53 protein-coding genes and 1 tRNA gene (2 of these 54 only partly in view) are annotated in these 56,349 nt (G+C 70.0%); 33 read left to right on the forward strand and 21 right to left on the reverse strand.

What is annotated here, in order from left to right:
* Both AB0P25_RS11785 and AB0P25_RS11790 read left to right on the forward strand, forming a co-directional pair.
* A protein-coding gene (locus tag AB0P25_RS11785) for a TadE family type IV pilus minor pilin (RefSeq protein ID WP_363807523.1) crosses the window boundary here: on the forward strand, positions 1 to 304 show its 3' portion. It extends 32 nt beyond the left edge of the window; the window shows 304 of its 336 coding nt (coding positions 33-336); the start codon falls outside the window, past its left edge; its stop codon occupies positions 302 to 304.
* Complete coding sequence (locus tag AB0P25_RS11790) at positions 301 to 651, forward strand: Rv3654c family TadE-like protein (protein WP_363807524.1); 351 nt, start codon at positions 301 to 303, stop codon at positions 649 to 651. Before AB0P25_RS11785 ends, AB0P25_RS11790 begins: the two co-directional genes overlap by 4 nt.
* A 9-nt stretch (positions 652 to 660) precedes the next feature.
* Here the strand turns inward: AB0P25_RS11790 and AB0P25_RS11795 are convergent, their stop codons facing one another.
* Positions 661 to 906, reverse strand: a complete 246-nt coding sequence (locus AB0P25_RS11795; protein WP_363807525.1) for a hypothetical protein — start codon at positions 904 to 906, stop codon at positions 661 to 663.
* 272 nt (positions 907 to 1,178) lie between these two features.
* Here AB0P25_RS11795 and topA point away from each other — a divergent pair, with 272 nt between their 5' ends.
* The 8 genes from topA to AB0P25_RS11835 all read left to right on the forward strand — a co-directional run bounded on the left by topA (position 1,179) and on the right by AB0P25_RS11835 (position 11,284).
* On the forward strand, positions 1,179 to 3,977 hold the full coding sequence (gene topA / locus AB0P25_RS11800; protein ID WP_363807526.1) for a type I DNA topoisomerase: 2,799 nt from the start codon (positions 1,179 to 1,181) through the stop codon (positions 3,975 to 3,977).
* Positions 3,974 to 4,594 (forward strand): dTMP kinase, encoded by a 621-nt coding sequence (gene tmk, locus AB0P25_RS11805; protein WP_363807527.1) that lies wholly within the window; start codon positions 3,974 to 3,976, stop codon positions 4,592 to 4,594. The genes topA and tmk overlap by 4 nt, the downstream gene beginning before the upstream one ends.
* Positions 4,595 to 4,655: 61 nt before the next feature.
* Positions 4,656 to 5,864 (forward strand): DNA polymerase III subunit delta', encoded by a 1,209-nt coding sequence (locus AB0P25_RS11810; RefSeq protein WP_363807528.1) that lies wholly within the window; start codon positions 4,656 to 4,658, stop codon positions 5,862 to 5,864.
* The gene (locus AB0P25_RS11815) at positions 5,861 to 7,396 is read left to right on the forward strand and encodes an alpha/beta hydrolase (RefSeq protein ID WP_363807529.1); all 1,536 of its coding nucleotides are present in this window, start codon (positions 5,861 to 5,863) and stop codon (positions 7,394 to 7,396) included. The genes AB0P25_RS11810 and AB0P25_RS11815 overlap by 4 nt, the downstream gene beginning before the upstream one ends.
* Before the next feature lie 40 nt (positions 7,397 to 7,436).
* On the forward strand, positions 7,437 to 8,147 hold the full coding sequence (locus AB0P25_RS11820; RefSeq protein WP_363807530.1) for a TetR family transcriptional regulator: 711 nt from the start codon (positions 7,437 to 7,439) through the stop codon (positions 8,145 to 8,147).
* 81 nt (positions 8,148 to 8,228) lie between these two features.
* Positions 8,229 to 8,304 (forward strand) — tRNA-Thr (locus tag AB0P25_RS11825).
* A 103-nt stretch (positions 8,305 to 8,407) separates the two neighbouring features.
* Complete coding sequence (locus AB0P25_RS11830) at positions 8,408 to 10,963, forward strand: PKD domain-containing protein (protein ID WP_363807531.1); 2,556 nt, start codon at positions 8,408 to 8,410, stop codon at positions 10,961 to 10,963.
* 105 nt (positions 10,964 to 11,068) lie between these two features.
* Entirely contained in the window at positions 11,069 to 11,284 is a 216-nt protein-coding gene (locus AB0P25_RS11835; RefSeq protein ID WP_363807533.1) for a DUF2945 domain-containing protein, read from the forward strand.
* A 79-nt stretch (positions 11,285 to 11,363) separates the two neighbouring features.
* On the opposite strand, the gene AB0P25_RS11840 is transcribed toward AB0P25_RS11835, so the two are convergent.
* Both AB0P25_RS11840 and AB0P25_RS11845 read right to left on the reverse strand, forming a co-directional pair.
* Entirely contained in the window at positions 11,364 to 13,016 is a 1,653-nt protein-coding gene (locus AB0P25_RS11840) for a hypothetical protein (protein WP_363807534.1), read from the reverse strand.
* Positions 13,013 to 13,618, reverse strand: a complete 606-nt coding sequence (locus AB0P25_RS11845; RefSeq protein ID WP_363807536.1) for a sigma-70 family RNA polymerase sigma factor — start codon at positions 13,616 to 13,618, stop codon at positions 13,013 to 13,015. Before AB0P25_RS11845 ends, AB0P25_RS11840 begins: the two co-directional genes overlap by 4 nt.
* A gap of 89 nt (positions 13,619 to 13,707) precedes the next feature.
* Between AB0P25_RS11845 and AB0P25_RS11850 the strand changes: the two genes are divergently transcribed.
* From AB0P25_RS11850 to AB0P25_RS11885, 8 genes are all read left to right on the forward strand, one after another.
* Positions 13,708 to 15,228, forward strand: a complete 1,521-nt coding sequence (locus AB0P25_RS11850) for a D-alanyl-D-alanine carboxypeptidase (RefSeq protein WP_363807537.1) — start codon at positions 13,708 to 13,710, stop codon at positions 15,226 to 15,228.
* A 33-nt stretch (positions 15,229 to 15,261) separates the two neighbouring features.
* Positions 15,262 to 15,837 carry an isochorismatase family protein gene (locus AB0P25_RS11855; protein ID WP_363807539.1) on the forward strand — a complete coding sequence of 192 codons (576 nt, stop codon included), beginning with the start codon at positions 15,262 to 15,264 and terminating at the stop codon, positions 15,835 to 15,837.
* A gap of 74 nt (positions 15,838 to 15,911) precedes the next feature.
* Positions 15,912 to 18,158, forward strand: a complete 2,247-nt coding sequence (locus AB0P25_RS11860) for an efflux RND transporter permease subunit (protein ID WP_363807540.1) — start codon at positions 15,912 to 15,914, stop codon at positions 18,156 to 18,158.
* On the forward strand, positions 18,155 to 18,886 hold the full coding sequence (locus tag AB0P25_RS11865) for an alpha/beta fold hydrolase (protein ID WP_363807541.1): 732 nt from the start codon (positions 18,155 to 18,157) through the stop codon (positions 18,884 to 18,886). The genes AB0P25_RS11860 and AB0P25_RS11865 overlap by 4 nt, the downstream gene beginning before the upstream one ends.
* A 47-nt stretch (positions 18,887 to 18,933) precedes the next feature.
* The gene (locus AB0P25_RS11870) at positions 18,934 to 19,449 is read left to right on the forward strand and encodes an Lrp/AsnC family transcriptional regulator (protein WP_363807542.1); all 516 of its coding nucleotides are present in this window, start codon (positions 18,934 to 18,936) and stop codon (positions 19,447 to 19,449) included.
* Positions 19,442 to 20,905 carry an NAD-dependent succinate-semialdehyde dehydrogenase gene (locus AB0P25_RS11875; RefSeq protein ID WP_363807543.1) on the forward strand — a complete coding sequence of 488 codons (1,464 nt, stop codon included), beginning with the start codon at positions 19,442 to 19,444 and terminating at the stop codon, positions 20,903 to 20,905. Before AB0P25_RS11870 ends, AB0P25_RS11875 begins: the two co-directional genes overlap by 8 nt.
* Before the next feature lies 1 nt (position 20,906).
* Positions 20,907 to 22,097 (forward strand): thiolase family protein, encoded by a 1,191-nt coding sequence (locus AB0P25_RS11880; protein ID WP_363807544.1) that lies wholly within the window; start codon positions 20,907 to 20,909, stop codon positions 22,095 to 22,097.
* A 41-nt stretch (positions 22,098 to 22,138) separates the two neighbouring features.
* Positions 22,139 to 22,900, forward strand: coding sequence for a 3-hydroxyacyl-CoA dehydrogenase (locus AB0P25_RS11885; protein ID WP_363807545.1), 762 nt, complete (start codon positions 22,139 to 22,141; stop codon positions 22,898 to 22,900).
* 7 nt (positions 22,901 to 22,907) lie between these two features.
* Here the strand turns inward: AB0P25_RS11885 and AB0P25_RS11890 are convergent, their stop codons facing one another.
* Positions 22,908 to 24,359, reverse strand: coding sequence for a helix-turn-helix domain-containing protein (locus AB0P25_RS11890; protein ID WP_363807547.1), 1,452 nt, complete (start codon positions 24,357 to 24,359; stop codon positions 22,908 to 22,910).
* A gap of 113 nt (positions 24,360 to 24,472) precedes the next feature.
* Here AB0P25_RS11890 and AB0P25_RS11895 point away from each other — a divergent pair, with 113 nt between their 5' ends.
* On the forward strand, positions 24,473 to 26,305 hold the full coding sequence (locus AB0P25_RS11895; protein ID WP_363807548.1) for a phosphoenolpyruvate carboxykinase (GTP): 1,833 nt from the start codon (positions 24,473 to 24,475) through the stop codon (positions 26,303 to 26,305).
* Positions 26,306 to 26,386: 81 nt separating this feature from the next.
* Here AB0P25_RS11895 and AB0P25_RS11900 read toward each other — a convergent pair whose 3' ends face one another.
* On the reverse strand, positions 26,387 to 28,363 hold the full coding sequence (locus tag AB0P25_RS11900; RefSeq protein WP_363807549.1) for an ABC transporter ATP-binding protein: 1,977 nt from the start codon (positions 28,361 to 28,363) through the stop codon (positions 26,387 to 26,389).
* A gap of 129 nt (positions 28,364 to 28,492) precedes the next feature.
* Between AB0P25_RS11900 and AB0P25_RS11905 the strand changes: the two genes are divergently transcribed.
* Genes AB0P25_RS11905 through AB0P25_RS11915 form a run of 3 tightly spaced genes read left to right on the forward strand, consistent with a single transcriptional unit; the run spans position 28,493 to position 31,088 of the window.
* The gene (locus tag AB0P25_RS11905) at positions 28,493 to 29,419 is read left to right on the forward strand and encodes an ATP-binding cassette domain-containing protein (protein ID WP_363807550.1); all 927 of its coding nucleotides are present in this window, start codon (positions 28,493 to 28,495) and stop codon (positions 29,417 to 29,419) included.
* On the forward strand, positions 29,416 to 30,261 hold the full coding sequence (locus AB0P25_RS11910) for an ABC transporter permease (RefSeq protein ID WP_363807551.1): 846 nt from the start codon (positions 29,416 to 29,418) through the stop codon (positions 30,259 to 30,261). Before AB0P25_RS11905 ends, AB0P25_RS11910 begins: the two co-directional genes overlap by 4 nt.
* The gene (locus tag AB0P25_RS11915; protein WP_363807552.1) at positions 30,258 to 31,088 is read left to right on the forward strand and encodes an ABC transporter permease; all 831 of its coding nucleotides are present in this window, start codon (positions 30,258 to 30,260) and stop codon (positions 31,086 to 31,088) included. The genes AB0P25_RS11910 and AB0P25_RS11915 overlap by 4 nt, the downstream gene beginning before the upstream one ends.
* Positions 31,089 to 31,187: 99 nt before the next feature.
* Here AB0P25_RS11915 and AB0P25_RS11920 read toward each other — a convergent pair whose 3' ends face one another.
* Positions 31,188 to 32,582, reverse strand: coding sequence for an MFS transporter (locus AB0P25_RS11920; protein ID WP_363807554.1), 1,395 nt, complete (start codon positions 32,580 to 32,582; stop codon positions 31,188 to 31,190).
* A gap of 167 nt (positions 32,583 to 32,749) precedes the next feature.
* On the opposite strand from AB0P25_RS11920, the gene AB0P25_RS11925 reads away from it, so the two are divergent.
* The 5 genes from AB0P25_RS11925 (at position 32,750) to AB0P25_RS11945 (ending at position 35,108) form a co-directional block, all read left to right on the forward strand.
* Positions 32,750 to 33,178: a DUF2269 family protein gene (locus AB0P25_RS11925; RefSeq protein ID WP_064111094.1), complete on the forward strand. Its 429-nt coding sequence runs from the start codon at positions 32,750 to 32,752 to the stop codon at positions 33,176 to 33,178.
* Between the two features lie 85 nt (positions 33,179 to 33,263).
* Positions 33,264 to 33,608: a metalloregulator ArsR/SmtB family transcription factor gene (locus AB0P25_RS11930; RefSeq protein ID WP_363807556.1), complete on the forward strand. Its 345-nt coding sequence runs from the start codon at positions 33,264 to 33,266 to the stop codon at positions 33,606 to 33,608.
* The gene (locus AB0P25_RS11935; protein ID WP_363807559.1) at positions 33,605 to 34,081 is read left to right on the forward strand and encodes an SRPBCC family protein; all 477 of its coding nucleotides are present in this window, start codon (positions 33,605 to 33,607) and stop codon (positions 34,079 to 34,081) included. The genes AB0P25_RS11930 and AB0P25_RS11935 overlap by 4 nt, the downstream gene beginning before the upstream one ends.
* A 5-nt stretch (positions 34,082 to 34,086) precedes the next feature.
* The gene (locus AB0P25_RS11940) at positions 34,087 to 34,701 is read left to right on the forward strand and encodes a dihydrofolate reductase family protein (RefSeq protein WP_363807561.1); all 615 of its coding nucleotides are present in this window, start codon (positions 34,087 to 34,089) and stop codon (positions 34,699 to 34,701) included.
* The gene (locus AB0P25_RS11945) at positions 34,701 to 35,108 is read left to right on the forward strand and encodes a VOC family protein (RefSeq protein WP_363807563.1); all 408 of its coding nucleotides are present in this window, start codon (positions 34,701 to 34,703) and stop codon (positions 35,106 to 35,108) included. The genes AB0P25_RS11940 and AB0P25_RS11945 overlap by 1 nt, the downstream gene beginning before the upstream one ends.
* A 4-nt stretch (positions 35,109 to 35,112) precedes the next feature.
* Here the strand turns inward: AB0P25_RS11945 and ribH are convergent, their stop codons facing one another.
* Genes ribH through ribD form a run of 4 tightly spaced genes read right to left on the reverse strand, consistent with a single transcriptional unit; the run spans position 35,113 to position 38,603 of the window.
* On the reverse strand, positions 35,113 to 35,589 hold the full coding sequence (gene ribH, locus AB0P25_RS11950; protein WP_363807564.1) for a 6,7-dimethyl-8-ribityllumazine synthase: 477 nt from the start codon (positions 35,587 to 35,589) through the stop codon (positions 35,113 to 35,115).
* On the reverse strand, positions 35,586 to 36,887 hold the full coding sequence (gene ribA, locus AB0P25_RS11955) for a GTP cyclohydrolase II (protein ID WP_363807565.1): 1,302 nt from the start codon (positions 36,885 to 36,887) through the stop codon (positions 35,586 to 35,588). Before ribA ends, ribH begins: the two co-directional genes overlap by 4 nt.
* On the reverse strand, positions 36,884 to 37,513 hold the full coding sequence (locus AB0P25_RS11960; protein ID WP_363807566.1) for a riboflavin synthase: 630 nt from the start codon (positions 37,511 to 37,513) through the stop codon (positions 36,884 to 36,886). The genes ribA and AB0P25_RS11960 overlap by 4 nt, the downstream gene beginning before the upstream one ends.
* A gap of 4 nt (positions 37,514 to 37,517) precedes the next feature.
* On the reverse strand, positions 37,518 to 38,603 hold the full coding sequence (ribD, locus tag AB0P25_RS11965) for a bifunctional diaminohydroxyphosphoribosylaminopyrimidine deaminase/5-amino-6-(5-phosphoribosylamino)uracil reductase RibD (RefSeq protein ID WP_363807569.1): 1,086 nt from the start codon (positions 38,601 to 38,603) through the stop codon (positions 37,518 to 37,520).
* 324 nt (positions 38,604 to 38,927) lie between these two features.
* Between ribD and AB0P25_RS11970 the strand changes: the two genes are divergently transcribed.
* Positions 38,928 to 40,712, forward strand: coding sequence for a hypothetical protein (locus AB0P25_RS11970; RefSeq protein WP_363807570.1), 1,785 nt, complete (start codon positions 38,928 to 38,930; stop codon positions 40,710 to 40,712).
* Between the two features lie 3 nt (positions 40,713 to 40,715).
* On the opposite strand, the gene AB0P25_RS11975 is transcribed toward AB0P25_RS11970, so the two are convergent.
* A complete protein-coding gene (locus AB0P25_RS11975) occupies positions 40,716 to 41,723 on the reverse strand; it encodes a sugar-binding domain-containing protein (protein ID WP_363807572.1) in 1,008 nt (335 codons plus the stop codon).
* A gap of 138 nt (positions 41,724 to 41,861) precedes the next feature.
* On the opposite strand from AB0P25_RS11975, the gene AB0P25_RS11980 reads away from it, so the two are divergent.
* From AB0P25_RS11980 to glpK, 3 genes are all read left to right on the forward strand, one after another.
* Entirely contained in the window at positions 41,862 to 43,601 is a 1,740-nt protein-coding gene (locus tag AB0P25_RS11980; protein ID WP_363807573.1) for a glycerol-3-phosphate dehydrogenase/oxidase, read from the forward strand.
* A 133-nt stretch (positions 43,602 to 43,734) separates the two neighbouring features.
* The gene (locus AB0P25_RS11985; protein WP_363807575.1) at positions 43,735 to 44,511 is read left to right on the forward strand and encodes an MIP/aquaporin family protein; all 777 of its coding nucleotides are present in this window, start codon (positions 43,735 to 43,737) and stop codon (positions 44,509 to 44,511) included.
* Between the two features lie 72 nt (positions 44,512 to 44,583).
* Positions 44,584 to 46,104 carry a glycerol kinase GlpK gene (gene glpK / locus AB0P25_RS11990; protein ID WP_363807577.1) on the forward strand — a complete coding sequence of 507 codons (1,521 nt, stop codon included), beginning with the start codon at positions 44,584 to 44,586 and terminating at the stop codon, positions 46,102 to 46,104.
* A 51-nt stretch (positions 46,105 to 46,155) separates the two neighbouring features.
* Here the strand turns inward: glpK and AB0P25_RS11995 are convergent, their stop codons facing one another.
* The 9 genes from AB0P25_RS11995 to sdhC all read right to left on the reverse strand — a co-directional run bounded on the left by AB0P25_RS11995 (position 46,156) and on the right by sdhC (position 54,165).
* The gene (locus tag AB0P25_RS11995; protein ID WP_363807578.1) at positions 46,156 to 46,881 is read right to left on the reverse strand and encodes an HAD family hydrolase; all 726 of its coding nucleotides are present in this window, start codon (positions 46,879 to 46,881) and stop codon (positions 46,156 to 46,158) included.
* Positions 46,878 to 47,465 (reverse strand): GNAT family N-acetyltransferase, encoded by a 588-nt coding sequence (locus tag AB0P25_RS12000; RefSeq protein ID WP_363807580.1) that lies wholly within the window; start codon positions 47,463 to 47,465, stop codon positions 46,878 to 46,880. The genes AB0P25_RS11995 and AB0P25_RS12000 overlap by 4 nt, the downstream gene beginning before the upstream one ends.
* A complete protein-coding gene (trpS, locus tag AB0P25_RS12005) occupies positions 47,465 to 48,475 on the reverse strand; it encodes a tryptophan--tRNA ligase (protein ID WP_363807581.1) in 1,011 nt (336 codons plus the stop codon). Before trpS ends, AB0P25_RS12000 begins: the two co-directional genes overlap by 1 nt.
* Positions 48,476 to 48,533: 58 nt before the next feature.
* Entirely contained in the window at positions 48,534 to 49,370 is an 837-nt protein-coding gene (locus AB0P25_RS12010) for an exodeoxyribonuclease III (RefSeq protein WP_363807582.1), read from the reverse strand.
* 9 nt (positions 49,371 to 49,379) lie between these two features.
* Positions 49,380 to 50,627: a YihY/virulence factor BrkB family protein gene (locus AB0P25_RS12015; protein ID WP_363807583.1), complete on the reverse strand. Its 1,248-nt coding sequence runs from the start codon at positions 50,625 to 50,627 to the stop codon at positions 49,380 to 49,382.
* Positions 50,628 to 50,718: 91 nt separating this feature from the next.
* Positions 50,719 to 51,480: a succinate dehydrogenase iron-sulfur subunit gene (locus tag AB0P25_RS12020; RefSeq protein WP_363807584.1), complete on the reverse strand. Its 762-nt coding sequence runs from the start codon at positions 51,478 to 51,480 to the stop codon at positions 50,719 to 50,721.
* Positions 51,480 to 53,282: a succinate dehydrogenase flavoprotein subunit gene (gene sdhA, locus AB0P25_RS12025; RefSeq protein ID WP_363807587.1), complete on the reverse strand. Its 1,803-nt coding sequence runs from the start codon at positions 53,280 to 53,282 to the stop codon at positions 51,480 to 51,482. The genes AB0P25_RS12020 and sdhA overlap by 1 nt, the downstream gene beginning before the upstream one ends.
* 21 nt (positions 53,283 to 53,303) lie before the next feature.
* The gene (locus tag AB0P25_RS12030) at positions 53,304 to 53,747 is read right to left on the reverse strand and encodes a succinate dehydrogenase hydrophobic membrane anchor subunit (RefSeq protein WP_363807589.1); all 444 of its coding nucleotides are present in this window, start codon (positions 53,745 to 53,747) and stop codon (positions 53,304 to 53,306) included.
* A gap of 1 nt (position 53,748) precedes the next feature.
* Entirely contained in the window at positions 53,749 to 54,165 is a 417-nt protein-coding gene (sdhC, locus tag AB0P25_RS12035; RefSeq protein WP_363807590.1) for a succinate dehydrogenase, cytochrome b556 subunit, read from the reverse strand.
* Between the two features lie 162 nt (positions 54,166 to 54,327).
* On the opposite strand from sdhC, the gene AB0P25_RS12040 reads away from it, so the two are divergent.
* Entirely contained in the window at positions 54,328 to 54,552 is a 225-nt protein-coding gene (locus AB0P25_RS12040; protein ID WP_363807591.1) for a hypothetical protein, read from the forward strand.
* A gap of 9 nt (positions 54,553 to 54,561) precedes the next feature.
* Here AB0P25_RS12040 and AB0P25_RS12045 read toward each other — a convergent pair whose 3' ends face one another.
* Positions 54,562 to 55,698: a sugar phosphate nucleotidyltransferase gene (locus AB0P25_RS12045; protein ID WP_363807592.1), complete on the reverse strand. Its 1,137-nt coding sequence runs from the start codon at positions 55,696 to 55,698 to the stop codon at positions 54,562 to 54,564.
* Between the two features lie 74 nt (positions 55,699 to 55,772).
* On the opposite strand from AB0P25_RS12045, the gene AB0P25_RS12050 reads away from it, so the two are divergent.
* Positions 55,773 to 56,349 carry the 5' portion of a glycosyltransferase family 1 protein gene (locus tag AB0P25_RS12050; RefSeq protein ID WP_363807594.1) on the forward strand. Its footprint extends 593 nt past the window's final position, so 577 of the gene's 1,170 nt are visible here — the first part of the coding sequence; the start codon lies at positions 55,773 to 55,775; its stop codon lies beyond the right edge, outside the window.

The raw sequence follows: 56,349 nt of genomic DNA on the forward strand, positions 1-56,349 counted from the left end.
CAGCGCGGAGTTCGCGGTCGCGCTCCCAGCCGTGCTCGGGTGTCTCGCGCTCTGCGTCGGCGGCATCGCGGGCGCCGCGCAATATGCGGCGCTCGCCGGAAGTGCGGCCGTCGCCGCACGGCTGGCGGGCCGCGGGGACGACCCCGGCGGTGCCGGAGCGCCTGCCGGGTCGACCGTCGGGATCGAACGGGAAGGAGGGCTCGTATGCGTCAGCTCGACAGCGTCGGGCGACACGACTCTGAGCCGGCTCGGCATCCGGTTGAGTGCGCGGGCGTGCGCGCTCGACGAGAGCATCGCACCGTGAAGCCCCCGTGGCGTGACGACGCGGGTTCTGGATCCCTGCTCGGGTTGGGCATCGCGTGCGTCGTGGTGACGGTGGCAGGTGGGGGCATGACCGTGGTCGGTGCGAGTGCCGCCCAGGCGCGAGCTGCGGCTGCTGCCGATCTGGCGGCGCTCGCCGCGGCGGACGCCGCGGTCGGGCGGGTCGCCGGCGTTCCGTGCGATGCGGCCGGTCATGTGGCCGAGGCGAACGGCGCCACGCTGGCGGCGTGCGAGCAGGAGGGGACGGTCGTCACCGTCACGACGGCCACCCCGTTCCTGGCGTGGCACGCCACGGCGTCGGCACGCGCCGGTCCGCGGGAGCCGCCGTGACGGTGCGGGTCAGTCGAAGACGGTCTCCAGATAGCGGTACGAGACGGCGGTCGGCTGGTGGCCTGCGCCGTCGTCCGAGGCGTACTCCAGCTCGGTGCCGGAGGCGCGGATATAGAGGTAGTGCTTCGAGCCCGCGGGAGCTGAGATCTCCAGGCGCGGCCGGGCGTCTCCGGAGTCCAGGAATCCGGTCGAGATGGTCTTGCCTTCGAGGGGGCCGTCGATCAGTTTGGCGGTGTACGTCATCGTCGTTGCCATGCTGACATCATCCTCCGTGGGGCGGCCGTCGAAAAGGGGGTCACCCACCCCACGGCGGCTGTCCGGCGGGAGGCGGGGGACTGCGCCCAGGGCGAACGGCCCTGGCCTGATTAGGTGGATGAGCGGCGAAGGTGTGTATGGTTTGCCTGTCGGACGACGGATCACGCATGACGTGGACCGACGCCGCCGGGGGAGCGCGCCACACCGGTCCAGTCGTGGACGTCGCCGTCAGCTGTGGACGACACAGCGTGTGCATATTTAAGAGGAGTCACGTGCCCGACACGAAGAAGCTCGTCATCGTCGAGTCGCCGAACAAGGTGAAGTCGATCGCCCAATACCTGGGCGACGGCTACGAGGTCATGGCCTCGGTGGGGCACATCCGCGACCTCATCGAGCCCAAGAACCTGCCTCCGGAGCTGAAGAAGGGCTCGCTCGGCAAATTCTCCGTCGACGTGGAGAACGAGTTCGAGCCCTACTACGTCGTGTCGGACCAGAAGAAGAAGACGGTCGCCGACCTCAAGCGCGCCCTCAAGAACGCCGACGAACTCCTCCTTGCGACGGATGAGGACCGCGAAGGAGAGGCGATCGCCTGGCACCTGGTCGAGGTCCTGAAGCCGAAGGTGCCGGTCAAGCGCATGGTGTTCCACGAGATCACCCGCGAGGCCATCGAGAAGGCACGCGACAACACCCGCGAGATCGACACGGCGCTGGTCGACGCCCAGGAGACCCGTCGCATCCTCGACCGCCTCTACGGCTACGAGGTGTCGCCGGTCCTCTGGCGCAAGGTGGGCCCCGGCCTCTCCGCCGGCCGGGTGCAGTCCGCCGCGACCCGTCTCGTGGTCGACCGGGAGCGCGAGCGCCTTGCGTTCGTCCCAGCCTCCTACTGGGGTCTCACGGCCCGCCTCGCACCTGAGGACGCGAACGCCTTCGAATCGCGGCTCGCCCGCCTCGACGGCACCCGCGTGGCCACCGGACGCGACTTCGACGACCACGGGCGCCTCACGTCCGACGCCCGGACGCTCGACGAGGCCTCGGCGACGGCGCTCGCCGCGGCGATCAGCGCGCCCAGCACGGTTGTGACCGTCTCCAAGGTCGACTCCAAGCCGTACTCGCGCCGGCCCGCGGCGCCGTTCACCACGTCCACGCTTCAGCAGGAGGCGGCGCGCAAGCTCCGGTTCTCCGCACGCCAGACGATGAGCGTCGCGCAGTCGCTGTACGAGAACGGCTACATCACCTATATGCGCACCGACTCCGCGTCGCTGTCGCAGCAGGCGACGAACGCCGCGCGTTCGCAGGCCGCGAAGCTCTACGGTCCCGAGACGGTGCCGGACAAGCCGCGCACCTACGCGTCGAAGAGCAAGAACGCCCAGGAGGCGCACGAGGCGATCCGTCCCTCCGGCGAGACGTTCCGCACGCCCGCCGAACTGGAGCGCTCGCTCCGCGGCCCCGAGCTGCGACTCTACGACCTCATCTGGAAGCGGACCGTCGCCTCGCAGATGGCGGACGCCAAGGGACAGACCGCGTCCGTGACCGTCGAGGCGCGCGTCGCCGAAGGCCCGCTCGACGGGACCATCGCGGAGTTCACCGCGAGCGGCACGGTCATCACGTTCCGCGGCTTCCTCAACGCCTACGAGGAGAGCAAGGACGAGGAGCGCAACGCCTCCGACTCCGCCGAGGCCAAGCTGCCGCCCCTCACGGAGAAGCAGCCGCTGACCGTCCAGGATGTGGCGGCCGACGGGCACGAGACCACACCGCCTCCGCGCTACACCGAGGCGAGCCTGGTGAAGTCGCTCGAGGAGCTGGGGATCGGTCGCCCGTCGACGTTCGCGAGCATCATCTCGACGATCATCGACCGCGGCTACGTCACGCAGCGTGGCCAGGCGCTCGTCCCGAGCTGGGTCGCGTTCTCGGTGGTCCGGCTGCTGGAGGACTACTTCGGCGACCTGGTGCAGTACGACTTCACCGCCGAGATGGAGGACGACCTCGACCGGATCGCCGACGGCGAGGCCGAGCGGGTCGACTGGCTGAACAGCTTCTACTTCGGAAGCGGCAAGCACAAGGGACTCCGTCGGGTCATCGATAACCTCGGCGAGATCGATGCGCGCAGCATCAACTCGATCGCCATCGACGACGGTGTGACGCTCCGCATCGGCAAGTACGGGCCGTACCTCGAGGTGGCCGAACCCGACGCGGGTCCGGACGCGACGCCGCGGCGGGTCAACATCCCGCCGGAGCTGGCGCCCGACGAACTCACCCCGGCGAAGGCGCGCGAACTGATTGAGGCGCCCGTGCAGACCGACCGCGTGCTCGGCTCCAACCCGGAGAACGGCAAGCTGGTGCTCGCCAAGGACGGGCGTTTCGGACCCTACGTGACCGAAGCCGACCCGGAGGACGAGGCAGCAGTCGACCCGGCCACGGGTGAGGTGACCGAGCCGGTCAAGAAGCCGAAGAAGGCCGCCGAGAAGCCGCGCACCGCCTCGCTCTTCAAGTCGATGGACCTCGCGACGATCGATCTCGACACCGCGCTGAAGCTGCTCAGCCTTCCGCGCGTGGTGGGAGCGGATCCCGAGAGCGGCGACGAGATCCAGGCGCAGAACGGCCGTTACGGGCCCTACCTGAAGAAGGGCACGGACACCCGGTCGCTGCCGAGCGAGGACGACATCTTCGACGTCGACCTGGCGGGTGCGCTCGAGCTGTTCGCGCAGCCGAAGTACGGCAACCGCCGGGCGTCCAGCGCGCTCAAGGAGTTCGACGCCGACCCGGTCAGCGGCAAGCCGATCCGGATCAAGGACGGCCGTTTCGGTGCGTACGTGACCGACGGGGAGACCAACGCGACCATCCCGCGCGGCGAGACGGTGGACGAGGTCGACTTCGATCGAGCGGTGCAGCTGCTGGCCGACAAGCGCGCGAAGGGCCCGGCCAAGAAGCCGGCCCGGAAAGCACCTGCGAAGGCGAGCACCGCGAAGACGACCGCGGCCAAGAAGACGGCGACGAAGACCACGGCCTCCAAGACCGCCGCCACGAAGCCGGCCACGACGCGATCGGCGGCCGCGAAGAAGTCCGCCGAGTGACCGGCGGGCTCTTCATCACCCTCGAGGGCGGGGACGGCACGGGCAAGTCGACCCAGGCCGCCCTGCTCGAGGAGTGGCTGACCGGGCTCGGGCGGACCGTGGTCCGCACGCGGGAACCGGGCGGTACCGACGCGGGGGTCGAGATCCGCGAGATCGTGCTGCACCATCGCGGCGACATCGCGCCTCGCGCCGAAGCGCTCCTCTATGCCGCCGACCGGGCGCACCACGTGGCCACGGTCGTGCGACCGGCGCTCGCCCGGGGTGAGGTCGTCCTCCAGGACCGCTACCTCGACTCCTCCGTCGCCTACCAGGGCGCAGGTCGCGTGCTGGATGCCACGGAGATCCGCGAGCTGTCGTTGTGGGCAGCTGAAGGGCTGCTTCCGGACCTCACGATCCTGCTCGACCTCGACGAGGACGCGGCCCGCGCGCGCCTCGACGCCTCGCGCACCCGCTACGACCGGCTGGAGGCCGAGCGCTCCGACTTCCACGCGCGGGTCCGTGCCGGCTACCTGGCGCTCGCCGAGGCCGAGCCCGAGCGGTTCCTGGTCGTCGACGCCGGCCGTCCGGTGGACGAGATCGCCGCCGACATCCGCCGGCGTCTCGCGGGCCGGGTCTGACTTATCCACAGGATCCGGACACGAGCGAAAGGTGTCCGCGGTGCCAGCTAGCCTGGAGAGCATGACGGTCTGGGACGAGCTCACGGGGCAGGACGACGCGATCGCGATCGTGCGCGCCGCCGCAGAAGGCTCTGCCGTCGCCTCCACGGCGGAGGGCTCTGCGAGCGGTGCGGGTCCCTCGCGCGGGATGACGCACTCCTGGCTGATCACCGGCCCGCCGGGCTCCGGCCGCTCCAACCTGGCCTACGCCTTCGCCACCGCCCTTCTCAGCCCCGGCACGCCGGAGGGCGACCTCGCCACACGCCGCCAGGTCGACGCCCGCACCCACCCCGACCTCGCGGTCCTCAGCACCGAGCGCGTCATCATCTCGATCGACGAGGTCCGCTCCCTCGTCGCGAGCTCGCAGTTCGCACCGTCGGTGGGGCGCTACCGCGTGATGGTGATCGAAGATGCCGACCGCATGACCGAGCGCACGTCCAACGTGCTGCTCAAGGCGCTGGAGGAACCGCCGGAGCGAACGGTGTGGATCCTGTGCGCGCCCAGCGACGCCGACCTGCTGCCCACGATCCGGTCCCGGGTCCGCACCGTCCGTCTGCGGGTTCCGAGCGTCGCGGACGTCGCCGAGCTGATCCAGCGTCGCGACGGCGTCGACGCCGAGACCGCGGAACGCGCCGCCCGCCACGCGCAGAGCCACATCGGCATGGCGCACCGCCTCGCGACCCACGAAGAGGCCCGCCGGCGCCGGGAGCAGACACTGGAGCTGGCTCTGGGCATCCGGTCGGTGTCCGACGCGGTGCTCGCGGCCGCGACGCTGCTCGAGATCGCGGGGGCCGACGCGAAGGCGATCACCGAGGAGCGCGACGCGGAGGAGCGGGAGCACGCGCTGCGCTCGCTCGGCATCGAGCCCGGCGGTACCATTCCTCCCGCGCTGCGCGGGCAGCTGCGCCAGCTGGAGGAGGACCAGAAGCGGCGCGCGACGCGCAGCCTCCGCGACGGGATCGACCGCATCCTCGTCGACCTGCTCTCCCTGTACCGGGATGTGATGATGCTGCAGCTCGGCAGCGACAGCGAGCTGGTGAATCGCGAGCTGCGACGGGAGCTCGACGCTCTCAGCACGCACACGACTCCGGCCGCTACGCTCGCCGCGATGGATGCCGTCACGACGGCGCGTGAGCGCATCGACGGCAATGTCGCCCCGGCCCTCGCGCTGGAGGCCATGCTGACCACGATCCTGCGCGGAGCGAACGCGCGGAAGGGGACCGACCTGTGACCTCCCGGAGCGCCGTCCGGACCGCCGTGATCGCCATCGCCGCCGTCCTCGCACTGACCCTCACGGGCTGCGTGACCTGGTTCCTGCCGGCCAAGGCGCCGACGAGCTCGACGCCTGCTCCGGAGAAGGTCTCCGCGGCGCTCGCGCCGTTCTACGACCAGATCCTCACCTGGAAGTCGTGCGACGGCGGCAAGCAGTGTGCGACGGCGAAGGCCCCGCTCGACTGGAACGACCCCGGCAAGGGGCAGATCGAGCTCGCACTGATCCGGCAGCCGGCGAAGGGGACGAAGCAGGGATCCCTGCTGACGAACCCCGGCGGCCCCGGCGCGTCCGGATTCGACTTCGTCAAGGACTCGGTCGACTTCGTCGCCGACGCCACCCTGCAGGACCACTTCGACATCGTCGGTTTCGACCCCCGAGGAGTCGGCCGCTCCACCGCAGTGAAGTGCTACGACGCCGCTCAGATGGACCAGTACCTCTACGGCATCACGCCGGGCGAGCGCGGGTCCGACCAGTGGATCGCCGAGAACACGACGGTGGCCAAGGACTTCGGCGCGGCATGTCAGAAGAACACGGGTGCGCCGCTGCCCGAGGTCGACACGGTCAGCGCCGCGCGCGACCTCGACCTCCTCCGCGCCACCCTCGGCGACAAGAAGCTCAACTACCTCGGCTACTCGTACGGCACCTACCTGGGTGCGGTGTACGCGGGTCTCTACCCGGGCAAGACCGGCCGCCTCGTCCTCGACGGTGCGCTCGACCCCGCGGCCTCGAACTTCGAGGTCACGCAGGTGCAGGCGAAGGGATTCGAGAGCGCGCTGCGCGCCTACCTCAAGAGCTGCCTCACGCAGAAGGACTGCCCGTTCAGTGGGACGGTCGACGACGCGATGAACACGATCGCCCAGCTTCTCGCGTCGGTCGACAAGAGCCCGATCCGGAACTCCGACGGGCGCGAGCTCGGAGCCAACACCCTGGTCACCGCCATCATCACGCCGCTCTACGACGCGACGGCGTGGTCGTATCTCGACAAGCTGTTCGAGTCGGTCATGCAGGGGAGCGCAAGCGTCGCCTTCACGCTCGCCGACACGTACAACGACCGCAACGCCGACGGCACCTACTCCGACAACTCGACGGAGGCGTTCGTCGCGATCAACTGCCTCGACTACACCTACGATGCCGATCCGGCCACGATGCGCGCGCAGGCGGCGGAGCTGGCGAAGGCGGCGCCGGTCATCGGCCCGTACATGGCCTACGGCGACATCGGCTGTGCGAACTGGCCGTACAAGACCACCGTTCAGCGCGGCCCGATCTCGGCCGCCGGCTCGGCGCCCATCCTCGTCGTCGGCACGACCAACGACCCCGCCACCCCGTACGTGTGGGCGAAGAACCTGGCGTCCGAACTGCAGAACGGCCATCTGCTCACCTACAAGGGCGAAGGCCACACCGCCTACAACAAGTCGAACTCCTGCGTGAACGGCACCGTGGACGACTTCCTGGTCCACGGCACCGTCCCCGCCGACGGCAAGACCTGCTGACGAGTGGTGCAATTTTGCAGACGATGAAATAATCGGTTCCGTGTCTTCTCCGGCCACCGAATCCACGCTCAACGAGCTGGGTCTCCGCGAGCGCAAGCGCATCGCCACCAAACGCGCCATCCAGCTCGCCGCGGTCGAGCTCGCGAGCGAGCGCGGCTTCGACCGCGTCACCATCGACGAGATCAGCCACGTCGCCAACGTGTCGCCGCGGACCTTCTTCAACTACTTCCCGTCGAAGGAGTCCGCGATCATCGGCGAGCTCCCCGAGCTGCCGGACGAGCAGAGCATCGAGCGCTTCGTGACCGCGGGCCCCGAGGAGCCGATCCTCGACGGGATCAGCACGCTCCTGGTCGCCGCGATCGATCTCGGAGACACCAGCGGAGAGACCCGGGGCGACGCCGGCGCTGAACCCGACGGCGCCGATCCGGCGAGCATGCATCGCCTGCACACGATGCGCCGCGCGCTGCTGAAGGACAATCCCGAGCTCTTCGCCCTGCGGATGGCGAGCATGCACAAGTTCGAGGACGCGCTGAGCGGCATCGTGCAACGCCGCCTCGCCCACGACGACCCGGAACTCGTCGACGACCCGGAAGTCCTGCATCAGCGCGCCCGGCTGGTCACCTACGTCGCCTTCGCGGGGATGCGGCACGCCTGGTCGTGCTGGGCCGATCACGGCGGCGTCGAGCCGCTCTCCGACCGACTGCGCAGCTCGTTCCAGCAGCTGTCCGCGCTCGGCACGCAGGTTCGCTGAGCTCCGCGGCCACCTGGTCGTCACCGGGCCGCCGGATCGGGTAAGCTATCTGACTGTGCGCCGAGCGGAAGCCCGGCCCACGCCGCCCTAGCTCAGTCGGCAGAGCATCTCACTCGTAATGAGAAGGTCAAGGGTTCGATTCCCTTGGGCGGCTCCATTCCTCCAATGTGACTTCGATCGCATATTTTCCTTCGCCGATGCGCTCGACTCGGCGTACGCTAGCCAAAAGCTGAGAATCAATCACATCTGCTGAGGCTGCTATGGACCCGAACCAGAAGTCACGCCGAACCCGAATCGGCATCGTCACGGCAGCGCTGGGAGCGCTGCTCCTGGTCGCAGGAGGGCTGAGCGCCTCGCTCCCCGCTTCCGCTGACACCCAACCAGCGGACCCCACGAATCCCGCGACGCCTCCGACCGTCGGCGCGAGCGCCCTGCCGACCGTGCAGATCGACGGGGTGGCGTGGCAGCAGAAGGTCGTCGGCGACACCGTCTATGTCGCGGGCAAGTTCACCACGGCGCGGCCAGCCGGTTCGCCTGCCGGCAGCAACACGACGCCCCGTAACAACTTCCTCGCCTACAACGTCACGACCGGCGCGCTCAACACCGCAGTGAACGTCCAGCTCAACGCCCAGGCGAAGACGGTCGCGGCCTCGCCCGACGGCACCCGGGTCTACGTCGGGGGCGACTTCACGACCGCGAACGGCGCGAGTTACTACCGCATCGTCGCGATCAATACGTCGACGGGCCAGATCGTCAGCTCGTTCCGTCCGACCGTATCCAGCCAGGTGGCCGGTATCGCGGCCACCGACACCGCGGTCTACATCGGTGGGACCTTCACGAGCGTCAACGGGTCGACGCGGACGCGCCTGGCCAAGTTGAACGCGTCCGACGGCTCCCTGGTGTCATCCTGGAACGCTTCCGCCGACTATACGGTCACCTCGCTCGCCGTGAGCCCCGACGGCACGCGGGTGTACGCGGGTGGCGCCTTCCAGAACGTCAACGGCGCCTCGCACTACGGGCTCGCCAAGCTGGACGCGACCACCGGCGCCGCCCTCTCGTTCCCGGTCAACTCCATCGTCCGGGATGCGGGGGACAACGCGGCGATCACCTCGCTCGCCGCCACCTCCGACCGCGTGTACGGCAGCGGCTACGTCTTCGGAAGCGGCGGGAACCTGGAGGGCGCGTTCTCCGCGGACGCAACGACCGGGTCCCTGGTCTGGCTGGAGGACTGCCACGGCGACACCTACTCGGTCGCCCCGATCGGAAACGTTCTCTACGCCGTCGGCCACCCGCACATGTGCAGCAACGTGGGCGGCTTCCCGGAGACGAATCCCCGCACGTACCACCATGCGCTGGGCTTCTCGAAGGCCGCCACGCACACGCTGACCAATGACGGCAACAGGAGTTACGCCAACTTCCGCGGGCAGCCGGCGCCGAGTCCGTTGACCTGGTACCCCGACTTCGGCAGCGGGACGTTCACCGGGCAAGGGCAGGCCACCTGGTCTATCGCGGGCGACAGCCGCTATGTCGTGGTGGGCGGAGAATTCCCGTATGTGAACGGCAAGGCGCAGTACGGGCTCACCCGCTTCGCGATGGACGATGTCTCCCGCAGCACCTTCGGCCCCAACAACAACACGGCCATGACACCGAACGCGACCTCGTCGACGGCCGGTCAGGCGCGGATCACCTGGCAGGCGACGTTCGACATGGACAACCAGAACCTGACGTACAAGCTGTCCCGCGACGGCGACACCGCGCATCCCGTGTACCAGGTGACCCAGGGTTCGCAGTTCTGGAGCCGTCCGTCCATGGGATTCACCGACACCGGCCTCGCCGGGGGCAGCAGGCACACGTACACGCTCACCGTGACGGACCCGGACGGCAACAGCACCGCGGTGACCGGCAACAGCGTCCTCATCGCGGGCGGGACCGGCAATCAGCCGCCGATCGCGTCGTTCAGCGCGACCGCCAGTGGACTGAGCGTGTCGTTCGACGGACGCGCGTCCTCGGATCCCGACGGCTCCATCGCCTCCTACGCCTGGACCTTCGGTGACGGCGGCACGGCGAGCGGATCGACCACGTCGCACACCTACGCGGCCGCGGGCACCTACACGGCGACCCTCAAGGTGACAGACAACGGCGGCGCGAGTTCGACCACATCGAAGTCGATCACCGTGACCTCGGGCACCACCACCGCACTGGCGCGCGACGCCTTCCAGCGGACGGTCTCCGGAGGCTGGGGGAGCGCCGACGCGGGCGGCGCCTGGACGGCGTCCGGCAGCGCCACCTCCTTCTCGGTCGCCTCGGGAGTGGGGCAGATGGTGGACGCCGCCGGCGGTACGCTCATCCAGACCCTGGGCTCCGTGTCATCGACGCGTACGGACTCCACCGTGACGTTCACGACGGATGTCGCGCCGACCGGTGGGGGTGTGTTCGCCTCCGCCCTGGCGCGGCAGGTCGGTTCGGCATCCTATGATGGCCGCGCCTGGATCAGCTCCTCGGGCGCGGTGCAGGCGCAGCTTCTGCGGAGCGGGACGACCCTGACGGCCGCCGTGGTGCCCGGGGTGACGTACACGCCCGGGACGCAGCTGAAGCTCCGCGTCCAGGCGGTGGGGACGTCGCCGACCGTGTTCCAGGCGAAGGTGTGGCCGGCCGCGCAGGCGGAGCCCGCCGCGTGGCAGGTGAGCGTGTCCGATTCCACGGCCGGCCTGCAGTCCGCCGGATCGGTGGGCCTGCGCGCCTACGTCTCTGGCGCTGCGACGACGACGCCGGTCACGTTCCGGTTCGACGACTACCTGGTCTCCGCCGTCCCGTGAGCCGGGCGCCCGGCGTCCGATCGTGGTGGTGACCAGGACGAAGGAGAGCGGCACTCGCGATCCTCCGGCCTGGCGCCCGTCGCCGGGCGGTGGTTGGCTGCGAGCATGGCGGATGAACTGAAGCGCGGCGACCACGTCGAGTGGTCCTCCCACGGAGTGGATGTGCCGGGCGAGGTCGAGAAGAAGATCACCGAGGACACCGACGCGGCGGGCCGCACGGTGAAGGCGTCGAAGGACGACCCGCAGTACCTCGTGAAGAGCGACAAGAGCGGCAAGGAGGCTGTGCACAAGCCGGACGCGCTGCACAAGAAGAAGAAATGACGAACGGCCCGCAGTTCCCCCGATCCGCGGGCCGTTCGCCGTCCCCCTGTTTCCCCCTTTTTTCTCCCCCCGGTCTGTGTCAGCCGATCGACTCGATGTGGTTGCCGATCTGCCGGATGAGCCTGCCGCCCGCGAAGTACCACTGTTCGGTTGGCCGCACGGGGATGCTCCACACGGTCCGGTCGGCCGCCCTGTCGTAGGCGCTGCCGGTTCCGTCGCGGTCCGCCCGCCAGTCGTCGATGTAGGTCAGTGTCGGCCCGAACAGAGGCCATCCCGTGCCTTCGTGATCTCGTAGCGGCGTGGGCGCTCCGGTCTGGCGATCGATGGAGCAGGTTCTCCCCGCGCCGAGGACCATGACGATGGAGTTTCGAGCGGCGTCCGCCTCGACGTCGGGTGAACCGTTTCCCCAGTACCATTCCGGGAGCCCGCAGTGGGTCACGTCGGCCGTCATGCTCGCCAAGCCGGTCTGCTCGTCGAACAGCGTGAGCGAGTGCGGGCTGATCAGGACGAGGTCTCCGGAGGGTGTTCCCCGCCCGGCCTGGGCGAACCAGCCTGGTTGGGAGGCAGGATCGCGAAGCCCGCCGATCGACGCGCCATGCTCGAACGGTTTGGTCCACAGCGTGTCTCCCGTGCGCCGATCGACACCCGCGATGATCGTCGGAGTGTTGTCGGCACCGAACCCGCGGTATTGCACGAGGACGGAATCGCTGATCCATGCGTCGGCATAGGCGCCATCGGTGGTCTCCGGGCCGGAGAGCTCTCCCGTGCGGAGATCGAGCAGGGATGCCCTCCACCCGTTCGTGGGGCTCTGGTAGGTATACGGGACGACTCCATCGCTTGCGAAGCCGATCTCCGCTCGACCGAGCTCAACCGCGCTCACCCGTGTCTTCCACTTCGCTGAGGCCAGATCGCGCGGATCCACGCGCTGCACGTCGATGGCCGCGATCGCTCCGGCCGCATCCCGCACCGGCTGCGACCAGATCACCTCGCCGCTCGCATCCCAGATCGGACTCATTCTGCCGGCGATGTACTCACCGAGGCCGGGAGGCAGGGTCGCGACGGTCTCCCCGGTTGCGAGGTCGATGATGTCGCGCGGCCCCGTCGTGCCGCTCTGATCGTCGAGGAGTGCGCGGTTGGACGTTCCGAGGATGGTGAGCAGCGTGCCGTACCCACGGTCGTCCTGCCAGTTCCAGGTCCGTGACCAGACGATGCGGCCGGTCGTCGTGTCGACCATGGTGAGTGAGGAGACGCCCTCCCCGATCGGACAGTCGACTCTGCTGGGTCCTTGGTTCGAGCTGACGCCGAACAAGGCCAGCCCGTCCGCGATGTTGTAGTTCGTCTGCTGCTGGCAGCTGTACTGGTAACCGGGCAGATCCACGGACCAGGTGGGCGTACCAGGCGTCGAGAGGACATCGTGCGGTGCGATCGGCGACGTCTGCACTGCAATCGGTCGCTGCGTGGGCGTCGGTGTCGGCGTGGGCGTCGGCGTCGGCGTGACCGTCTGCGTCGGCGTCGGCACGGGCGCCGGCGGCGTCTCGCCCCCGCCGAGGTGGATGACTCCCGACAGCGCGAGGGCGGCCGTTCCTCCGGCGAGCACGATCGCGACGCCGGAGAGCACGCTGGTCAGCAGGATCTGGAGGCGCTTGCGGCGGCGCGGCTCGTCGGCGACGGTGTCGATCAGCAGCTGCCGGATGGCGGCGCTGCGCTCGGGGGTGAAGTCCGTGGTGCTCATCGTGCACCTCCTTCGAGGATCGTGGTGTCGGTATCGGATGCGTCCGCCAGCGGAGAGGCGAGTGTCGCCAGCCGGGCGCGGGCGCGGGAGAGGCGGGACTTGACCGTCCCCTCGGGCACCCCGAGCGCTTCCGCGGCCTGCGCGGTGGTCAGCTCTTCGAGCACGCAGAGGGTGATGACGTCCTGGTCGCGCTTGCTGAGCTTCGCGAACGCCTCCCGCACCTGCCGGTCGCGACCGGCGCCGTCGAGGGTGGCGTCCACCTCTGGCGCGTGGTCCTGTTGCGGCGCCGGCGTCGGGAGTTTCGCGAGAGCGGACCGGTAGCGCCGGAGGCCGCGGGCGTGGTTGCGTGCGACGTAGTTCGTCGTGACGAGCAGCCAGCCGATGATGGATCCGTCGACCAGCCGCACCGACTCGCGCTTGCGCCACGCCTCCAGGAAGACGGCGGCCGTGACGTCCTCGGCGTCGTGCGGCTGGCGCGTCAACCGCAGCGCGTGGCCGAAGACGCGGTCGCGGTGCCGGTCGAACAGCGACGCGAACGCGGGGCCGTCCCCGCCGCGTGCCGACGACCAGGCCGCGGCCTCGTCGAACTCATCCGTGCTCATACCCTCTACTGTCCGGACGTGCCCGGATGGTTCCAGATCGGGCGCAAAGCGAAATCGCAGCATTCAGAAAGCCCAGGTAGCATACCCGGATGCACGAATCGGAGCCGCCCACGACGACGGGTTCGGGACGCCGAGCCGCCGCCCGACCCGCCGGTGCCGCCGGCGTCGCCGCCGGGGCCATGGCCGCGATCCGGAAGCACCCCAAGACCTGGATGGCCGCCGCCGCGGCCGTCGCGTTCCTGCTGCTCGGCACGGGCAGCGTCGCACTGGGCGCCACCGTGGGCGCTCCCGCGGCGGCGGCCGGTGCGCCCGAGACGGCGACGGCGAAGCCGACGCCGACCCGCTCGGCCACGCCGACCCCCACCCCGACGGTGGACCCCGCCCGTCCCGTCCCCGCGAACCAGGCGGCGGCGACGCGCATCCGCACCTGCTCGGTCGCCGGCCTGGCCGCGGACGGCCGCCTCGGCACGCTCGAGGCGCAGGTCGTCAACGCCAAGACCGGTCAGACGCTGTTCGACCGCAACGGCGTGAAGCCGGCGCCCACCGCCTCCGTGCTGAAGACGCTGACGTCGGCGGCCGCACTGGCCACCCTCGGTCCCGACTACCGCGTCGCGACCACCGTCGTCGCGGGCAGCACTCCGGGCCAGGTCGTCATCGTCGGCGGAGGGGACGTCACCCTCTCGCGCCTCCCGGACGGCCAGGCGTCGTTCTACACCGGTGCCCCGAAGATCCAGGACCTCGCGAACCAGGTGAAGCAGGCCATAGGCGGCCAGCCGATCACCTCGATCGTCGTGGACGCGTCCCTCTTCGGTGCGCCGTTCTGGCAGCCCAGCTGGGACGAGCGCGAGGAGCGCGTCGTCGAGGGCTCGACCCCGTACATGACCTCCCTCATGGTCGACGGCGACCGCGACGACCCGACCGCGGTGGAGTCGCCGCGCAGCACCGACCCGGTTGCTCGCGCCGTGCAGTACTTCCAGCAGTACCTCGGCACGAGCGTCGGCGTCAGCCAGGGCGTCGCCCCGGCGGGCGCGCGCCAGCTGGGCGTCGTGCAGTCGCAGCCGGTGACCACCCTGATCGACCAGGCCATGCGCGTCTCCGACAACACGATCATGGAGGAGCTGGCCCGTCTGGTCGCCATCAAGAACGGCGCGGGCAACACCTTCGACGCCCTCAATGCCGGCGTGCTCGCCGGGCTCAAGGGCTACGGGATCGACACCTCCGGCATCCACATCGCCGACGGTTCCGGCCTCAGCAACGACAACGCGGTGCCGCCGTCGTATCTCACCCAGCTCTTCATCAAGGTGCTGAACCGCCAGAACGGGCTCGGGGTCGTCTACGACGGCCTCCCGGTCGCCGGGAAGTCGGGCACGCTCGGCCCGGGCTACAACCGCTTCACCGGGTCGAGCTCGGTCGCTCGCGGCGCGGTGTTCGCCAAGACCGGATGGATCGACCACGGCTACACGCTCTCCGGCATCGTGAACGCCGCCGACGGAACACCGCTGACGTTCGCGGTGTTCGCTCTGGGGAACGTCGGCGACAACGCCAAGCAGGCGATCGACAGCCTCGTCGCCGGTTTCTACCAATGCGGAGACAACCTCTCCAACGGCTGAGCGGTCAGCCGACGACCGATCCCGGGAGGACGGATGGGCAAGGCGCTCTTCATCGTGGATGTGCAGAACGACTTCACCGAGGGCGGCGCCCTCGGTGTCGACGGGGGAGCGGCGGTCGCGCAGGGCGTGACCGACCATCTCCGCGCGCACGCCGACGAGTACGACATCATCGTCGCCAGCCGGGACTGGCACGACGCCGACAATGACAACGGCGGCCACTTCGCGGGCGACCGCGAGCCCGACTTCGAGACCAGCTGGCCGGTCCACTGCGTCGCCGGGACGCCCGGCGCGGACTACCACCCCGCGTTCGAGACGGATCGGGTGACCCACCACGTGCACAAGGGGCAGGGCGTTCCCGCCTACTCGCTGTTCGAGGGGCGGACGGAGTCGGGCGCGACGGTTCACGAACTGCTGGAGCAGCACGGCATCCACACGGTGGATGTAGCCGGGATCGCGACCGATTACTGCGTGCGCGCGTCGGCGCTCGACGCGCTGGAGCACGGGCGCTCGGTGCGCGTGCTGACGTCCCTGGTCGCCGGGGTCGCGCCGGCGACGTCGAGCGCCGCGCTCGCCGAGCTGGCGCACGCCGGAGCCGAGCTCGTCGACTGACGGCCGAGGGCGTGGACGCTCGCGGTACTTCCGGCTATCCTGATTGCTAGCTCATCTAGTAATCAGGAGGCTAAGTGTCGACCGAGCCGGCGCAGACCGCCCAGAAGCGTCCGATCCGCGAGCCCGCCCGGTGGCTGCGGATCGTCGTGCCCACCGTCCTCATCCTGGTCTGGCTGACGCTCGCCGGGATCGGCGGTCCGACGTTCGGCAAGCTCTCGGGCGTCTCGAGCAACGACCAGGCGGCGTTCCTTCCGGCCAGCGCCGAGTCGACCGAGGTGCAGGACTGGCAGAAGCGCTTCACCGACTCGGGCGCCATCCCGGCGATCGTCGTCGTGGAGGCCGACCAGACGATCCCGAAGAGCGAGCTCGGCACGTCGTACGCCGACCTCGCCGCCGCGCTCGGGAAGGTGGAGGGCGTCCAGGCGCCGCCCGAGGGCGAGACGACGAGCGTCGCCGGCCCCATCCCGTCGCAAGACGGCCGGGCGGTGGAGTACATCGTGCCGGTCTCCGACTCGAACGAGGTCAAGACGGTGGTCTCCGACCTGCGGGCCGCCGCGGCGGACAACGTCCCCGCCGGTGCGAAGGTCTGGGTGACCGGCCCCGCCGGGCTCACCGCCGACCTCGTGAACGCCTTCGGCGGCATCGACGGCATCCTGCTCCTCGTCGCGGTCGCGGCGGTGTTCGTCATCCTGCTGCTGGTCTACCGCGCGCTGCTGCTGCCGTTCCTCGTGCTGTTCACGTCGGTGTTCGCGCTGTGCGCCGCCATCGTGTTCGTGTACCTGTTCGCGCTGTGGGGCTGGATCAAGCTCTCCGGGCAGAGCCAGGGCATCCTGTCGATCCTGGTGATCGGCGCTGCGACCGACTACTCCCTGCTCCTCGTCGCCCGCTACCGCGAGGCGCTGGAGCAGGAGCCGTCGCGCTGGGTGGCCATCCTGCGCGCCTGGAAGGCCGCGTTCGAGCCGATCCTCGCGAGCGGCGCGACGGTCATCCTCGCCCTGCTGTGCCTGCTGTTCTCCGACCTCAACTCGAACAAGAGCCTCGGCCCGATCGCCGCCATCGGGATCGTGTTCTCGCTGTTCTCCGCGCTCACGCTCCTGCCGGCGCTGCTCGCGGTGTTCGGGCGCGCGTCGTTCTGGCCGTTCCGACCGGTCGTCGGCGGCCGGCCACGGAAGCGCGCGGAGGGCGTCACGCTCACCGGGCTGGAGGGCGTGCACGGGCTGTGGCGCCGCGTGGGAGGCCTGATCGCCCGCCGCCCGCGGGTCACGTGGATCGTCTCCTTCGTGCTGCTCGCCGCGTGCGCCCTGGGCCTGACGCAGCTGAAGGCGAACGGCGTGCAGCAGACGGATGTGATCCTGTCGCAGTCCGACGCGGTCGACGGCCAGGCCGTCGTGGCGAAGCACTTCGACGCCGGTTCCGGCTCGCCCGTGCTGATCGTGGCGCCCGAGGCCGACGGGGACGCCGTCCTCGCCGCGACCGAGAAGGCCGACGGGATCGCGTCGGCGGCCTTCTACACCGGCGGGGGCCGCCCCGGCGCGGACGCGACGCCGGTCGTGAAGGACGGGCACGTGCTCATCCAGGCGACCCTGGCCTCCGAGCCGGACTCGGCGAAGGCCGAGTCGGTCGTCAGGGACCTGCGCGGCACGTTGTCGACGGACGGCTCGGTGCTGGTCGGCGGCGTCACGGCGATCGCGCTCGACACGAACGAGACCGCGCAGAGCGACCTGATGAAGATCATCCCGATCGTGCTCGCGGTGATCCTCGTGATCCTCATGCTGCTGCTGCGGTCGATCCTGGCGCCGGTGCTCCTGATCGGCAGTGTGGTGCTCTCGTACGCCGCGGCGCTCGGGGTCTCGGCGCTGGTCTTCAACGACGTCCTCCGGTTCCCGGGCGCGGATGCGTCGGTGCCGCTGTTCGGATTCGTCTTCCTGGTGGCGCTGGGCGTGGACTACAACATCTTCCTCATGACGCGTGTGCGGGAGGAGTCGCTTCACATCGGGACGCGGCCCGGCATCCTCCGCGGTCTCGGCCTCACCGGCAGCGTGATCACGTCGGCCGGGATCGTGCTGGCGGCGACGTTCGCGGCGCTCGCGGTCATCCCGATCCTGTTCCTCGTGCAGATCGCCTTCATCGTCGCGTTCGGGGTGCTGCTCGACACGGTCGTGGTGCGCTCCCTGCTCGTCCCGGCGGCGTCGTACGACATCGGCCGCGCCATCTGGTGGCCGTCGAAGCTGTGGCGCGACCGGACCAACGTCGAGCGCGCGAAGGTCGACGACGCGCCCCGCTTGCCCGCCGAGGAGGCGTCGGCGAGAGTGGGGGGATGACCCACCTCCACGTGGACCGGCACCCCGGTGCCGATCCCGTCCTGCTCGTGCACGGCTTCGCCTCCAACGGCGCGCAGACCTGGGAGGCGACGGGATGGGTGCAGGCTCTCGCCGACGCCGGTCGGGGCGCCATCGTGCCCGATCTTCGGGGCCACGGCGGCAGCGACGCCCCGCACGACGCGGACGCCTACTCGCCGGACCAGCTCGCGCAGGACCTCGTGGCCGTGCTCGACGAGCAGGACGTCGACCGGGTGGACGTGATCGGCTACTCGATGGGCAGCTGGGTGTCTCTCGCGCTGGTCGCGAGGGCGCCGCAGCGCGTGCGCCGTCTCGTCGTCGGCGGCGTCGGGACGGTCGAGCAGTTCGGTCGCTGGGGTGTCTCCGCGGTGCAGGCTGCGCTCCGCGACGACGCGTCGATGCTCGACGCATCCAGCCCGCTGGCGCCGTTGCTCGCGTCCCTGCGCACGGCTCCCGGCGTCGATCGCGAGGCGCTGGCCTCGTGCGCTGCCGGAATGGCGCGGCATCCGCTGCCGCTGGCGAGCACCGTGCCGACCATGCTCGTGGTGGGGGACGCGGATCCGGTCGCCTACGGGGCGGACGAGGCGGCACGGCTGCTCGGTGCGGAGCTCGTCACTCTGCCCAAGCGCAACCACGTGACGACGCTGAGCGCGCGAGGGTTCAAGCAGGCTGCCCTGCCCTTCCTGGGAGCTTCGATCAGACCGTCCTGAGCGCGTACCCTGCGTCGTACGATGTGCGAGGACCGAAGGAGGGCCGCATGGTCGACAGGCTCGACGCCGAGCTGATCGCGCTGCTGACGGCTGAGCCGCGGCTGGGCGTGTTCGAGGCGTCGCGTCGGCTGGGGGTGGCCCGGGGGACCGTGCAGGCGAGACTCGACCGGTTGCAGCGGTCCGGGGTGGTGCGGGACTTCGCGCCGACGGTCGACACCGGACGGCTGGGATTCCCCGTGACGGCGTTCGTGACGGCCGACCTCCAGGGCGACGGCGGGCCGAGCCGAGAGCTCGTCGAGCACCTGAGCGGCATCCCCGAGGTGCTGGAGGTGCACACGATCACCGGACCTGGCGACCTCATGATCCGCGCGGTCGCGCGGTCGAACGTCGACCTGCAGCGCGTGATCGGGCGCATCGCGAGCGATCCGGCGATCGTGCGAACGTCGACCGTGATCGCCCTGACCACCGCCATCGACCACCGCTCAGCGCCGCTCGTGCAGGCGGCCGTGGCGAGCGACGACGCGACGAACGATACGAAACAGGAGGATGCGACGGATGGATGAGAACGCTCTGCTGGAGCGCGTGCCCGACGGGCTGTACATCGGAGGCGAGTGGACGTCCGGATCGGCCGGCACCTTCCCGGTGTTCGATCCCGCCACCGGCGACCGCATCAAGGAGATCGCCGACGCGTCGCCCGAGGACGGCATCCGGGCCCTGGATGCGGCGGTCGCCGCCGCGGACGACTGGGCGGCGACGCCGGCCCGTCAGCGCGGGGAGATCCTGCGCCGGGCGTTCGACCTGCTCCAGGAGCGCCGGGACGAGTTCGCGCTGCTCATGACCCTCGAGATGGGAAAGCCGCTCGCGGAAGCGAGCGGCGAGGTGACCTACGGCGGCGAGTTCCTGCGCTGGTTCTCCGAGGAGGCGGTCCGCATCCAGGGCCGCTACGGAGCGAACCCGGAGGGCACCGGCCGGATGATCGTGAGCCAGCATCCGGTCGGCCCGTGCTTCCTGATCACGCCGTGGAACTTCCCGCTCGCGATGGCCACCCGCAAGATCGCTCCGGCGCTCGCCGCGGGCTGCACCGTGGTCATCAAGCCGGCCGAGCTCACCCCGCTCACCACGCTCTATTTCGCGAAGCTGCTGGAGGACGCCGGTCTCCCAGGTGGCGTGCTCAACGTCGTCACCACGACCACGTCCGGCAAGGTCTCCGCGCCGATCATCGCGGACTCCCGCCTCCGCAAGCTGTCGTTCACCGGTTCGACCGAGGTCGGCCGCAAGCTGCTGCAGCAGGCGTCGGAGAACGTGCTGCGCACCTCGATGGAGCTCGGCGGCAACGCGCCGTTCGTCGTCTTCGACGACGCGGACCTCGACAAGGCCGTCGACGGCGCGATGCTCGCTAAGTTCCGCAACATCGGCGAGGCCTGCACGGCGGCCAACCGGTTCATCGTGCACGAGGCCGTCGCCGACGAGTTCGCGCGGCGCGTCACCGAGCGCGTGAACGGGCTCCGCGTCGGGCGCGGCACGGAGGAGGGCGTGACGATCGGTCCCCTCATCAACGAGGACGCGATCGACAAGGCCGCCTCGCTGCTTCAGGACGCGGTCACCCGCGGCGCCTCCGTCCTCACCGGCGGCGGCCGCGTCGACGGCACAGGAACGTTCTTCGAGCCGACCGTGGTGACGGATGTGCGTCCGGGCAGCGAGATCCTGAGGCAGGAGATCTTCGGGCCGGTGCTGTCGATCATCCGGTTCTCGGACGAGGACGAAGCCGTGCGGCTCGCGAACGACACCGAATACGGGCTGGTCTCGTACGTCTTCACCAAGGACCTCGCCCGCGGTCAGCGGATGATCGAGCGGCTGGAGACGGGGATGATGGGCCTCAACGTCGGGGTCGTGTCCAACGCGGCGGCGCCGTTCGGCGGCGTGAAGCAGTCGGGGCTCGGCCGTGAGGGCGGGTTCGAGGGCATCCATGAATACCTCAATACGAAGTACACGCTGACGCCGAACCCGTTCGGAGCCTGACATGGCGCGCACGGAGGCGGTCATCGTCGACGCGATCCGCACCCCGTCGGGGCGTGGCAAGCCGGACGGCGAACTGTCCGACATCCACCCGGCCGACCTGCTGGCGGGCGTGCTGATCGAGCTTGTCACGCGCACGGGCATCGATCCGGCGGTCGTCGATGATGTGATCGGCGGATGCGTCACCCAGTCCGGCGAGCAGGCCGGCAACATCACGCGCACGGCGGTGCTGAGCGCCGGGTTCCCGGAGAGCGTGCCGGCGGTCACCATCGACCGGCAGTGCGGATCGAGCCAGCAGGCGGCGGCGTTCGCGGCGCAGGGCGTGCTGTCCGGCGCGTACGACGTGGTCATCGCGTGCGGGGTCGAGTCGATGAGCCGTGCGCCGATGGGCTCCAACGTGCAGGGCGCGTCCCTCGGCGGCGAGCTGCTGAAGGCCCGTTACCCGCAGGGGCTGGTGAACCAGGGTGTCGCTGCGGAACTGATCGCCGACCGCTGGGGCTTCAGCCGGGCGCAGCTCGACGACTACGCGGCGGAGTCTCATGGACGCGCGGCGTGGGCGGCGGCGAACGGCGCCTTCGACGGCGAGCTGGTGGCGGTACCGACGCCCGACTCCGGAAGCGTCGTGGCGGACGAGACGATCCGGCCGGGGACGACGGCCGAGAAGCTGGCGCAGCTGCAGCCGGTGTTCCGCACCGACCGGCTGGCTGCGCGCTTCCCCGAGCTCGAATGGAAGATCACCCCGGGCAACTCCTCGCCGCTCACCGACGGCGCGTCCGCGACGCTCATCATGAGCGCGGACGCCGCGAAGCGGCTGGGCCTGCGCCCGCGCGCCCGGTTCCACTCGTTCGCGGTCGCCGGGAGCGACCCGCTGCTCATGCTGACGGGCATCCTGCCCGCGACCCGCAAACTCCTCGACCGCAGCGGCGTCGGGCTGGACGAGATCGACGCCTACGAGGTCAACGAGGCCTTCGCGCCGGTGCCGCTGCTGTGGCGGCAGGAGTTCGGGGCCGATCCGTCGAAGCTCAACCCGCGCGGCGGTGCCATCGCCCTCGGGCACGCGCTGGGCTCGTCCGGCACGCGGCTGCTCGCCAGCCTCCTGAACGAGGTGGAGGCGCGGGGCAGCCGCTACGGACTGCAGACCATGTGCGAGGGCGGAGGCACCGCCAACGCCACCCTCATCGAAGTGCTGCGCTGACCGGCGCACGCCACATCCACTCACCGATTCGAAGGAGAACCATGCAGCTGGACGGATGCTCGGCCCTCGTCACCGGCGGGGCCAGCGGCCTCGGGAACGCCACCGCGCACGCGCTCGCCGAGGCGGGCGCGCACGTCGTCATCCTCGACCTCCCCCGGTCGGAGGGAGAGAAGGCGGCGGTCGCGCTCGGCCCGAAGGCGCGGTTCGTGCCCGCGGATGTGACAGACGAGGAGCAGGTGCAGGCCGCGGTGGACACCGCGTCCGGGCTCGCGCCGCTGCGGGTCGTCGTCAACTGCGCGGGCATCGCGACGGCGGAGAAGGTCCTCGGGCGTGACGGGCTGATCCCGCTGGAGCACTTCGAGCGGGTGATCCGGGTGAACCTGATCGGCACCTTCAATGTCGTCCGGCTCGCTGCGGCGGCGATCGCGCAGACCGAGCCGGTGGGCGAGGAGCGCGGTGTGATCGTGAACACGGCGTCCGTCGCGGCGTTCGACGGGCAGATCGGCCAGCCGGCCTACTCGGCGTCCAAGGGCGGGGTGGCGGCGATGACCCTGCCGTTGGCGCGGGAGTTCGCCCGTAGCCTCATCCGGGTCATGACGATCGCCCCGGGCATCTTCGAGACGCCGATGATGGCGGGGCTGCCGCAGGCGGCACAGGACTCGCTGGCCGCGCAGGTCCCGCATCCCTCCCGCCTGGGTCGCCCCGCCGAGTACGCGCAGCTCGTGCGCGCCATCGTCGAGAACCCGATGCTCAACGGCGAGACCATCCGTCTCGACGGCGCCATCCGCATGCAGCCGAAGTAGGGGCCGGCTACGCCCCGGAGTGGGCCTCGAGGAAGGTGTACACATCCGAGTCGTCGACGCCGGGGAACGAGCCCTGGGGCAGCGGGGAGAGGATGTGCGCGTGCAGGCGCGCGCTCGGCCACGCCTTACCCGCCCAGCGTCCGGAGAGGTCCGCCGCCGGACGCTTGCAGCACGACTCGTCGGGGCAGCGCGACTCGGCCCGCGCGGTCGTCTCCCGGCCGCGGAACCACTTCGCCTCGTCGAACGGCACCCCGACGCTGATCGAGAAGCCGCCCTCCGCGGTGGTCCCGGTCTGGGTGGCGCACCAGTACGTCCCGGCGGGGGTGTCGGTGTACTGGTACAGCTCCGTGGTGCGGTTCGTGTGCGTGAACGCGCTGCGGGCTCCCCACTTGCGGCAGACGACCTGGCCCTCGATGGAGCCGGTCACATCCGTCGGCAGCGGCAGTCCGTCGTTCTCGTAGCCCTTGTACAGTGCGCCGTCATCGCCGACCCGCAGGAAGTGCAGCGTCATATCCAGGTGACTGGTCGCGAGGTTGGTCAGCCGCAGCGCCGCCGCTTCGTGTGTCACTCCGAACGCGTCGCGGAAGTCCTCGACCGCGAGGTCCTTCTCCTTCTTCGCCTGCCGGAGGAACGCGACGGCGGCTTCCCGCGGCATCAGGCAGCAGGCGGCGAAGTAATTGATCTCCAGGCGCTGCCGCAGGAAGTCCGCGTACGACGCGGGCCGGGTGTGCCCGAGCAGCCGGTGCGCCATCGCCTGCAGCGCCATCGAGCGCAGGCCGTGGCCGCCGGGGATGGAGGCCGGCGGCAGGTAGATGCGCCCGTTCTCCAGGTCGGTGATCGACCGGGCGGATCGCGGGAGGTCGTTGACGTAGATGAGCTCGAAACCCAGCCGTTCGGCCATCACGCTCACCTCGCGGTGCGTGAGCGCGCCGCGGACGTGGCCCGACGCGCGCACCTGCTGCTCGGCCAGCTCCTCGATCTCGGGCATGTAATTGTCCTGCGCGCGCATCCGCTCGCGCAGCTCGGTGTTGGCGCGGCGGGCCTCCTCGGGCGTCGCGATGGCCTCGCTGGCACGGCGGCTGAGCTCGTGGTGCAGGCCGACCAGGGCGCGCAGGGTCTCGGTCGGGGTCCCCTTCGTCGGCTTGACCGCGGGCAGCCCCAGCGAGGCGTAGAGGGAGCCGCGCTGCGCCCTGCCGAGTTCGATCTCCAGGGCCGCGCGCTCGTCCGGGGGTTCGGCGGACAGCAGATCCCCCGGCTGCACGCCGAGGGCGGCGGCGAGGGAGGCGAGCAGCGAGATGCGCGGCTCGCGCTTCCCGTTCTCGATCAGCGACAGCTGGCTCGCCGCGACGCCTGCTGCGGCGCCGAGGTCGTCGAGGGTCATGCCCCGCTGCGTCCGGAAGTGGCGAATGCGGTGCCCGAGAGTAGCGACGTCGATGTCGCCAGCGTCCACGGAGGTCATGGCTTCACGATAGCGAAAGAATTGCGATTCTTACAGCAGAATTCTCGGGTTCGCGGGGCGGAACATCCCGGATGCTGGATGCATCACCGCTTCTTTCGACGAAAGGACGCCTCATGAGCATCGCCGAGCTGGACCTGACCGACGCCGCGCCGACCGGCGGGCTGGACGCCGTGCGCGCCTGGGTCGACGACATCGCCGCCCTGACGCAGCCCGACGAGGTCGTCTGGTGCGACGGCTCGCTCGCCGAGGCTGACCGCCTCACCAAGCAGTTGGTGGCCGAGGGCAAGCTGATCCGCCTCAACCCGGAGTGGCGGCCCAACAGCTTCCTGGCCCGCACCGATCCGGGCGACGTCGCACGCGTCGAGGACCGCACCTTCATCTGCTCGCGGGACGAGGCCGACGCCGGCCCGACCAACAACTGGCGCGAGCCCGAGGGGATGCGCGCCGAGCTGCGGGAGGTCTTCGCCGGGAGCATGCGCGGGCGCACGATGTATGTCGTGCCGTTCTCGATGGGACCGGTCGGCGGCCCGATCTCGCAGGTCGGCATCCAGCTCACCGACTCGGCCTACGTCGTGGTGAGCCTCGGGATGATGACCCGCGTGACCACGACCGTGCTCGACCTCATCGAGGCCGGGCAGCCGTGGGTGCCGACCGTGCACAGCGTGGGTGCGCCGCTGATCGACGACGCCGGTGTCCGGCACGAGGACGTCGCCTGGCCGTGCAACACGACCAAGTACATCGTCCAGTTCCCGGAGACGCGGGAGGTGTGGTCGTACGGGTCCGGCTACGGCGGCAACGCCATCCTGGCGAAGAAGTGCTTCGCGCTGCGGATCGCGTCGGCGATGGCGCGGGACGAGGGCTGGCTGGCCGAGCACATGCTGATCATCAAGGTGACCTCGCCGGAGGGACGCGTGTTCCACTTCGCCGCGGCCTTCCCGTCGGCGTGCGGCAAGACCAACCTCGCGATGCTCGAGCCGAGCATCCCGGGCTGGACGGTCGAGACCATCGGCGACGACATCGCCTGGCTGCGTCCGGGGCCGGACGGGCGGCTGCGCGCGATCAACCCGGAGGCAGGCTTCTTCGGAGTCGCGCCCGGCACCGGCGAGAGCACGAACCGCACCGCGGTGAACACCCTGTGGGGCAACACGATCTTCACCAACGTGGCACTGCGCGACGACGGCGACGTCTGGTGGGAGGGGCTGACCGACGAGCCGCCCGCGCACCTCATCGACTGGGAGGGGAAGGACTGGACGCCCGACAGCGGTCGCCCGGCCGCGCATCCGAACTCCCGTTTCACCGTGAGCGCCGCGCAGTGCCCGTCCATCGCGGACGACTGGGACGCGTTCGACGGGGTGCCGATCGACGCGATCCTGTTCGGCGGGCGGCGCGCGACGAACGTCCCGCTGGTGGCGCAGGCGCGCGACTGGCGGCACGGCGTCTTCATCGGGGCGACGGTGTCCTCGGAGAAGACGGCTGCTGCCGAAGGCGTGGTCGGTGAGCTGCGCCGCGACCCGTTCGCCATGCTGCCGTTCTGCGGCTACAACATGGCCGATCACTGGGCCCACTGGCTGGAGATGGGGGAGGCGCTGGGGGAGAACGCGCCGAAGGTGTTCCAGGTGAACTGGTTCCGCAAGGGGGCGGATGGACGGTTCCTCTGGCCGGGGTTCAGTGAGAACGCGCGGGTGATCGAGTGGATCGCCCGTCGCGTCGAGGGCAGCGCCGGGAGCGTCGGCACGCCGATCGGCCGGCTCCCGATCGTGGACGAGCTGGATCTCGACGGGCTGGACCTGCCGGCCGCCGACGTGGAGGCGCTGTTCGAGGTGGATGCGGACAGCTGGCTCGCCGAGTGCGACCTCACCGAGGAGTTCTTCGCGCAGTTCGGCTCCCGCGTCCCCGCCGCCCTCCGCGCCGAGCTGGCGTCCCTCCGCTACCACCTCCGCGCCTGACCCCGCCGTCGAGTACACGAAGAGTGCACGCTCCCAGGCTTCGGAGCGTGCACTCTTCGTGTACTCGATGGGGGGAGGCGGTCAGACGAGGAGCTGGTGCTTGGCGAGGTCGCGGTAGAGGGGGGTCGTCTCGACGAGCTCGGAGTGCGTTCCGGTGCCGATGACGCGGCCGTGGTCGAGGACCACGATCTGGTCGGAGTCCACCACCGTGGAAAGGCGGTGCGCGATCACGAGGAGGGTGCGGTCTTCCGCAACGGCGTCGATCGCCTCGCGCATCAGCTGCTCGTTGCGGCCGTCCAGGCTCGACGTGGACTCGTCCAGCAGCAGCACGGGCGGCGCGGCGAGCAGCGCGCGGGCGATCGCGAGGCGCTGGCGCTCGCCGCCTGAGAGCATGATGCCGTCCTCGCCGACCGGTGCGCCGAGCCCGAGCTCGCTGCGCTCCAGCACCTCGGTCAGGTTGACCGCGTGGAGCACGTCGATGCACTCCTCATCGGTCGCGTCCGGCGCCGCGAGCGTCAGGTTGTCGCGCAGGGACCCGGCCAGGACCGGAGCGTCCTGCTCCACGTAGCCGATCTGCGACCGCAGCGCCTCGCGGTCGAGGCTCCGCACATCCATCCCGCCGAAGCGGACTTCGCCGGCCTGCGGGTCGTAGAACCGCTCGACCAGCGCCAGAATTGTGGACTTGCCCGCTCCGGACGGCCCGACCAGCGCCGTGCGCTTGCCGCGCGGGACCGCGAAGCTCACGCCGTGGAGCACGCCGCCGTGCCGCAGCGGGCCCTCGCCGCCGCCCACGCCGGCCGCCGCCTCCGCCTCGGCCACGACATCCGCGCCGGTGAGCGCTTCGAACGCCAGCCGCTCCGGCGACGGCTCGGCGGCGGGTGTGTCCCCAGATGCCGCGGCCGCCGGGGGCGCCTCCCCGATGCTCTCCGGGTACGCGAACACGACGCCGTCGAACTCGATCGCGGGAGCCTCGGGCGCGAGCCCTTCGTTGGCCACGCCGACGGTCATCGCCAGCGGTGCGATGTCGCGGTCGTGCTGGTCCTCGGTGGGCAGGTCCAGGATCTCCTGGATGCGGCCCAGCGCCCCGAGCGCCGAGTTGACCGCCGCGATGGCGCCGAACGCCTGGCCGAGGGGCAGGATCATCATGAACAGGAACAGGATGAACGCCACCAGGCTGGCGATCGTGATCGCGCCGCTGGCGACCCGGAATCCGCCGACGCCGAGCACGACCAGGAACGACACCTGCATCGCGATCCCGGCGACCGGCACGACCAGCGCCGAGATCTTCGCGACCTGGATGCCCATCTTCCAGGCTCCGGTCGCGTCCTCGTCGACCGCCGCGATCTCGCGCTCGGTCGCGTTGGCGGCGCGGATGGTCCGGACCGAGCTGATCGCCCGCTCCACGGCCGCCGCCAGGTCGCCGACCTTGGTCTGCGCCTTCTGGCTGGCGACCCGGATGCGTCCGGACAGCAGCACGACCGTCACCACCGAGATGGCGACGACGAGCACGGTCAGCCCGAGCAGCACCGGGTCGATGATGAGCATGGCGATCAGTGCGCCGATGAACGTCAGCGCGCCGCCGATCGCCTCCACCAGCCCCTGCGTCAGCACGGCGCGCAGGAGAGTCGTGTCCGACCCCACACGCGACACCAGATCGCCGGTGCGGCGGGTGTCGAACTCGCTGATCGGCAGCCTCAGCAGTCGCCCGACGAGCTTTCTCCGCGACGACAGCACCACGCCCTCGCCGGTGCGCTGCAGGAGGTAGTGCTGGTAGCCCGAGATGAGGCCCGAGACGACGACCAGCGCGACGAGGGCCCAGACCAGGCCGTTCAGCGGCTCGCCCTTGCCGACCAGGTCGATCACCTGGCTGACGAGCAGCGGCTGCGCGAGACTGGCGGCGGCGCCCAGGATGCTGAGCACGACCACGAAGGCGAGCACGCGCTTGTGCTCGAACAGGTAGGGGAGCAGCTGCGAGAAGCGGGCGCGGGGGCCCGCATCGTCGGCGGGCCGGCCGAAGCCCCGGCGGCGGCGCGGGGCGGCTGCGGACGTGGATGACATGACGGTGTTCCGTTTCGGGGGTGAAGGGTACGTCGGGCGGTGGAACCGCTCACTCCGACCGTACTTCTTGTGGACTGCCTGTTTGCTGACACCTCGCGATGTCGGAGGCGCGGGCTACAGTGCTGAACTATGCCGACGCCCGTCATCGCCGCTCGCGACCTCGTCAAGAAGTACAAGGACTTCCCGGCCGTGGACGGCATCAGCTTCGAGGTCGAGCCGGGGGAGTCCTTCGGGCTGCTCGGCCCCAACGGCGCGGGCAAGTCCACGACGATGCGGATGATCGGCGCGGTCTCGACGCGCACCGGTGGCGACCTCAGCATCCTGGGCCTCGACCCGGACCGCTACGGTCCTGAGATCCGCAGCCAGCTCGGCGTCGTCCCGCAGGCCGACAACCTCGACGCCGAACTGCGCGTCCGGGACAACCTCATCGTCTACGGCCGCTACTTCGGCCTCCCGTCGGCGCGTGTGCGCGCACGGGCCGACGAACTGCTGGCCTTCGCGCAGCTCGAGGACAAGGCGAAGGCGAAGGTCGACGACCTCTCCGGCGGCATGAAGCGCCGGCTGACCATCGCCCGGGCGCTGATCAACGACCCGCGCATCCTGCTGCTCGATGAGCCGACCACCGGCCTCGACCCGCAGGCGCGCCACATCCTCTGGGACCGCCTGTTCCGGCTCAAGGAGCAGGGCACGACGTTGGTGCTCACCACTCACTACATGGATGAGGCCGAGCAGCTGTGCGACCGCCTGGTCGTCGTCGACAAGGGCACGATCATGGCGGAGGGTTCGCCGGCGGCCCTCATCCGCGAGTACTCCACACGCGAGGTGCTGGAGGTGCGGTTCGGCTCGGAGCGCAACGCGGAGGTGGCGGAACGGCTCGACGGCATCGGCGAGCGGATCGAGGTGCTGCCCGACCGCATCCTGGTCTACAGCGAGGACGGCGAGGCGGAGCTGGTGCGGATCGCGGAGCGCGGCCTCCATCCCCTCACGAGCCTGGTGCGGCGGTCGAGCCTGGAGGACGTCTTCCTGCGTCTGACCGGACGGAGCCTGATCGAATGAGCACCATCGAGACCGGGCAGGACGCGGCGCGGACGGCGCTCGCCGCCGCCGTGCGCCCACGGCGCTTCGGCGCCTGGTACGTGGCCGAGCACCGCTTCCGCGTGATGCGGTCGTACCTGCAGACGGTGCTGGTCACGGGATTCGGCAACCCGCTGCTCTACCTGCTGGCGATGGGCCTCGGCCTCGGCAGCCTGGTCAGCGCGAATCTGGGGCCGAACGCCGTCGACGGGGTCAGTTACCTCGCCTTCGTGGCGCCCGCCCTGTTGTGCACCGCGGCCGTGACGGTCGCGAGCGAGGAGTTCACCTACCCGGTGCTGCTCGGGTTCAAATGGAACCCGACCTTCTTCGGCATCAACGCCTCGCCCATCGCCCCGGGTCAGATCATCGACGGGATCGTCATCTCCGTGATCGCGCGGCTGCTCGCCACCAGTGTGATCTACTTCGCGTTCACCGTGCTGTTCGGCGCCATCCTCAGCCCGTGGGGATGGGTCAGCATCCTGGTCGGGACGCTCGGCGGACTCGCCTTCGGGACGCCGATCATGGCGTACGTCGCCACGATCGAGCAGGACTCCGGCCAGGTGGCCATGCTCATGCGCTTCGTGCTGTTGCCGATGTCGCTGTTCTCCGGCACGTTCTTCCCGCTGTCGAGCATGCCGCCGTTCCTGCAGTGGGTCGGATGGATCTCACCGCTCTGGCACTCCACGGAGCTGTCGCGCGTGTTCACCTACGGCATGGATGAGCCGTTCTGGCTCTCCGTCGTCCACGTCGTCTACCTGCTGGCGCTGGCCGTCCCGTTCTGGCTCTGGTCGCGCCGGATCGCCGCGAAGAGGCTGAACAAGTGACCACGACAGACGAACGACTCGCCCCCGCGGCCATCCGCTCACGCCCGCTGCGCGCGCTGTACGCGGGCAACGCCCGCTCGGTGATGCAGCGCGGCTGGTCGGCGACGCGGAGCACGAACTGGCTGGTGATCGTCTCGGGCTTCTTCGAGCCGATCTTCTACCTGCTGTCGCTCGGGATCGGCTTCGGGAGGTTGGTCGGCACAATCGAGATCTCGTCCGGCCAGGAGGTGCCGTACGCCGCCTTCATCGCGCCGGCCCTGCTGGCGACCGCCGCGATGAACGGCGCCGTCTACGACTCGACGTGGAACGTCTTCTTCAAGATGCACTTCGCCAAGCTGTACGAGGGCATGCTCGCCACCTCGCTCGGGCCGCTCGACGTGGCGCTCGGCGAGATCCTGCTCGCCCTGCTGCGCGGCGCGCTCTACGCGACGGGCTTCATGCTGGTGATGCAGGCGCTCGGCCTGAACCTCTCGTGGTGGGCGATCCTCGCCCTTCCGGCGGTGCTGCTGATCGCGTTCGGCTTCGCCAGCTTCGGGATGGGCGTCACGAGCTACATGAAGACGTTCCAGCAGATGGACTGGATCAACTTCATCCTGCTGCCGATGTTCCTGCTGTCGGCGACGTTCTACCCCATCACCGTCTACCCGGAGCCGCTGCAGGTGATCATCAAGGCGCTGCCGCTGTGGCAGGGCGTCGAGCTCGTCCGCGGGCTCACGACGGGCGACGTCGACCTCGGGATGCTCTGGCACGTCCTGTACTTCACCGTCATGGTCGTGCTCGGGCTCATCCTGACCACCCGCCGCCTGCGCGCCCTGTTCCTCGACTGACGCGAGAACGCCGCCGAGTGGTGAGCCGATGTCGCCATTCGATACGAATTGCGACGTCAGCTCACCACTCGACGGCGTCGAGCGCGTCGGCGGAGCGGGTCAGCTGACGTTGTCGGTGAAGTCCACGTCGCGGGTCTCCTTCGACAGGAGCAGCGCGATGAGGGTCAGCACGCCGGCCAGCGACAGGTACACGCCGACCCAGACCGTGCTGCCGTGCGCGAGCGTCCACAGCCAGACGGCGATGGTCGGGGCGACGGCCGCGCCGAGGACGCTGGAGAGGTTGTACGAGATCGCCGAGCCCGTGTAGCGGACGTTGGTCGGGAACAGCTCGGGGAGCTCCGCGCCCATCGGGCCGAAGGTGAGGCCCATCAGCGTGAAGCCGATGATGAGCAGAGCCATGGTGCCGACCGTGCCGCCCGCGAACAGCGGGACGAACAGCAGGCCGAACACGATGATCCCGATGGTCACCCAGATGAGCGTCTTGCGGCGGCCGAAGCGCTCCGCGAGCGGGCCCGCGACCAGCGTGAAGATGCCGAAGAACACGACGCCGATGATCAGCATGATCAGGAAGTCGTTGCGGCTGAAGCCGAGGCCGGGCACGAAGGTGGCGGCCGAGAACGTCTTGCCCGCCTTCTCCGCGGCGGCCTGCGCCTGCTCCGCGGTCGCCGCGGTGGTGCCGTAGGTGAGCGTGAAGGCGGTCATCAGGTAGAAGAGCACGTAGGTGGCCAGCATGATGAACGTGCCGAGGATGATCTGGCGCCAGCTGGTGCGGAACACGCGCGCGAGCGGGAGCTTGGCGACCTCGCCGGTGTCGACCACCTTCTGGAAGGCCGGCGTCTCGACCAGCTTGAGGCGGACGTAGAGGCCGACGATGACGAGCACCGCGCTCAGCAGGAACGGGATGCGCCAGCCCCAGGCGGCGAACGCCTCCGGCGCGATGGTCAGGCTCAGGATGAGGAACAGCACGTTCGCGACGATGAAACCGATCGGCGCGCCGAGCTGCGGGAAGGTGCCGTAGATGGCGCGCTTGCCCGCCGGAGCGTTCTCGGTCGCCAGCAGCGCCGCGCCGCTCCACTCGCCGCCGAGCCCGAGGCCCTGGCAGAAGCGCATCACGACGAGGAGGAACGGAGCCCAGAACTCCCAGCCGGGGACCTGGGCGGTCGGCAGACATCCGATGAGGACGGTCGCGATGCCCATCGTGAGCAGGGAGCCGACGAGCGTGCCCTTGCGGCCGATGCGGTCGCCGAAGTGCCCGAACAGGATGGAGCCGACCGGCCGCGCGATGAAGGCGACGCCGAAGACGGCGAACGATGCGAGGAGCGCCGTGGTCGGGTCCTCGCTGGTGAAGAAGAGCGCGGGGAACACCAGGACGGCCGCGGTCGCGTAGACGTAGAAGTCGTAGAACTCGATCGACGTGCCGATGAGGCTGGCGAGGATGACGCGGCCGCGGGTATTCGCGGGCGCGGGGGTGGTGACGGTTTCCGTCGTGGACATGCGTGTGAAGTGCTTCCGGGAGAGATGCGAGAGGGCCGCATGGCGGGCGCGGCGTCGGTCGGGCGGAAGGCGCGCATGGGCGAAGGAGGGAAGCGCTTGTGGCGCATCCTCTAGCCTATGCGCGGTCGGAGAGTCCGCCGAATCGGGCGGCTCGCTACGCTGAGGACATGGAAACGCTCTTCGCCGTTCTGCACGTGGTCACCGCCGTCTTCATCGTCGGCCCGATGGCCATCCTCCCGATGACGGCCATGCGCGCCGTCCGTGCCGGCGACGCCCGCCAGGTCGAGACGCTGGCGAAGTCGACCAACCTGCTGTCCCTGCTCTCGCTCCTGGTGGTGCTGTTCGGGTTCGGCGTGATGGGGCTGGCGGACAAGAAGTACGACCTGAGCGTCACGACGCCGTGGATCCTGTGGTCGATCATCCTGTACGTCGTCGCCCTCGGGCTCACGCTGTTCGTGGTCGTGCCGGCCATGCGACGGGCGGGGGAGGCCCTGCGCGACGGGACCGCGTCCCGCTACCCGCAGATCGCCGCGGGCTCGGGCGTCGCGAGCCTGCTCCTGCTCGCGGTGGTCGTGCTCATGGTCTGGAAGCCGTAGCCCGACCGGAATGCCTCTTGCGCTCAGCGCTCCGTCGTCCTACCGTTGTATTCAACAAATTGGTTGATTAACCGAAAGGTTGAAGATGCAGGACGACGGGGCGCTCGACAGGGCGTTCGCGGCGCTGGCCGATCCGGTCCGCCGGGCCATGATCGCCCGGCTGAGCCGGGGACCCGCGACCGTGAACGAGCTCGCCGAGCCCTTCGCCATCTCCCTGCAGGCGGTCTCCAAGCACATCAGCGTGCTGGAGGCGGCCGGTCTCGTCTGGCGCAGCCGTGAGGCGCAGCGCCGCCCGGTCCACCTGGATGCCGCGGCCCTGGAACGGCTGACGTCCTGGATCGACCGCTACCGGCTCGAGGCGGAGGCGCAGTTCCGCCGGCTCGACGCCCTCCTGAAGCAGAAGGACTCCACCAAGGAGAAGGAATCATGAGCAACCCCGTCACCATCGAGGCCGTCGAGGGCACGTCCTATGCCGACCTCACCCGCGAGTTCGAGGCGCCGGTCGACGCCGTCTTCCGCGCCTACGGCGACCCCGAGCTGTTCGCGCAGTGGATCGGCCCCCGCCGCCTGCGCAACGTCATCACCGAGTGGGACTTCCGTTCCGGCGGCACCTGGGCCTACGAGTCGCACGACACGGACGGCACCGTCTACGCGTTCCGCGGCACGTTCCACACCGTCGAGGAGAACGAGCAGATCATCCAGACCTTCGAGTGGCTGGGCGCCCCCGGCGAGGTGAGCCTCGACCGCATGCGCTTCGAGACGCTGCCCGGCGGCCGCACCCGGCTGTCCGGCCGGTCGGTGATGACCTCGCGCGAGGCGCTGGAGCAGATGATCGAGAGCGGCATGGAGTACGGCGTCCGCGAGGGCTTCGAGAAGCTCGACGAACTGCTCGCGGGGGAGTGACCGCCATGACCCGCATCGTCGCCGACATCACGATGTCCCTCGACGGCTTCGTCACCGGCCCGAATGCCGGCCCCGGGAACGGGCTGGGGGACGGGGGAGAGGCCCTTCACCGCTGGGTGTTCGCCGGTGACCCCGCTGACGACCGCATCCTGCAGGAGGGCACGCAGCGCTCCGGCGCGGTCGTCATGGGCCGCAACCTGTTCGACGTCATCGACGCGCCGGACGGGTGGAGCGACGAGCTCGGCTACGGCGCGCACGAGGTCGGCCGTCCGCCGTTCTTCGCCGTGACGTCGACGCCACCCGAGCGGAGGCGGCTGACCAACCTCGACTTCACGTTCGTGACGACGGGGCTCGCCTACGCGATCGAACAGGCGCGCGCCGCCGCCCAGGAGCGGTCGGCGGCGTCGGGACGCGAGCTCGACGTGGTGCTGATGGGCGGCGGTGCCCTCATCGGATCGGCCGTGGCGGCGGGGCTGGTCGACGTGCTCAGCCTGCACGTGTCGCCGCTGATCCTCGGGGGCGGGGACCCGCTGTTCCGGGATGCGGTGCGCCGCGAACTGGTGCAGAGGGACGTGCTGGTGACGCCCTACGCGACGCACCTCACCTACGAGGTGGGCTGATGGACACCCCCGCACAGTCCGTCACGCCCGGCGCGATGATGCTCGAACTGGTGATGCTGCCGGTGAGCGACATCGACCGCTCGATCGAGTTCTACCGCGACCGGGTGGGCTTCACGCTCGATGTGGATGTGCGTCCTGCGCCCGGGGTCCGCGTCGTCCAGCTCACGCCGCCCGGCTCCCACTGCTCGATCAGCATGACCGACGGCATGGGCGGCACCGGGATGGAGCCGGGCTCGCTGCGTGGGCTTCACCTCGTCGTCGCCGACATGGAATCCGCCCGTGGAGGGCTGCTCGAGCGCGGCGTCGACATGGGCCCGGTGCAGGACCTGGGCGGCGTGCTCTACTCCTGGTTCGCCGACCCCGATGGGAACACCTGGACGCTCCAGCACATGCCGTGGAGGAGCTGAGGCTTCAGCCCCGCAGACCCCGCAGCGCGACCGCCGTCGCGAGCGCGGCGTGCGCCGCCTCGGCGCCCTTGTCCTCCTTCGAGCCGGGCAGGCCGGAGCGGTCGATGCCCTGCTTCTCATCGTCCAGGGTCAGGACGCCGAAGCCGACCGGCTTGCCCGTGTCGAGCGCGACGCGGGTGAGGCCGTCGGTGGCGGCCGCCGACACGTACTCGAAGTGGGGCGTGCCGCCGCGGATGATGACGCCGAGCGCCACCACCGCGTCCGCGCCCGCCTCGAGCGCCGCCTTGCTGACGACCGGCAGTTCGAAGCTGCCCGGGACGCGGACCAGCGAGTGCGTGGCACCCGCCGCATCCAGGGTCCGCTGCGCGCCCGCGATCAGCGCCTCGCTGATCGTCTCGTGCCAGCTGCCCGCGACGACGACGACGTTCAGTCCCGTGCCGTCGATCTGCTCCTGCGCGTTCGGGGCTCCCGCTCCGCTCATCGTGTGGTCCTCTCCGCCGCGATGCCCGCGGCCGTCTCGTCGAGCCCGGCGACCGGGTCGATGTCTCCGATCGCGTGACCCATCCGGTCGCGCTTGGTCTCCAGGTAGCCCTCGTTGAAAGCGCCGACACCGACGACGAGCGGCACGCGCTCCTCGACCTCGATGCCGTGCTCCTCGAGCTGGCGCACCTTCTCGGGGTTGTTCGTCAGCAGACGCACCGACTCGATGCCCAGGTCCTGCAGGATGGCCGTGGCCGCCCCGTAGTCGCGGGCGTCGATCGGCAGGCCGAGAGCGAGGTTCGCGTCCAGCGTGTCCAGGCCCTCCTCCTGCAGCTTGTAGGCGCGCAGCTTGTTGATCAGGCCGATGCCGCGCCCCTCGTGGCCGCGCAGGTAGACGACGACGCCGCCCTCGCGCTGGATGGTGTCCATCGCGGCGTCGAGCTGCGGGCCGCACTCGCACTTCAGCGAGCCGAACGCCTCACCGGTCAGGCACTCCGAATGGACGCGGACCAGCGTGCCGTCGCGGCGCGGGGTGCCGGCGACGATGGCGACGTGGTCGGCGCCGGTCATCCGGTCGCGGTAGGCGCGCATCTTGAACGGGCCGTGCGTGGTCGGGACGGTGGTCTCGACCTCGAAGATCACCCGCGAGGTCTCCGGGATGGGCGTCACCGTCTCCAGTGGCTGGTCGCAGTGGAACTCCTGCAGGTAGTCGATCAGCGACTCGATGGTGACGACGAGGATGCCCTCGCGCTTGCCCAGCTCGATCAGCCCGGGCAGGCGCATCATCTCGCCGTCGTCCGCCACGATCTCGGCGATGGCGCCGACCGGGGTCATCCCGGCGAGCTTCAGCAGGTCGACCGCGGCCTCGGTGTGACCGTCGCGCTCCCGCACGCCGCCCTCCACTGCGCGCAGCGGCAGGATGTGGCCCGGCCGGTGCAGGCTCGACGGGGTGGAGTCGAGATCGGCGAGCACCCGCAGGGTGTGCGCGCGGTCGGCGGCGCTGATGCCGGTCGAGAGCCGGTCGGCCGCGTCCACGCTCACGGTGTAGTTGGTGCCGCGGGCGTCCTCGTTGTGGGCGACCATGACCGGCAGCTCCAGGCGGTCGGCGATCTCGTCGGTCATCGGCGCGCAGATGAAGCCGGAGGAGTTCTTCACCGTCCAGGCGATCCACTCCTGGCTGGCGAGCTCGGCGGCGAGGACGACATCGCCCTCGTTCTCGCGGCTCTCGTTGTCGACCACGATGATCGGGCGGCCGGCGCGCAGCTCGGCGAGGGCTTCCGGGATGGTGGCGAGACTCATGACGCACTCCGTTCGGTCAGTGCCGGTTCGAGCGCGAGCATGCGCTCCACGTGACGGGCGAGGATGTCCGTCTCGATGTTGACGCGGTCGCCGGGGACGCGGTCCCCGAGCGTGGTGGCGGCCAGGGTCTCGGGGATGAGCGAGACCTCGAACCAGCCGTCCTCGCGTCCGCCGCCGACCGCGCTCACCGTGAGCGAGACGCCGTCGATGGCGATGGAGCCCTTGCGCGCGACCAGCGGCGCGTGCTCGGGGTCGAGGCTGAGGCGCACGACGCGCCACGCGCTCCCGTCGGTGACGGAGAGCACGGTCGCGGTGCCGTCGATGTGGCCCTGGACGATGTGGCCGCCGAGGCGGTCGCCCACCTGGGCGGCGCGCTCGAGGTTGACCCGGCGGCCGGGCTGGACGTCGTCGAGGGTGCTCATCGCGAGGGTTTCGGCCATCACATCCGCGGTGAAGCCCTCGGCGTCCTTGTCGATGACGGTCAGGCAGACGCCGCTGACCGAGATGGAGTCGCCGTGCCGGGCGTCGCTGACCGCGAGCGGACCGCGGACGGTGAGGCGTGCGGCGTCGGCGGTGCGCTCGACGGCGGTGACCTCGCCCAGCTCTTCGATGATTCCGGTGAACATGCGTTCAGACCTCCTGGGTCGTGGGGAAGATGTCGGCGCCGGCGACGTCCACGGGGTCGCGCTCGGCGGAACGGGGTGCGCCGGGCACGACCGGCACGGCGCGGATCAGCAGGTCGCCGCCGAGACGTTCGACGTCGAGGATGCGCAGCCTGCGCTGCTCGCCGATGGTCTCGACGCCGATGTCGCCGAGGGCGAGGCGCGGCCCGCCGAGCAGGGTGGGCGCCAGATAGATCGCGTACTCGTCGACCAGCCCGGCCGCGACGAACGCGCTGGCGAGCGTCGGGCCCCCCTCCACGTAGATGCGGCGGAAGCCGCGCTGATGCAGGTCGGCGACGACCTCGTGCAGGTCGTGGGTGCCCTCGAAGATCACCGGGTTGGGGTGCTGGAACACCGCGGCGTCGTTCGGGACCGCGCGCGTGCCGATCACGACGGGCGTCGGCTGCGTGCCCATCAGCTCGCCGGCGTCGCCGCGGGCGGTGAGGCTCGGGTCGTCGGCGAGCACGGTGCCGGTGCCGACGACGATCGCGTCGGACGCCTCGCGCTGCTCGTGCACGCGCTGGCGCGCGGCGGCTCCGGTGATCCACTTGCTCGTGCCGTCGGCGGCGGCGGCGCGGCCGTCGAGGCTGCTCGCCCACTTCACGACGATGTACGGGCGCCCGAGGCGCGCGGCGGTCAGCCAGTCCCCGAGGAAGTCCTCGATCTCGTTCCGGAGGACACCGCCGGTGACCTCGACACCCGCCTCACGCAGGCGCTCCGCGCCGCCGCCGGAGTGGTGGCCCGGGTCGTCCGTTCCATAGACCACGCGCTCGACGCCGGCCTCGATGAGCGCCACCGAGCACGGGCCGGTGTGGCCCCAGTGGTTGCACGGCTCGAGCGTGACGACGGCGGTCGCACCGCGGGCGCCGCCCTCCGGCAGCTTGCTGAGCGCATCCACCTCGGCGTGCGGAGTGCCGACGCCGCGGTGCCAGCCCTCGGCCAGGATGTTCCCCTCCGCATCGAGGAGTACGCACCCGACCCGCGGGTTCACGCCGGTCGCGGGACCGTTGGCGGCGAGCTCGAGCGCCGTGCGCATGGGGGCTTCCCACGTCATCCCGTTGCCATCCTGTCTCTCGTCGAGACGTGTCGCCGGGGTCGCGCGGGCGCCAGCCCATGCGGGCTGCCCACCGTGCTGCCTCCCATCCGGACTGAGCGACAGGCTCTCGCCTGCACGCATTACCGTCGGTGCCGGAATTCCACCGGCTCAGCAGGGCGCCTGGGCGCACCGCTCGCGGACTGTCACCGCCGGTTCGGACTCTCACCGACCCCGGAGCACGTTTATTTCGTTGTCGAGTCTAGATCAACGCGTTCGTGCGCCGTCTATTCCCGTTGCGGACACTCGTCATCCGGCGACATGGGGGAGCGCTATCATTTCTGTGTGTTCAATACGAAATATATACCTGTATTCCGGGCCACCGGCGTGCTGGCAGGACTGGCGACCGTGGCGAGCGGTGGCCTCACGGCGGCCACCGCTCTGGCGGCGACCGCCCCGGCTCCGGTCACGCGGCTCGCGCCGACGCCCTACGACGACCTGTCGTCGAGTGTGTGCGATGGAAGCCAGTCGCTGACGGTCGTGAAGATCGCGACCCCGGACGGCTTCATCAAGGATGTGTACGCGCTCCCCGGCGACACGATCCAGCTCGCCGGCCTCGCGAAGGCGTGCCAGACGCAGTACGCCGCCGGAGACGCGCTGCAATGGGGATTCGTCGCCTCAGAGGTCGGGTGGACGTTCGCACCGGCGGGTGGGGCGAGGACGGACTTGGGAACGGGGACGATTCTCCAATCGGGCCGCACCGCGATCCCCACCCAATCCGTGCTCTCCCGCACGCTCACCGCATCCGATCACCTGGGGCGGGTGAACTGGGGGGTGCCCGTTCCCGTCGACGCGCCGAACGGTCTCGACACGTCCAGTGCCACCACCACGGTCACGCTCCATGTGCTCGATCCCCGGCTCGAGCTTGTCAAGGAGGTCTGCGTCACCGGCACGGGATGCGACCCGGCGGTCGACACGCAGTGGACATCGGAGACCGCCGTCGTGAGCGGCGCGGCCGTCGACTGGCGGCTGACCGCACGGAACACCGGCAACATCGATCTCGACGACGTGACCGTCGCCGACGACGTCCTCGCCGGCCCCGGCGCAGGAGCGACGGACTGCGTCGGGCGGGCGATCGCCTCGCATCTCCCGGCCGGGGGTTCCGCGGAGCTCGTCTGCTCGACCGCCTCCGTCTCGAGCAGCGAATGGGTGACCAACACGGCGCGACTCGGAAGCGTCTTCGCCGACCCGAGCGGCGGTGCCCTGCTGGCCCGCTTCGGCGGCTCGGTCGACTCCGCGCCCGCGGAGGCGCGGGTGAAGGCCCTTATCCCGTCGCTGGCGCTGACGAAGGAGGTCTGCACGACGGGCACCGGATGCGACACCGCCGACGACGCGCAGTGGGTCGAACGCGTCCTCGTCCCGGCGGGCTCCGACGTGGAATGGCGATTGACGGTGCGCAACACCGGCGCTCTGGCGCTCGTCGGCGTCTCGCCGAGCGTCGAGACGTTGAGCGGAGGGAGGACCGGCCGGAGCGAGGAGTGCGGGGCCCTGGATTTCGGCGACCTCGCTCCGGGGGAGTCCCGATCGCTCAGCTGCATCACGACCTCGATCTCGGACGCAGCGCAGGACACCGTCAACACCGCCGTCGTGGTGGGCGCGCCGGTGGGACCGGACGGTGCTTCGCTCGCGGGGCGGTATCCCGACGGCGTCCTGTCGAATCAGGATGACGCTGCGGCGGGGGTCGCGGTGACGGACCCGGACGGCACGGGGACGCCACCGGGCGGACCCGGCGCGCCGGGCGACCCTGACGGTTCCGGGGGGCCCGACGGCACGGAGGGGCCGGACGGTCCCGGCGGACCCGACGGTCCTGGCGGACACGACGGTCCCGGCGGACCTGACGGTCCCAACGGACCTGCCGCCCCGAACGGCCCCGACGGCCACCCGGACCGCCCCGGGTCAGCCGCCCCTGGCGGCGGTGCCGGTCACGGCGCGTCCCCGGCGGCCTCGCTGGCGAAGACGGGCTCGACCGCCGCATCGGCGGCGTCGGACCTCACCGGCTGGGCGCTGGTGCTGCTCGTCGCCGGCGCGATGACGGCGGTCGTCGCGCGCCGCCGGGCCCGACGCGCGTAGCCGTCACGCCGCGGCGGCCTCGGCCTGCGCGCTCGTCTGCGTCAGCTGCACGAGCGCGCGGGCCGTGCCCTCGTCGACGATGAGGTCGGTGATCAGCCCCGCCGCAAGGGCCCCGCGCAGGCTGTGCACCTTGGACGGGCCCGAGACGATGCAGACGCGGCGCGGCACCCGCTTGATGAGGTCGATGTCCGGACCGCTCGCGCGCTCGTTCAGCGGGATGCCGTGGTGGCTGCCGTCCTCGCGGAAGAACACGGTCGCCACGTCGCCGACCACGCCCGACTCGTCGAGGGAGGCGTAGTCCGCCTGGTCGAGGTACCCGCAGGCGTAGACGTGCGACCGGACCTCGGAGAAGGGGGAGCCGAGGCCGAAGAGGGCCACATCCATCCGCTCCTGGATGTCGAGGATGCGGCGGGTGCTCCGCTCGCGCCACATGGCGATCTTGGTCTGCGGGTCGTCGAAGAGCGCGGGCACCGGGAACTCCTGGATCGTGCCCGAGTAGGTGTCGCCGAAGCGGCGCAGGATCTCCGAGGCGTACAGCACGCCGGTCGTGTAGGTGTTGCCCGCCCCGTTGAGCTGCACGAACTCGACGTTGTGCAGCTCCTTCGGGATGAGATGGCGGCTCAGGGCACTCATCGTGGAGCCCCACGCGATCCCGACGGTCTGGTTCGAGTCGATGAAGCGGTCGAGGATCCGCGCCGCCGAGATCGCCACGCGCTCGAGCCGGTCGACGTCGCTGATGGCGCTCGGCATCGGGACGATGTGCGCCGCGACCCCGTAGTGCTCGTGGATCGACTGCTGGATCTGGCTTGCACCTTCGTGCGGCTCGGCGATCTGGATGGTCACCAGCCCCGACGAGCGCGCATAGCTGAGCAGACGGGAAACGCTCGACCGCGACGTGTGCATCTCGTGCGCGATGGCCTCCATCGTGAGGTCCTGCATGTAATAGAGGTGGCCCGCCTTGAGGGCGTCGCGGACCTTGTCGGGCAGGTGCTCAGTGTCGGGCTGGGGCATTCGGGGCCTTCTTCGTCGGGTCGGCGTTCCGGGGTCCGATCACGAGGTGCACGTATGTGCATAGCGCTTGATCGAAGTTGTGCCGATGCGAAGACTATAGCTGCACAGCACCTCACGAGACAGCACTAGGAGAACATCGTGACGACGAAGTCGACCACCCGCACCGAGGTCCAGCGCCTCCGCGAACGCCCCCGAGCACAGGTGCTCGTGGTCGGCGGCGGCATCAACGGTCTCGGCACCTTCCGCGACCTCGCCCTCCAGGGCGTCGATGTCGTGCTCGTCGAGCGCAACGACTTCGTCTCCGGGGCGTCCGCCGCATCCAGCCACATGATCCACGGCGGCATCCGCTACCTCGAGAACGGCGAGTTCCGCCTGGTCAAGGAGTCGGTGACGGAGCGCAACGGCCTGCTCAAGATCGCGCCGCACTACGTGAAGCCGCTCGAGACGACCATCCCGATCTTCTCGACGTTCTCCGGCATCCTCGCGGCGCCGCTGCGGTTCCTCACCCACAAGCAGGGCAAGCCGAAGGAGCGCGGGGCGTTCCTCATCAAGACCGGCCTGACCATCTACGACGCCTTCTCGCGCGATGGCGGCTCCGTCCCGCGGCACAGCTTCCACGGCCGGAAGAAGTCGCTCGAGATCCTGCCGAAGCTCAACCCGGGCCTCAAGTACACCGCGACCTACTTCGACGCCTCGGTGCACGACCCGGAGCGCCTGGCGCTCGACGTGCTGGCCGACGGACTCGCCGCGGGCCCCCACGCCCGTGCGGTGAACTACGTCGAGGCGATCGGGACGCGCGACGGCGGCGTGCTGGTCCGCGACCGCGAGACGGGCGAGGAGTTCTCCATCACGACCGACGTCGTGGTCAACGCCTCCGGCCCCTGGACCGACCTCACCAACGAAGCGCTCGGCGGCGCCACCCGGTACATGGGCGGCACGAAGGGTTCGCACATCGTCCTCGACAACCCGGACCTCCTCGAGGCCTGCCAGGGCCGCGAGATGTTCTTCGAGAACAACGACGGCCGGATCGTCCTCATCTACCCGCTCAAGGGCCGTGTCATGGTCGGGACCACCGACATCAACGCCGACATGTCCGAGCGCGCGGTGATCACCGAGGACGAGATCGACTACTTCATCGAGCTGGTCGCGCACGTTTTCCCAACGATCCCGATCACGCGCGATCAGATCGTCTACACCTTCTCGGGCGTGCGCCCGCTCCCGCGCCACGACGACACCGCCCCCGGATTCGTCTCCCGCGACTACCGCATCGTGCCCGGCACGATCGCCGGGCTCGGTGACACGACGGTGCTCAGCCTCGTCGGCGGCAAGTGGACCACCTTCCGAGCGCTCAGCGAGCACCTGACGAACGAGACGCTGGCCGCGCTGAAGGTCGAGCGCACCGTCCAGACCCTGGGCTTGCCGATCGGCGGCGGCGCGGGCTTCCCGACCACTCCGCAGGCGGAGCGGGACTGGATCGCCCGGTACGGCGCGGACGTCGGCGCCGAGCGCGCGGCCACGCTGCTGCACCGTTACGGCACCAAGGCGAGCTTCGTGATCGACGCGATCGCCGGCTGGGACGGCGAGGACGCTCCGCTCGCGGCCGCCCCCAGCTATTCGCGCGCCGAGATCGATCACCTCGTGCGCAACGAGCACGTCGTGCACCTCGGGGACGTCTTCCTTCGCCGCACCAGCCTCGCCTTCACCGGGGCGATCACCCCGGCTCTGGTGCGCGAGATCGGCGAAATCGTCGCAAACGCACTTGCATGGTCGCCAAATCAGCGCACGGAGGAGGAAGATTCGTTCGTAGCGGACCTCGCCGACGCCCACCGGGTGCAGCTCAAGTCGGGGGACGGGAGCGAAGCCGCGGCTGTTCGATAAATGCACGAACGTGCATGACACGGTTCTTGTCACGGTGGGCGTGACCGCAATAGCGTTCAAGTGCCCACCCTGACGAGAGCCACACCAGAACGCACAACAGGGTGCGGGTCAACTGAACAACTGGAAGGTCAACGTGGACAATATCGGTGTAGATTTCCTGTCCGAGGTGGTCGGTACAGCGCTGCTGCTCCTCCTCGGTACCGGTGTCGTGGCGAACGTCGCCCTCATCAGGAACAAGGGCTTCAACGGCGGGTTCCTGATGGTCAACTTCGGTTGGGGCATCGGTGTGTTCGCCGGCGTGGTCGTCGCCTACAACTCGGGCGCGCACCTCAACCCGGCGGTGACGCTCGGCCTGGTCGCGAACGGCGCCAAGACGTTCGGTTCGGCTGCGGCGCACACCCTGGTGCCGGTGAACTTCATCACAGTGCTGCTGTACATCCTCGCCCAGCTGATCGGTGCCATGATCGGCGCCGTCCTCACCTGGCTCGCGTACAAGCAGCACTTCGACGAGGAGCCGGACCCCGCGAACAAGCTGGGTGTCTTCTCGACCGGTCCTGCGATCCGCAGCTACGGCTGGAACCTGGTCACCGAGATCATCGGCACCTTCGTGCTGGTCTTCGTGGTCATCGCGTTCGGTCATCAGCCCGGACAAGCCGCCGGCCTGGCCGCCCTCGGCGCACTCCCCGTCGCGCTCCTCGTGATCGGCATCGGCGCCAGCCTCGGTGGTCCGACGGGTTACGCCATCAACCCAGCACGTGACCTCGGTCCGCGCATCGTGCACGCCATCCTCCCGATCAAGGGGAAGGGCTCCAGCGACTGGTCCTACTCGTGGGTCCCGGTCGTCGGCCCGATCATCGGCGGTCTGATCGCCGGCTGGCTGGCGCTGCTGCTGCTCCCCATCCTCAAGTAACACCAGGGGCCGGCCGGGACAGATCCCGCCGGCCCCTCCCCGTTCCACCCCCACAGAACAAAGGAGTCACCTATGGCCGACTACGTCGTCGCCATCGACCAGGGCACCACCAGCACCCGGGCGATCATCTTCGACAAGTCCGGATCGATCGTCTCGACCGGACAGCTCGAGCACGAGCAGATCTTCCCGCGGGCCGGTTGGGTCGAGCACAACCCGATCGAGATCTGGAACAACACCCGCGAGGTCATCGGCCAGGCGCTCTCGAAGGCCGACCTGACCCGCCACGACATCGCGGCCGTGGGCATCACCAACCAGCGCGAGACCGCTGTGGTGTGGGACAAGAACACCGGAGAGCCCGTCTACAACGCCATCGTCTGGCAGGACACCCGGACGCAGCCGATCGTCGACCGCCTCGCGGCGGACGGCGGAACGGAGCGCTTCAAGCAGATTGTCGGCCTGCCGCTGGCGACGTACTTCTCTGGCACGAAGATCGTGTGGATCCTGGAGAACGTCGAGGGCGCTCGTGAGCGCGCCGAGGCGGGCGACCTGCTGTTCGGCACGACAGACACCTGGGTGCTCTGGAACCTCACCGGCGGTCCCGACGGAGGTGTGCACGCGACCGACGTCACCAACGCCTCCCGCACCCTGTTCATGGACCTGGAGACGCTGAGCTGGCGCGACGACATCCTCGAGGTGTTCGGCGTTCCGAAGTCGATGCTCCCGGAGATCAAGAGCTCGTCCGAGGTCTACGGCCAGGTCGAGTCGTCCAGCCTCCTCCGCGAGGTGCCCGTCGCGGGCATCCTGGGCGACCAGCAGGCCGCGACCTTCGGCCAGGCGGCGTTCGATCCGGGCGAGTCCAAGAACACCTACGGCACCGGCAACTTCCTCATCTTCAACACGGGTGAGGAGATCGTCCACTCCAAGAACGGCCTGCTGACGACGCTCGGCTACAAGCTGGGCGACGAGAAGCCGCACTACGCCCTGGAGGGCTCGATCGCCGTCACCGGTTCGCTGGTGCAGTGGCTGCGCGACAACCTGGGCATCATCTCGAGCGCCCCGGAGATCGAGGAGCTGGCGAAGACCGTCGACGACAACGGCGGCGCGTACTTCGTGCCGGCGTTCTCGGGCCTGTTCGCGCCGTACTGGCGGGCGGACGCGCGCGGTGCTCTCGTCGGTCTCACCCGCTACGTCAACAAGGGCCACATCGCCCGCGCCGTCCTGGAGGCCACGGCCTTCCAGACCCGCGAGGTGCTGGACGCGGTCAACGCCGACTCCGGTGTGGACCTGACGGAGCTGAAGGTCGACGGCGGCATGATCGCCAACAACCTGCTCATGCAGTTCCAGGCGGACATCATCGGCGTGCCGGTGGTGCGTCCCGTGGTCGCCGAGACCACCGCCCTCGGCGCCGCCTACGCTGCCGGTCTCGCGACGGGCTTCTGGGAGAACCTGGACGACCTGCGCAAGAACTGGCAGGAGGACCGCCGCTGGGAGCCCAAGATGGACGAGGCCGAGCGCGAGCGTCAGCTGCGCCTCTGGAAGAAGGCCGTCACGAAGACCTTCGACTGGGTCGACGCGGACACTCAGAACGACTGAGCAGTCCCACCTCGAAGCGCCGTCCGGCTCCTGCCGGGCGGCGCTTCGTCGTCACGCCAGCAGCGGGGGCAGCTCGTCGAGCGAGCGGATGATGCGCACGCCGGCGTCCACCGCGTCCCGTTCGTCGTCGGGGGAGGGGACGGCGTCGCGCCGGTTGATCCACACCCCGATCAGGCCCGCTCGGGCCGCGCCGATGGCGTCGGTGCGGAGGCGGTCGCCGACGTACGCGGCCTCCGCGGGCTCCACGCCGAAGGCGTCGCAGGCCACGCGGAAGATGCCCGCGTCGGGCTTCGGGATGCCGACCTCGCCCGAGGCGATGAGGTGATCGACCCGCGCATCCAGCCCGACCGCCTCGACCTTGCGTCGCTGGAACGCGAGGTCGCCGTTGGTGATCAGGCCGAAGCGCACGCCGGGGAGGCGCCGCTCGAGCGCATCCAGGGCGGGGAGGGCGTCGTCGTGCAGGGACCAGGCGGCGACGTAGTGCTCGAAGTAGTCGGCGAACCAGGCGCTCGCCTCCTCGTCGCTCAGCGTGACGCCGTGGCGCGCGGCGAAGTCGCGGGCGCGCGCCTGCCGCTGGCCCTCGAAATCGAGGTCGCCCGCGAGATAGGAGTGATAGTGCTCCTCCTCGAGGTCGTGCCAGATCGTCACCACCTCATCGGCCTCCAGCGCGCCGTAGGGGGCGCCGAGCGCGGCCGCGTACGCCAAGATGCCGGACTCCACCGCGGCGCGGTGCGCGAACAGGGTGTCGTCGAGGTCGAACAGGACGACGCGGATCACAGCGCCGCCTGCACGTACGTGACGTCGGGCCAGTCGCCCGCGGGCGCACGGGGGTCGTCCGGCAGGAGAGTCGCGCGCCACTCGTCGAAGCGCTGCCCGCGCTGCTCCGCACCGCCGGGCATCACGCCGTCCCAGTGGAACCCGGCGCGCCGGGCCACCGCGGCGCTGGCGGCGTTGCCCGCGAGCGCGCGCCACACCATCCGGCGCAGTCCCAGCCCGTCCGCGGCGAAGCCGTAGTCGATGACGACCCGGACGGCCTCCGACATGACGCCGAGGCCGCGGGCCTCCGGCGCCAGCCAGAACCCGATCTCACCGCGATGCTGGTGGATGTCGCCGATGCTGACCATGCCGACCAGCACCCCGCCCGTCCGGATCGCCCAGGTGCACACCCGGCCGCTCGCCCAGCCGTCGGGGACGACGCTGGTGACGAAGCCGACCGCGTGCTGACGCCGGTACGGCGCAGGCACGGTGGTCCACCGGGCGATGGCCGGATCGGCGCACAGCTCGGCGATACGGTCGATGTCGGCCTCGACCGGCGTCGACAGCACCATCCGCTCGCCGGACAGCACGACCGGCTTCGGCATCAGCGAGCCCGCCGCAGGAACCCGACGCGCTCGTAGGCCTTCGCCAGGGTGGCCTCGGCCACCTCGCTCGCTCGGTCGGCGTTCACCGCGAGGATGCGGTCGAGCTCGGCGGGGTCGGCGAGCAGGTCGAGGGCGCGCTGACGGACCGGTGCGAACTCCTCGACCACGACCTCCACGAGGCCCTTCTTGAAGTCGCCGTAGCCTTTGCCCTCGTACTCCAGCTCGACGGACTCGATGGAGCGGCCCGTCAGCGCCGAGTAAATGCTCAGCAGGTTCGAGATGCCGGGCTTGCCCTCGCGGTCGAACGCCACGACGCCGTCCGTGTCGGTGACGGCGCGCATGATCTTCTTGCGGGTCACGTCGGGCTCGTCGAGCATCCAGATGATGCCGGCGCCCGACTCCGCCGACTTCGACATCTTCGAGGTGGGGTTCTGCAGGTCGTAGATGCGGGCGCTGTCCTTGAGGATCATCGCCTGCGGCACGACGAACGTCTGGCCGAAGCGGCTGTTGAACCGCTCGGCCAGGTCGCGGGTCAGCTCGACGTGCTGCCGCTGATCGTCTCCGACCGGCACGATCTCGGTGTCGTACAGCAGGATGTCGGCGGCCATGAGCACCGGATAGGCGAACAGGCCGACCGAGGTGGCATCGGCCCCCTGCTTGGCCGACTTGTCCTTGAACTGCGTCATGCGCGACGCCTCGCCGAAGCCGGTGATGGTGTTGAGCACCCAGGCGAGCTGGGCGTGCGCGGGCACGTGCGACTGGACGTACAGGGTGGACGCCGACGGGTCGATTCCCGCGGCGATGTACTGCGCGGCCGTGCGGCGAGTCTTCTCGCGGAGCTCGGCCGGGTCCTGCTGGACGGTGATGGCGTGCAGGTCGACGACGGAGAAGAAGGCGTCGTGGGTGCCCTGCAGCTCCTTCCACTGCAGGAGCGCGCCGATGTAGTTGCCGAGGTGCAGGGAGTCGGCCGAGGGCTGCATGCCCGAGTAGAGGCGGGGACGAGGATTCATGGTTCTGCTTTCGAAGTCGTGAGGAGGTGGAAGCGGAGGGCCGGCGCTGCTCGACGCGTCAGAGCGCGTAGTCGACGACCACAGGCGTGTGGTCGGACCATCGCTCGTCGTATGCGGCCGCGCGGTCCACCGCGACGTCCTGCACCCGGGCGGCCAGCGCCGGGGTGGCGAGCTGGTAGTCGATCCGCCAGCCCGAGTCGTTGTCGAACGCCTTGCCGCGCCACGACCACCACGTGTAAGGCCCCTCGACCTCTCCCGCGTGACGGCGGACGACATCCACCCAGCCGAGCCCGGCGCCGGCGTTGTACGCCTCGTCTCCCTCCGCTCCCAGGATGCGGTCGAAGTACGCGCGCTCCTCCGGCAGGAAGCCGGCGCGCTTGACGTTGCCCTTCCAGTTGCGGATGTCGAGCGTGCGGTGCCCGACGTTGAGGTCGCCCATCACCACGGCCAGCTCGTTGTGCTTCTGCAGCGCGGGCAGTCGCGCCTCCATCGCGTCGAGGAAGCGGTACTTCTCGACCTGCTTGTCGGTGCCGGCCTCGCCCGAGTGGACGTACGCGCTCACCACCGTGACGACGGTCCCGTCGACCTCGTAGTCGGCCTCGAGCCACCGGCCCGCGCTGTCGAAATCGGTCGGGCCCAGCTCCACGCGGTGGATGGCCGCGCGGTGGCGGCTCGCGATCGCGACCCCCGCACGGCCCTTCGCCGTCGCCGGGTCGTGGACGATGTCCCACTCGTCTCCGAGCAGCCCCTGCACGTCCTCCGTGGAGGCGCGCACCTCCTGGATCGCCAGGATGTCGACGTCGCGCCCGTCGAGCCAGGACCCCATGCCCTTGCGGAAGGCGGCGCGGATGCCGTTGGCGTTGATCGTCGCGATGCGCAGGCGGTTCGAGGGCATGCCCCCAGCCTACCGGCGGGCGCCGACAGCGGTCTCGGCCGCCGGGGCGGCGTCGAGCAGGTCGTTGAGACGCGCCTCCGCCTTCTCGACACGCCGCTGCGCGGGGAACCGCGCGAACCAGCGCGCGTGCGACAACTCGTCCCGCGCATCCGTCAGCTCGGCCTTCGCGACGAGGACGCGGGCCTCATGCTCGGCCGCCGCCTGCTCCGCCTCGCGCTGCTCTGCGGTCATCAGCCGCGGCGACAGGCCGCTGTCGAACATCCCGACCGCGATCCAGGAGGCGGACAACAGGATGATCTTCGAGATCAGGTTGAACCAGAGCAGGAGGCCGATGAAGACGGTGAAGGTCGCGAGCAGCGGGTTGTTCGACGTGTAACCCAGCAGCCAGCCGCCCAGCGCGCTGAGCCCCGCCAGCAACGCCGCGCCGAGGAACGCCCCGAAGCCGAGGTTCCGCCAGGGGATGAACACGCGCGACATCACCCGGAACATCGCGCCCAGCGTGACCACGTTCAGTGCCACTGAGACGAGCAACCCCGAGAACCGGTAGGCGGCGTTCGTCCAGAACGAGTCCGTGCTGAGGCCCGCCCAGTCGAGCAGCAGGGTGAGCGCCTGCGTGCTCAGGATGCTGAGCAGCGCCGACAGCACGAACAGGACACCGAAGACCAGGGCCAGGCCGAAGTCGCGGATCTTCTGCAGCACGTAGTTCGTCGTGTCCCGCGAGAGGCCGAACACGGCCCGGACCGCCTGCCGCGTGTAGTACAGCCAGCCGATGGCGGTCCAGATCAGGCCGACGGCGGCGATGACGCCCGACCAGCCGAAGGACGTCGCGGCCTCCAGCTGGTCCTGCGAGATGATCCCCTCCTGGGATCCGCTCGAGATGAGACCGGGCACGGCGCGGTTCACGAGCGCGACCATCGCCTCGAACAGCCGCTCGTCGCTGCCCAGCCAGACGCTGAAGACCGAGAAACCCAGCCAGACCGCAGCGAAGACGGCGAACAGCGACTGGTAGCCCATCCCTGCGGCGCGGAGGTTGCCGTCCGAGTGCGAGTAGTTGATGTAGACGCGGTACGGCCGCAGGCGCTCGACCCACTTCGCCCAGCCGGAGACGCGGGCCACCGGCTTCTGCAGCCGCTTCCGCAGCGGGTCGGCCCGCTCGATCAGTCGCTCCTTCAGCGTGTGCTCGGGAGGCACATCCCCTTCGGCGCGTTGGAGCTCGGGGTCGGGCACCACCGGGGCGGGTCTGGACTTCTTGGCCACGCCGTCAGGATAGCGACGCGACACGCGCGCGGATACGACGCGAGCCCGGGCGCTCAGTGCGCCCGGGCTCGGGGTCGATCGGCGGATCCGCTCAGCGGCGTCCGCGCATGATCGCCTGCTTGACCTCGGCGATCGCCTGCGTCACCTGGATGCCGCGCGGGCACGCGTCGGTGCAGTTGAAGGTCGTGCGGCAGCGCCACACGCCCTCCTTGTCGTTGAGGATGTCCAGGCGCACCTGCGAGTTGTCGTCGCGCGAGTCGAAGATGAACCGGTGCGCGTTGACGATCGCCGCCGGGCCGAAGTACTGGCCGTCGGTCCAGAACACCGGGCAGGACGACGTGCACGCGGCGCAGAGGATGCACTTGGTGGTGTCGTCGAAGCGAGCGCGGTCGGCCACCGACTGGACGCGCTCCTTGCCCTTCTCGGGCTTGGAGTTGGCGACGAGGAAGGGCTGCACCTCGCGGTACGACTCGAAGAAGGGCTCCATGTCGACGATGAGGTCCTTCTCGAGCGGCAGGCCCTTGATCGCCTCGACGTAGATCGGCTTCGAGATGTCGAGGTCCTTGATCAGCGTCTTGCAGGCGAGGCGGTTGCGGCCGTTGATGCGCATCGCGTCCGAGCCGCAGATGCCGTGGGCGCACGAGCGGCGGAAGGTCAGCGAGCCGTCCTGCTCCCACTTGATCTTGTGCAGCGCGTCCAGGATGCGGTCGGTCGGGTAGAGCTCGACGTCGAAGTCCTGCCAGCGCGGCTCCGAGTCCACATCCGGGTCGAAGCGGCGGATGATCAGGGTCACGGTGAACGACTCGACCGGCGCCTCGGGGGCCGGGGGAGTCTCGAGCACGGCGTTCGACATCAGTACTTCCTCTCCATCGGCTGGTAGCGGGTCACGACGACGGGCTTCCAGTCGAGCGTGATGTGGTCTGCCGCGTCCGACGAGTGCGGGTCGCCGGTGAGGTAGGCCATGGTGTGCTTCATGTAGTTCTCGTCGTCGCGCTTCGGGAAGTCGTCGCGCATGTGGCCGCCGCGGGACTCCTTGCGGTTGCGCGCGGAGTAGACGACGACCTCGGCGAGGTCGAGCAGGAAGCCGAGCTCGACGGCCTCCAGCAGGTCCGTGTTGTAGCGCTTGCCCTTGTCCTGCACCTGCACGTTGCGGTAGCGGTCGCGCAGCTGGTGGATGGTCTCGGTGACCTGCGCCAGGGACTCGTCGGTGCGGAACACCTGCGCGTTCCGGTCCATCTCGTCCTGCAGCTCCTTGCGGATCGCCGCGATGCGCTCGGTGCCGGTGGAGCCGCGCAGCTCGTCGATCATGCCGCGGACGCCGGCGGCCGGGTTCTCGGGCAGCGGGACGAACTCCGCGGTCTTGACGTACTCGACGGCGTTGTTGCCCGCGCGCTTGCCGAACACGTTGATGTCGAGCAGCGAGTTGGTGCCGAGGCGGTTGGAGCCGTGCACCGAGACGCACGCGCACTCGCCGGCGGCGTAGAGGCCGGGGACGACGGTGGTGTTGTCGCGCAGCACCTCGGCGGCCGTGTTGGTCGGGATGCCGCCCATCGCGTAGTGCGCGGTCGGCATGACCGGGACGGGCTCGACGACCGGGTCGACACCCAGGTAGGTGCGGGCGAACTCGGTGATGTCCGGCAGCTTGGTCTCCAGCACCTCGGCGCCCAGGTGGGTGCAGTCGAGGAGCACGTAGTCCTTGTGCGGGCCGGCGCCGCGTCCCTCCGCGACCTCCTGGACCATGCAGCGGGCGACGATGTCGCGGGGTGCGAGGTCCTTGATCGTGGGGGCGTAGCGCTCCATGAACCGCTCGCCGGACGCGTTGCGGAGGATCGCGCCCTCACCGCGTGCGCCCTCGGTGAGGAGGATGCCGAGGCCGGCCAGACCGGTGGGGTGGAACTGGAAGAACTCCATGTCCTCCAGCGGCAGGCCCTTGCGCCAGATGATGCCGACGCCGTCGCCCGTGAGGGTGTGCGCGTTGGAGGTGGTCTTGAAGATCTTGCCGAAGCCGCCGGTCGCGAAGATGATCGCCTTCGAGTGGAAGACGTGCAGCTCGCCGGTGGACAGCTCGTACGCGACGACGCCGGCGGGCTGGGGGACCCCGTCCACCTCGTTCATGATCACGTCGAGCACATAGAACTCGTTGAAGAAGTTGATGCCGAGCTTGACGCAGTTCTGGAACAGCGTCTGCAGGATCATGTGGCCGGTGCGGTCGGCCGCGTAGCAGGCCCGGCGCACCGGCGCCTTTCCGTGGTCGCGGGTGTGACCGCCGAAGCGGCGCTGGTCGATCTTGCCCTCGGGCGTGCGGTTGAACGGCAGGCCCATGTTCTCGAGGTCGATGACCGCGTCGATGGCCTCCTTGGCCAGGATCTCGGCCGCGTCCTGGTCGACGAGGTAGTCGCCGCCCTTGACGGTGTCGAACGTGTGCCACTCCCAGCTGTCCTCTTCGACGTTGGCGAGCGCCGCGGCCATGCCGCCCTGCGCCGCGCCCGTGTGGGAGCGGGTGGGGTAGAGCTTCGAGATCACGGCCGTGCGGGCGTGCGGGCCCGCTTCGATCGCCGCGCGCATCCCGGCGCCGCCGGCGCCGACGATGACGATGTCGAACTCGTGGTAGTGGACGCCGTCGATGACGGTCGATTCAGTAGCTTCCGTTGTCACAGGTCTTCCGTTGTCGAAGGATCAGCGTGCCGGGCAGAAGGACGGCAGGTCGGACGCCGCAGCGCCCGCGGGGCAGGGGTCGAACGTGAAGATCACGAGCGTGCCCAGCACCAGCAGCACGACGACCGCGGCGAGGATGGCCCACTTCAGCACGCGGTTGACGATCCGGTTGTAGGCGTAGTCGTTGACGAGGGTGCGCATCCCGTTGCCGCCGTGGATCAGTGCGAGCCACAGCATCAGGAGGTCCCAGACCTGCCAGAACGGGGTGGCGTACTTGCCCGCCACGAACGCGAAGTCGATCTGCTTGACGCCGTCGCCGAGGACGAGGTTGATGAGCAGGTGGCCGAAGATGAGGATCACGAGCAGCAGCCCGGAGAACCGCATGTAGATCCAGCCCCACTTCTCCCAGTTCTTGCCCCGGGAGGTGCGGGCGGCGGGGGTGCGCGGCGCTTCGATGGTCGTCACGTCAGTTCACCTCCGAGAAGATGTGCACGAGCTGCACGGGCACGAAGCCGGCCATGAGGATGACCCAGAGGGCGATAACGATCCAGAACATGGCCTTCTGGTACTTGACGCCCTTGCTCCAGAAGTCGATCAGGATGATGCGCAGGCCGTTGAAGGCGTGGAACACGATGGCCGCGACGAGGGCGATCTCGCCGAGCCCCATGATCGGGTTCTTGTAGGTGCCGATCACCGCGTTGTAGGCCTCGGGGCTCACGCGGATGAGCGACGTGTCCAGGATGTGGACCAGAAGGAAGAAGAAGATGGCGACGCCGGTGATGCGGTGGAGGACCCACGACCACATCCCCTCGCGGCCTCGGTACAGAGTGCCGCCGGGCCGGGTCTTGGCCGGCTGCAGCGTCCCTGTCGTCTGAGTGGACACGGGACAACCCTCCCTGGTTGCGGATCGCTTCATGGGCGCATCGAGCGCACGGCAAGTCTATGCCGCGACCGTCCCGGTCGCCTCTTAGGGTGCCCTCAGTTATCTCGATGTCGAGATAACCCGCTCTCGACGGAGTCCCGCCCGCGGCGTACCGTCCACGGCATGACGCAGGACGAACCGATCATGCACGGCAGCACCGATGCGACCGACGAGTCGAAGGTCGCGGGCATCGTGGAGCAGGTGCGCGCCGACGCGCAGCTGCGACCCCAGGAGGACGCCGAGCGCCTGCTGCGCCAGCGTTTCGACGAGGCGGGGCTCCAGGTCCCGGACGAGGAGATCTCGCGGCACGTCCAGGACATCCAGAACGGGCCGTCGGTCGTCGACTGACGCCCCCGGCTAGAGGACGTCCGTCGACCCGGTGATCTTCAGCGCGTCCACCACCGACTTCACCCGCTGCGCGTTCTCGCTCGTGGTGACCAGCAGCGCATCCGGGGTGTCCACCACGACGATGTCCTTCACGCCGATGAGACTGATGACCCGCTTGCTCTGGCTGACGACGATGCCGCTGGACGCGTCCGCGAGCACCCGGGCGTTCTCGCCGAGGATGGCGAGGTCCGACTTGCGTCCGCCCGAGTTCAGCTTGGCGAGCGAGGCGAAGTCGCCCACGTCGTCCCAGTCGAAGTAGCCGGGGATGACCGCCAGGCGACCGGCCGCCGCGGCGGGCTCCGCGACGGTGTAGTCGATCGCGATCTTCTCGAGCTCCGGCCAGATCCGGTCGACGGCCGGGCCGCGGGTCGCCGGGTCGTCCCAGGCCTCTGCGAGTTCGAGCAGCCCCTCGAGGAGGCGCGGCTTGTTGCGGCCGATCTCCTCGAGCAGGCGGTCGGCGCGGGCGATGAACATGCTCGCGTTCCAGAGATAGTCGCCGCTCTCGAGGTAGCGCTCTGCGGTCTCGAGGTCCGGCTTCTCCTTGAACGAGCCCACGGTCAGTGCGCTCGGGGCGCCCTCGACCTCGAGCCGGTCGCCGTAGTGGATGTAGCCGAACCCGACCGCGGGCTCGGTCGGGCGGATGCCGACCGTCGTGATGTAGCCCGCCTCCGCCGCCGCGACGGCCTCCCGGACCGCCGCCTGGAAGAGAGGCAGGTTGTGGATGACATGGTCGGCGGCGAAGGAGCCGATGATCACGCCGGGCTCCCGCCGCTCCAGGATGGCCGCGGCCAGGCCGATCGCGGCCGTGGAGTCCCGCGGCTCGGACTCGAGGACGACGTTCGGGTCGGCCAGCGCGGGCAGCTGCTGCTCGACCGCGGCACGGTGCGCGCGGCCGGTGACCACCATGATCCGCTGCTCGCCGGACAGCGGGACTAGGCGGTCCCAGGTGTCGCGCAGCAGCGTCTGGCCGGAGCCGGTGAGGTCGTGGAGGAACTTCGGGGCGTCCGCCCGCGACAGCGGCCACAGCCGCGACCCGATGCCTCCCGCGGGGATCACGCTGTAGAAGCGCTCGATAGGCGGGCCCTGGGTGATCCTGCGCGGCGTCATGCCGAAAGAATACCGAGCGGTTCCGGACACCGGCCGTTCACGGCCGCGACACCGGCCGCTCCTAGCGTCGAGTCATGCGGGTCGCGGTCGTCAGCGAGAGCTTCCTCCCCACGGTCAACGGGGTCACGACGAGCGTGCTGCGGGTGCTGGACCACCTCGCTGCCGAGGGCCACGAGGCGATCGTGATCTGCCCGGACGCGGGGGCGCCGGCGGAGTACGCGGGGTTCCGCATCCATCAGGTGCCGTCGATCGCGTACCGGCAGTTCCCGGTCGGCCTGCCGAGCCCGCAGGTGCAGCGCATCCTGTCCGGTTTCGGTCCGGATGTCCTCCACGCGGCCTCTCCCTTCTTCCTCGGCGCGCAGGCCATCGCCGCCGCCAACCGGCTCGGGGTGCCGTCCGTCGCGATCTACCAGACCGACGTCGCGGGCTTCGCCCGGCGCAACGGTCTCGGCATGACGTCCGCCATCGCGTGGAAGTACGTGCGCTGGGTGCACGAGGGCGCCGACCTGACGCTCGCGCCGTCGGCCGCGAGCGAGTACGACCTCCGCACCGCGGGGGTCAGCCGCCTGGGTCGCTGGGGTCGGGGCGTCGACCTGGAGCGGTACCACCCCAATAAGAGGAGAACGGCGTCGGCCATCGCGCTCCGCGAGC

It is taken from the genome of Leifsonia sp. NPDC077715 (assembly GCF_040686855.1).
GTDB lineage: Bacteria > Actinomycetota > Actinomycetes > Actinomycetales > Microbacteriaceae > Leifsonia.

Bases quoted from the DNA above. Each gene is read 5' to 3' on its own strand.
- AB0P25_RS11920 (WP_363807554.1), bottom strand. From the start codon at position 32,582: ATGTCCACGACGGAAACCGTCACCACCCCCGCGCCCGCGAATACCCGC.
- AB0P25_RS11885 (WP_363807545.1), top strand. From the start codon at position 22,139: ATGCAGCTGGACGGATGCTCGGCCCTCGTCACCGGCGGGGCCAGCGGC.
- AB0P25_RS11905 (WP_363807550.1), top strand. From the start codon at position 28,493: ATGCCGACGCCCGTCATCGCCGCTCGCGACCTCGTCAAGAAGTACAAG.
- AB0P25_RS11855 (WP_363807539.1), top strand. From the start codon at position 15,262: ATGGGCAAGGCGCTCTTCATCGTGGATGTGCAGAACGACTTCACCGAG.
- AB0P25_RS11900 (WP_363807549.1), bottom strand. From the start codon at position 28,363: ATGTCATCCACGTCCGCAGCCGCCCCGCGCCGCCGCCGGGGCTTCGGC.
- AB0P25_RS11960 (WP_363807566.1), bottom strand. From the start codon at position 37,513: ATGTTCACCGGAATCATCGAAGAGCTGGGCGAGGTCACCGCCGTCGAG.
- AB0P25_RS11890 (WP_363807547.1), bottom strand. From the start codon at position 24,359: ATGACCTCCGTGGACGCTGGCGACATCGACGTCGCTACTCTCGGGCAC.
- AB0P25_RS11810 (WP_363807528.1), top strand. From the start codon at position 4,656: ATGACGGTCTGGGACGAGCTCACGGGGCAGGACGACGCGATCGCGATC.
- AB0P25_RS11895 (WP_363807548.1), top strand. From the start codon at position 24,473: ATGAGCATCGCCGAGCTGGACCTGACCGACGCCGCGCCGACCGGCGGG.
- AB0P25_RS11840 (WP_363807534.1), bottom strand. From the start codon at position 13,016: ATGAGCACCACGGACTTCACCCCCGAGCGCAGCGCCGCCATCCGGCAG.
- AB0P25_RS11925 (WP_064111094.1), top strand. From the start codon at position 32,750: ATGGAAACGCTCTTCGCCGTTCTGCACGTGGTCACCGCCGTCTTCATC.
- AB0P25_RS11875 (WP_363807543.1), top strand. From the start codon at position 19,442: ATGGATGAGAACGCTCTGCTGGAGCGCGTGCCCGACGGGCTGTACATC.
- AB0P25_RS11795 (WP_363807525.1), bottom strand. From the start codon at position 906: ATGGCAACGACGATGACGTACACCGCCAAACTGATCGACGGCCCCCTC.
- AB0P25_RS11935 (WP_363807559.1), top strand. From the start codon at position 33,605: ATGAGCAACCCCGTCACCATCGAGGCCGTCGAGGGCACGTCCTATGCC.
- AB0P25_RS11870 (WP_363807542.1), top strand. From the start codon at position 18,934: ATGGTCGACAGGCTCGACGCCGAGCTGATCGCGCTGCTGACGGCTGAG.
- AB0P25_RS12010 (WP_363807582.1), bottom strand. From the start codon at position 49,370: ATGCCCTCGAACCGCCTGCGCATCGCGACGATCAACGCCAACGGCATC.
- AB0P25_RS11845 (WP_363807536.1), bottom strand. From the start codon at position 13,618: ATGAGCACGGATGAGTTCGACGAGGCCGCGGCCTGGTCGTCGGCACGC.
- AB0P25_RS11830 (WP_363807531.1), top strand. From the start codon at position 8,408: ATGGACCCGAACCAGAAGTCACGCCGAACCCGAATCGGCATCGTCACG.
- AB0P25_RS12000 (WP_363807580.1), bottom strand. From the start codon at position 47,465: ATGCCGAAGCCGGTCGTGCTGTCCGGCGAGCGGATGGTGCTGTCGACG.
- AB0P25_RS11940 (WP_363807561.1), top strand. From the start codon at position 34,087: ATGACCCGCATCGTCGCCGACATCACGATGTCCCTCGACGGCTTCGTC.
- AB0P25_RS11850 (WP_363807537.1), top strand. From the start codon at position 13,708: ATGCACGAATCGGAGCCGCCCACGACGACGGGTTCGGGACGCCGAGCC.
- AB0P25_RS11930 (WP_363807556.1), top strand. From the start codon at position 33,264: ATGCAGGACGACGGGGCGCTCGACAGGGCGTTCGCGGCGCTGGCCGAT.
- AB0P25_RS12020 (WP_363807584.1), bottom strand. From the start codon at position 51,480: ATGTCGAACGCCGTGCTCGAGACTCCCCCGGCCCCCGAGGCGCCGGTC.
- AB0P25_RS12045 (WP_363807592.1), bottom strand. From the start codon at position 55,698: ATGACGCCGCGCAGGATCACCCAGGGCCCGCCTATCGAGCGCTTCTAC.
- ribH (WP_363807564.1), bottom strand. From the start codon at position 35,589: ATGAGCGGAGCGGGAGCCCCGAACGCGCAGGAGCAGATCGACGGCACG.
- AB0P25_RS11945 (WP_363807563.1), top strand. From the start codon at position 34,701: ATGGACACCCCCGCACAGTCCGTCACGCCCGGCGCGATGATGCTCGAA.
- AB0P25_RS12040 (WP_363807591.1), top strand. From the start codon at position 54,328: ATGACGCAGGACGAACCGATCATGCACGGCAGCACCGATGCGACCGAC.
- glpK (WP_363807577.1), top strand. From the start codon at position 44,584: ATGGCCGACTACGTCGTCGCCATCGACCAGGGCACCACCAGCACCCGG.
- ribA (WP_363807565.1), bottom strand. From the start codon at position 36,887: ATGAGTCTCGCCACCATCCCGGAAGCCCTCGCCGAGCTGCGCGCCGGC.
- AB0P25_RS11880 (WP_363807544.1), top strand. From the start codon at position 20,907: ATGGCGCGCACGGAGGCGGTCATCGTCGACGCGATCCGCACCCCGTCG.
- AB0P25_RS11835 (WP_363807533.1), top strand. From the start codon at position 11,069: ATGGCGGATGAACTGAAGCGCGGCGACCACGTCGAGTGGTCCTCCCAC.
- ribD (WP_363807569.1), bottom strand. From the start codon at position 38,603: ATGACGTGGGAAGCCCCCATGCGCACGGCGCTCGAGCTCGCCGCCAAC.
- AB0P25_RS11910 (WP_363807551.1), top strand. From the start codon at position 29,416: ATGAGCACCATCGAGACCGGGCAGGACGCGGCGCGGACGGCGCTCGCC.
- AB0P25_RS11865 (WP_363807541.1), top strand. From the start codon at position 18,155: ATGACCCACCTCCACGTGGACCGGCACCCCGGTGCCGATCCCGTCCTG.
- trpS (WP_363807581.1), bottom strand. From the start codon at position 48,475: ATGAATCCTCGTCCCCGCCTCTACTCGGGCATGCAGCCCTCGGCCGAC.
- AB0P25_RS11975 (WP_363807572.1), bottom strand. From the start codon at position 41,723: ATGCCCCAGCCCGACACTGAGCACCTGCCCGACAAGGTCCGCGACGCC.